Genomic DNA, 56,484 nt, shown 5'->3' on the forward strand with positions numbered 1-56,484 from the left:
TGCGCGCAGTCACCGATATGGCCGAGCATACGGAGGTCATGACAGGCGATGCAATCTATACCGATAAGGGCATGAAACTGGTGGACAAAGGCACACGTGTTGACAGTCGTCTCTATGACCGTCTGGTCATGCACAAGCTGCGTGACCCGATCGATGCCAACCTGATCACGGGCGACCTGGTCGACGTGACATCCCTGGTCGCTCTGGCGCGCCAGCAATGCGAACAGGTCGATCTGCTGCATCGCATGGTGGCGTCCATCGGCGATATCGAGCGTCTGCTGGCGCCGCTCAAGAGTCTGCTGCTGCCCCAGGCCATTGCCTTCAAGCTCACCGTCATGCGCGAGCAGCGCAGTGACCTCTACCAGCACAGTCTGCAGATGACGCTGGTGGCGATCTTTCTGGCGCTCAAGAACGGCTGGACCGAGCGCGAATGCGTGCCGCTGGCCACGGCCGCGCTGCTGCACGATGTGGGCATGCTCTATATGGACCCGGTCTGGACCGACCCGGACCATCGCTTGAGCGGCGAGGAACGCAAGCATCTGGTCGCGCATTCCGTTACCGCCATGCTGGTGGTGCGCAGTACCGAACTGTATTCGCGCGCCGTGGAAATCGCCGTGCTCGAGCACCATGAGCGCATGGATGGTTCCGGCTATCCGCGCGGCATCAAGGGCAACGCCATTTCGCCCATGGGTCAGGTGCTGTTGCTGGCCGAGGTGGTCTCGGCCTTCTTCGAGAAATTCACGGACATGCCGGGCCAGCGCCTGTCGCTCATGCTGCGCATGAACCACAAGAGCTATCCGGCCGATCTGGTGCACCTGATTCTGCCGCTGCTCTACGACGAAATCAGTCCCGGCAAGCCACTGGCGCCGCTGCAGGCCGAGTTCTCCCACAGTATTGCGGCTCTGGAGGCTGCGCTGCGCAAATGGAGCGAACTCAGGCGCGACTTTCCCGAGCACTGGCAGCAAATGCCCGATGCGCAGGCGGCGGTGGCCGTGGAAGCCAGTCTTGCGCAACTGCAAAAACAGCTGGCCGAGGCAGGCGCTCACCCCAGCCAGCAGCTGGACGTGCTGAGCTATTTCAAGGACGACGCCTTGGGCATGAGTGAGCTGGCCCTGGTCAACCGCGAGGCCCTGTGGCAGTTGCAGGCCATCATGAACGACTGCCTGCGCCGCTGGCCCACGCTGGGGCAGGGCGGCTCCACGCTGGAAGTCGCCGTGGCCGAATGGTGCGAGGCCTGTGCTCAGTTGATGCCGCAGGCAGGCCGCAGCTCGGCCATGAATGCCGACAGGCAGTCGCTCAATTGAGGACATTGACTGCGAGTTTTGCCCAGGACGGCTGGCCTCAAGTTTGATAGCGGCAGGCGCTTGATTGACAGGCGCTAAACCGGTATTTCTTCAAAATTCTGTGCATCACGCCGCAGCGCGGCATGCTTTGCTGCGTCTGCTTGCGCTATCCTGAAAAAGTATTTTTGATAGCGCACGACGTCCGATCTACAAGGGTCGACTGTATCTGCTGCCGATATTAAGGTCTTGTTTTGCGCGGAAACTTGGATAACTGTATATTTGTACAGTAATCAAGAGCTTTCGCATGCATACCCAGCCCATGACATCCTTGGCCCATCCTGGCTCACCGCCCGGCATGACGGAGTCTGTCCGGCAGCAAACAGGTGCAGAGCAGGGCGTGCGGCCGGGTCTGCCCGCTGCGGGCAGCCCGCATTTGTCCACCATACAGATTCCCGGTGTCTGGCGCGGCACGGACTGGCAGGCGGGCGTTGGCTCTCAGGTCTGGCCCAGCGGTCATGCTGCGCTGGATGCCGAGCTGCCGGGCGGCGGCTGGCCCGGCAATGCCTTGATTCAGCTGCAGCAACCAGCGCACTGCCATGCGGAGTGGGCCTTGCTGTTGCCCGCGCTGGCCGCCCGTGTCCGGCAGCATGCGGCTTCACGCGCGGATTCAGGGCTGGGCCAACTGGTGCTGGTGGCTCCACCCTATCTGCCTTTTGCCCCGGCATTGCAGGCCGCCGGTATTGACGCCAAGCGGCTGTGCGCGGTGCAGCCGGGGCGCAGTGCCCAGGATCTGGCCTGGGCCTGCGAGCAGGCTCTGCATTGCCGGGATGTGCTGGCGGTGCTGGCCTGGTTGCCCGAACTTCCCGCGTCCACGCTGCGCCGCTTGCAGCTGGCCGCCGCTTCGCAGGGCCGGCCTCTGTGGCTATGGCAGGAGCTGCAGGCCGAGTCGCGCAGCTCCCCCGCCGCATTGCGGTTGAGACTGGAGAGAGCTACGACAGTCTTCGCTGCTCAGCAGGCGCCGGGTTTGCGGATACAGATACTGAAGCGCCGTGGGCCTTTGCTGGAGCGCCCCGTACAGCTCGCGCTTTCGCAGTGGGCCTGGCAGCCCGTGCTGCAGGCGCAGGCCCAAAGACATGCGCGCCAGAGCGAGGAGGCTGCCATGCTCATGCAAGGGCGCATGACAGTCGCCGCTCCTGCAACGGCCTCGCCTTGGATGACGGAGGCATGAGATGGGCAGTGCAGAGCACTGGATGGCCTGGCCTCTGGCCTGCCTGAGCGAGTCAAGCCCGGTGGCTGAGAGTGCCTGCTGGTGGGCGCTGGAGTTTTCGCCGCGTGTGGCCTTGCTCGAAGACGCCTTGCTCATGGAGACCAGCCTGGTGCAGCGTCTTTGGGGCGGAGCCGAGGTCTTGCTGGCGCGGCTGGACAGTGCTTTTGCGCAAGCTTGTCAGGCTGGCCCCCCGGAGTCCGGGGGCGGCGATGCGGCATTGCAGCCGCTGCGCGGCCAGGGCGGCACGGCCTGGCAGGCTTTGGCACGGCTGCGGCTGCAGCAGGCCCGGCCTTGCGGCTCCGTCCCTGTTTCCCTGTCCATGTCCGAGTCATCGCTGCATGCCGATGCGCTGCCGCTATGGACGCTGAGCGCCCTGGAGCAGCACAGCTCCGTGCTGCTGCGCCTGGGTTGCCGCAGCTGGGGCGATGTGCGAGCATTGCCGCGCGCGGGGCTGTCGCGCCGCATTGGAGCCAAGGCCTTGCGTGCGCTCGACGAGGCCTATGGTCTGCTGCCCCAGCCGCTTGACTGGCTGCAACTGCCCCAGCAATTCCTGCTGCGCCACGACCTGGGTTACCCGGCTCACCATGCCGATGCCGTGCTCCATGCCGCGCAGCCGCTGTTGCGCGCGCTGCAGTCCTGGTTGCAGGCCCGTCACCATGCGGTGCTGGCGCTGCGATTGCGCTGGCACCATGATCTGCGTCGTATCGACGGCCAGGAGCTACCGGCCTGGGAAGCGCTTGTCATCCGCACGGCCCAGCCCACGCAGGGCATGGCGCATTTGCAGCGCCTGTTGCGTGAGCACCTGGGTCAGCAGCGCTGGCGCGCCCCCGTGGACATGCTGGAGTTGCAGGCGCTGGAGACGGTTGCCTGGGCGGCAGAGCCGCTGAGCTGCCTGCCTGCCGCCCAGGGCCAGAGCCCGTCGGACAGTCTGGCCTGGCATGAATGGGTGGAACGCCTGAGCGCCCGCTGGGGCGAGGAGACCGTGCAAATGGTGCAGCCGCGGGCCGATCACCGCCCCGAGCAGATGCAGTGCTTGCAAGCTGCGGCGAAGCTGCTGCAGAGCCAGAGGCTAGGCGGCACCAGGGCCGAGGCGGGAGCCGGCTTCAGGCCACGCCGTCAGCCCGGCTGTGCCGACCCCTGGCAAGCCCTGTGGCCGCCCTGGCTGCTGCCCCAGCCCCAGGCCTTGCCCGTGCAGGACAATCGTCCCCAATGGCATGGGCCACTGCAGCTCAAGGCCGGGCCCTACAGGCTGGAGTCCGGCTGGTGGGATGCGGCTGGCGATGCGTTTGCCGATGCCCAGGCCGGCGCGCCGGTCGGCTTGGCCGTGCGTGACTATTTCGTGGCCTATAACGCCGTGGTCGGCCATGTCTGGATTTACCGCGAGCGCGCCCGTAGCGAACACCTGATGAGCATGACAGCCAGCCCCGCCAGCTGGTTTGCGCAAGGCGTGTATGGCTGAGCAGATCCTGGTCGAGCCGCCCGTTGCCGCACTGCGCCTCGCAGGGCCGCCGCCTGTCGCCATACCGGCCAGCCCCGTGGCTCAGGGCATGGGCAGAGGGCCGCTGGCCTATGCCGAGCTGCATTGCCTCTCGAATTTCAGTTTTCTGCGCGGTGCTTCATCGCCTGCCGAGCTGGTGCACCGGGCCAAAAGCCTGGGCTATGCGGCGCTGGCGCTGACCGACGAGTGTTCGGTGGCTGGTGCCGTGCGGGCCCATGAGGCGGCGCGGGACTGCGACTTGCACTTGATCCATGGCAGCGAATTCGCCTGGGGCTCGTTCAGGATCGTGGTGCTGGTGCGTGATTTGCAAGGCTGGGGCAATCTCTGTGAATTCATCACCGTTGCACGCAGCCGGGCTGCCAAAGGGGAGTATCTGGTCGATGAATCCAGTCCCTGGCAACTGCTGCAGCAAGGTTGCGAATGTCTGCTGCTGCCGCAGCGCGAGCAGCTCAATGCATCGGATTTGATCGCTGTAACCGCTCTTCTGGAAAACGTTGCAGCGCATTTTTCGACAAATAACCTGTGGCTGGGTGTGGAGCTGCATCTGGCGCCCGACGACAGCCTGTGGCTGCAGACCCTGCAGCAGGCAGGCGCGGCGCTGGGCCTGCCGCTGCTGGCCTGCGGCGATGTCCATATGCATGCACGCTCGCGCAAGCCGCTGCAGGATGTGGTCACGGCAATACGCCTGGGGCGCACCGTGGCCGAATGCGGCTTTGCGCTGCAGCCCAATGCCGAGCGGCATCTGCGCTCGCGTCTGCGGCTGGCTTCGCTCTATCCCAGGGTCATGCTGGAGGCGACGCTGGAGCTGGCCGGGCGCTGCAGCTTCAGCCTGGACGAGATCCGCTACCACTATCCTCAGGAGAGCGTGCTGCCCGGCATGACGGCCACGCAGACCCTGGCCTGGCTGACCTGGGATGGCGCGGCGGGACGCTATCCCCAGGGCATTCCCGAGGACGTGCACGATCAACTGCATAAAGAGCTGGCGCTGATCGAGGATCAGAAGTACGAGATGTACTTTCTCACCGTGCATGACATCGTGCGCTATGCGCGCAGCGTCGGCATTCTGTGCCAGGGGCGCGGATCGGCGGCCAATTCTGCGGTCTGCTACTGCCTGGGCATTACGGCGGTAGATCCGGAAAACAACAATCTGCTGTTCGAGCGCTTTATCAGCAAGGAGCGCAGCGAGCCGCCCGATATCGATGTGGACTTCGAGCATGCGCGGCGTGAAGAGGTCATCCAGTACATCTACGACAAATACGGGCGCGACCGCGCCGCGCTCACGGCCGTGGTCAGTTGCTGGCGCAGCCGTAGCGCGCTGCGCGATGTGGGCAAGGCGCTGGGCCTGCCTGCCGATCTGATCGATGCCCTGGCTAAGGGGCAGTATTGGTTCAGCGAGCATGCCCAGGCGCAAGCACAGACGCATGCAGAGGCGGCCGATTCGGCAGAGGAGGACCAGGCGCCCGAAGCACTGCCCGAAGACTGGGGGCAGCGCAAGCTCCAGGAAGCCGAGGTGCTGGCACGCGAAATGAATTGCGCAGTGGGCGCGCATCGGCTGCGCCTCTGGATAGAGCTGGCCTGGCAGCTCAAGGACAGCCCGCGCCACCTCAGCCAGCACGTGGGCGGTTTTGTGCTGACCGAGGGAAAGCTCACGCGCCTGGTGCCCGTGGAGCCTGCCACGATGGCCAAGCGCTCCGTCATACAGTGGGACAAGGACGATCTCGATGTCGTGGGCCTGCTCAAGGTCGATGTGCTGGCCCTGGGCATGCTCACCATGTTGCGCAATGCCTTGAATGAGCGTGCCCGCTGGCGTGGCGAGCCATGGGGGCTGCACCAGATTCCGCAGGAGGATGCTGCGACCTACGAGATGATTTGCCAGGCCGATACCGTGGGTACTTTCCAGATCGAAAGCCGCGCCCAGATGAGCATGCTGCCGCGCCTGCAGCCGCGCACTTTCTATGACTTGGTGGTCGAGGTTGCCATCGTGCGCCCCGGCCCGATTCAGGGCGGCATGGTCCATCCCTATCTGCTGGCACGTGAGCGTGAACGCCGCAAGCTGCCGCTCAAGCTTGAGAAGCCGGAGCTTGCAAATGCGCTCAAGCGTACCTTGGGTGTGCCCATTTTCCAGGAGCAGGTGATGCAGATCGCCATGGATGCTGCCAAGTTTTCGGCCGGCAAGGCTGATGAGCTGCGCCGCTCCATGGCGGCCTGGAAGCGCAAGGGCGGCGTACACAAGTTCGAGCGCCCATTGATCGACGGTATGGTGGCGCGTGGTTACAAGCTGGAATTCACTCAGGCCATCTTTGCGCAGATGCTGGGCTTTGGCGAATATGGCTTCCCCGAAAGTCATGCCTACAGCTTTGCGCTGCTGGCCTATGCGAGCGCCTGGCTCAAGCGCCATGAGCCGGCCATCTTTCTGCAGGCGCTGCTCAATGCCCAGCCCATGGGTTTTTATTCGCCGTCCCAACTGGTGCAGGATGCGCGCCGACACGGAGTGCGCGTGCTGCCCGTCGATGTCTGTCATAGCCACTGGCATTGCACGCTCGAAGCTCCTTTGCAAGCCATGCGCGGCGTGGCCCAGCCCCAGCCGGCCGTGCGCCTGGGGCTGAACCGGGTTGCCAGGCTGGGCAAGGCCGCAGCGCTGCGAATCGAGGGTGAAGCTGCGCAGGCTCCGTGGAAGGACGTGAGCGATCTGGCCATGCGAGCCCGGTTGGACAAGGCGGATATGGAAGCCCTGGCCGCAGCGGATGCGCTGCGCAGCCTGGCCGGTCACCGTCGCCAGCAGATGTGGGATGCTGCTGCGCAGGCCAGCCTGCCGCCTATTTTTGCGCAGGCCGCGATTCATGAGCCAGGGCTTGAGCTGCCCCAGGCCGCCGAGGGCGAGGAAATCATGTTCGACTATGCCGCCACGGGCCTGAGCCTGCGCCGCCACCCGCTGGCCTTGCTGCGTCCCAGGCTGGCGCGCCATGGGCTGAAGACCGCAGCCGAGCTGCGTCATATGCTGCCAGGCCAGAAGGTCCGCGCCTGCGGCATCGTTACCGTGCGCCAGCGACCACCTACCGCCAACGGCACGCTGTTCATCACGCTGGAAGACGAAACCGGCGTCATCAACCTGGTGGTCTGGAGCCAGACCTTTGCGCGCTGGCGCTCTGCGTTGCTGGCCTCGCGTCTGCTGGCCGTGGAGGGCATCTGGCAGCGCAGCACGGCCCCGCAACTGGAGGCGCCGGAATCAGCAGGGAATATGCCTGCAGCCAAGAAAGTGGATGAGCCTGCGGTTCGCCATCTGGTCGTGATGAAGGCCAGGGATGTGACCCGCTGGCTGGGGCGGTTTGCCGAGGTCGGGCTGAACAGCCGGGATTTTCATTGAGCCTGCCGAGGCTGGTGCGCGCTGGCCGCTGCGAATTCAGGACGCTGCCGGCTGCTTGGCAAATTGCAGTGCATGTTCAATGAGCGTCTGCACTGCCCGGCTGCCCGGCGTGAGCGAATGCACCAGCGCAATGCCCACATGAAAGCCCGGAGGATTGTCCAGCAGCGGCAAACACTTCACGCCGCGCGGCTGAACGAGATGCGAAACGCCCGCGACCAGACCCACGCCCAGGCCGGAAGCCACCAGGCTCATGATGGTCTGCACCTGCATGGCCTCCTGGGCGATGCGAGGGGTGAAGCCCGATTGCTGGCAGCGTAGCTTGGCCAGTGCGGCGAGGCTGGGTACCGTGTCCTGCGGATACATCACAAAAGGCTCATGAGCTGCCTCGGACAGGGCGATAGCGTCGCGCTGCGCCAGGGGACTGTTGTCCGAGACGGCCAGCACGAACTCGTCCTGATCCAGCGGCGTGAGCGCGATGCGCTCATCGAGTTCGAGCACGGGGTAGCGCAGCAGGCCGGCATCGAAGCGCCGGCTTGCCAGCCCTTCGAGGATTTCGGCGCTGGTCGCTTCGTAGAACTCCAGCCCTACCTTGGGGTAGCGCTCGCGAAACGAGGGAATCAGGCGCGGCAGCAGTTCGTAGGTGGCCGAGCCGACAAAGCCCAGCCGGATCAGGCCGCCCACGCCTTCCCTGGTATCGCGCACCGCCTGGCGGCATTGCTCGGCATTAAACAGGGTCGCGCGTGCGCTCTCCAGCATGGCCTTGCCGGCAGGCGTCAGCACGACCCCGGTGCTGGTGCGATCGAACAAGGCGCTGCCCAGCTCCTCCTCCAACTTGCGAATCGAGATGGACAGCGGCGGCTGGGCCATATGCAGCTGCTCAGCGGCACGGTGAAAGTTGCCGGTTTCGGCCAGGGCAATGAACTGCTGCAGTTGCTTGAGATTCATTGATATTCAATCGGTATCGGAAACGAAATTTTTAATATTAGACATTAATTTCACGCCTGCCTAAAGTGGGCTCACAAGAAAAACACGGCAGCAATTCCGTATCAGGAGACAAACTTGAAACAAGCACGCAGATACCTGCTGGCGGCACTGCTGGGCTGTGGCCTGCTCGGCGCCGGCATGACCTCCATGGCTCAGGCACCGGCTCAGGGCTTTCCTGCCAAGCCGATCAAGCTCATCGTGCCCTTCGGTCCGGGCAGCGGCACCGACACCTCTGCGCGCTATTTCGGGCGCAAGCTGCAGGAGCTCACGGGCCAGCCCGTGGTTGTCGAAAACAAGGCCGGAGCCAACGGCTTCATTGCCGTCAAGCAGGTGCTGTCTGCGCCCGCCGATGGCTATACCGTATTCATCGGCAGCAACTCGACGCTGGCGGTCAATGCGGCACTGTTCAGGCATCTGCCCTACGACCCCTTAACAGACTTTGCGCCGCTGACCATGATGATGCGCTCGCCCGCCATGCTGGCCGTCGCTCCCCAAGCGACCTACTCCGATCTGAAAGGCCTGATCAACCATGCCAGGGCCAACCCGGGGAAGGTGAATTTCGGGGCCGGCTCGGCCGGCTATCAACTGATGGGCGAGCTGCTCAACGACGCTGCCAGGATCGAAACCGTGCATGTCCCGTTCAAGGGGGCGGGGGAAACCACCACGGCCGTCGCTTCAGGGACGGTGGACTACACCTTCGCAGAGGTCACGGCAGTCCAGGAGCTGGCCCGGGGAGGGCGTGTCAAGATCCTGGCTGTGGCCTCCGACAAGCGCGTGAGCACCTCCCCCGAGATCCCCACGGCCACCGAGGCCGGTCTGCCCGGATTCGAGGCCTACACCTGGGTGGGTGCCATGGTGAGCGCCAGGACGCCGGCGGCAGAGACTGCCAGGCTCGCCGAGCTTTTCACCGCCATCTCGAAGATGGATGAAACCCGTGCCTTCTACGAGCGTCTGGGAGCCATTCCCATGACCGGCGGCCCGGCACAGATGCATGAATTCCAGAAGAACGAAATCGCGCTGTGGAAGCGCATCGTCGTCAAGGCAAAGGTGCCGCTGCAATGAAGGCATATGACAGCCAGCCGGCACAGGCGCTGCAGCACATCAAGGTGCTTGATCTTTCAAGGGTTCTGGCAGGCCCATGGGCGGCGCAGACCCTCGGGGATCTGGGAGCCGAGGTGATCAAGGTGGAAAGACCGGGCACGGGTGACGACACGCGTGCCTGGGGGCCGCCTTATGTGGCCGATGCCGAGGGCCAGCCGACGGGGGAGTCGGCCTACTATATGTGCACCAACCGTAACAAGCAGTCGATTTCCGTGGACTTCACCCGCGGCGAAGGCCAGGAGATCGTGCGTCAGCTGGCGGCTCGATGCGATGTGCTGATCGAGAACTTCAAGACTGGCGGTCTGGCGCAGTACGGACTGGATTACGCGAGCCTCAGTGCCCTGAATCCGCGTCTGGTCTACTGCTCGGTCACGGGCTTCGGTCAGGACGGTCCCTATGCACACCGTGCGGGCTATGACTTTCTGATCCAGGGCATGGGGGGGCTGATGAGCATCTCGGGCCATGCCGACGGCCAGCCTGGAGGCGGTCCCATGAAGGTGGGTGTGGCGCTGACCGACATCCTCACCGGGCTATATGCCAGCACGGCGATTCTGGCGGCTCTGCAGGCCCGCGAGCATACGGGGCGCGGCCAGCACATAGATCTGGCTTTGCTCGATGTCGGCGTGGCCTGTCTGGCCAACCAGAGCATGAACTATCTGTACGGGGACCAGGTGCCGCAGCGCATGGGCAACGCACATCCGAACACGGTGCCCTACCAGGAGTTCCCGACCGAAGACGGCCACATGATTCTGGCCGTGGGCAATGATGGCCAGTTTGCCCGTTTCTGCCAGGCGGCAGGCAGGGACGAATGGGCCGAGGACGAGCGCTTCCGGAGCAATACGGCGCGGCTGGCCCATAGAGCCGAGCTGGTGGAGATGATCCGCCGCGTGACGCTCACGCGCAGCACCAGGGCCTGGGTGCAGTTGCTGGAGCAGCATGCCGTGCCTTGCGGCCCCATCAACACGGTGCGTGAGGTGTTCGAGGATCCGCAGGTCAGGGCTCGCGGCATGCAGATCGCCATGACACACCCCAAGGCAGGCCAGGTGCCGCTGGTCGCTAGCCCCATCCGTTTGTCGGACACACCGGTGACGTATCGCCATGCACCGCCTCAGCTGGGCCAGCACACACTAGAGCTGCTGGAGCGCCATCTGGGTCTCTCTGTTCAGCAAATGCAGGCCTATAGGGACAGCGGAGTATTGGGATGAACAGCCAGGAATCGTTGACGCACACGCGCATCGCGGGCCAGGACCAAGCCCTGGGGGCATTGTTAGGGGTGCGGGTGCTGGACCTTTCCAGCGTGATTTTCGGCCCCATGGCCAGCCAGGTGCTGGCCGACTACGGTGCCGAGGTGATCAAGATCGAGCCGCCGCAGGGCGACTCCACGCGCCACACCGGCCCGGCGCTGGAGCCTGGCATGGCTGCAATGTTCATGGGCTCCAACCGCAGCAAGAAAAGTGTGGTGCTGGACCTCAAGCAAGAGCAGGCTCAGGCCGCGCTGCATGCGCTGTTGCAAGGCGCAGATGTGCTCATGCACAGCATGCGCCCGCAAAAGCTGGCCAGGCTCGGGCTCGATCCGGACAGTCTGCGCAAGCAATACCCGCGTCTCATCTATGTGGGCCTGCACGGTTTTGGCGAAGACGGCCCCTATGCCGGGCAGCCTGCATATGACGACGTGATCCAGGGCATGAGTGGCCTGGCCGATCTCATGCAGCGCCAGACGGGCGAGGCCCGCTATCTGCCCACGATTGCGGCCGACAAGACCTGCGCTCTGGTGGCCGCGCATGCGGTGCTGGCGGCGCTCTACCAGCGCGAGCGCAGGGGCGAGGGCAGCTATGTGGAAGTGCCCATGTACGAAACCATGGCGGGCTTCAACCTGGTGGAGCATTTCTACGGCATGCATTTCACACCCGCACAGAGTGGCGCAGGCTATCCGCGCGTGATGGCGCCCTGGCGCAAGCCCTACCGAACGCTGGACGGCCATGTCTGCCTGATGCCCTACACCGATGCGCACTGGCGCCGTTTCTTTGCGGCCGTCGGTCAGCCCCAGCTGGCACAGGACCAGCGCTTTGCCACCCAGGCGATGCGCACCCGCCACATCGCCGAGCTGCTGGAGACGATGAGCGGCTACGTGGCGCAAAAGGACACCGCCTATTGGCTGGCCAGCTGCGAACAGCTGGAGATTCCAGCCGCCCCGGTGACACGCATGGACGATCTGCCCCATGACCCGCACTTGCAGGCCACCGGCTTTTTTGTCGAGAAGAAAGACGCAGCGATGGGGGTTGTGAAATTTCCGCGTTCGTCCGTGCGCATCAACGGCAGCCAGCCACCCATAGGCATGCCCCCGCGCCTGGGCGAGCACACACAGGCATTGCTGCGCGAGGCAGGCTGGGACGACGCGCGCATTGCGGCCTTGCAGTCGAAGGACTGCTGAACAAACAGCATGAAGCGGAGACAGAATGAGCGTGAGCAATTTGATTTCATCCACTGAAAACCGTGCCGCAGCGCTGGCAGACACGCCGCGCATGGGCCAGGGTTTTGTCTGGCAGGACCTGCGCGTAGGCCAGCAACTGCGCACCTTTCGCCGTACGGTGACCGAGACCGATCTGGTCAACTTCATCAACACCACAGGCATGCTCGAGGCGATCTTCATCGAGGACGGCTATGACGGCGGTGCCATTCAGGGCCGCGCGGTGCCGGGCGCGCTCACCTATACCTTGATCGAAGGCTTCATCCTGCAAAGCATGATCCAGGGCACGGGCCTGGCCATGCTCGAGTTGCACCAGAAGATTCTGGCTCCTGTGGTGGTGGGCGACACCATTGAGGCGCTGGTCGAAGTGATCGACATCAAGCCAACGAGCAAAGGCGGTCGCGCAGTAGTGAGCTCGCGGATCGAGGTCTACAACCAACGTCACCAGCAGGTGATGGCCTATACCGCCGTGCGCCTGCTGGCCGGCCGTGGGGCTTAGATCCGCGCTGCCGCGGATGCCGTTGCACCGGTGCGTACTTTCCAGTGCGCCGAGATGAGAAAACTACAGGAGACACAAGATGAGTTATCGATTTTCACGTCGGTCGTCGCTGCTCGCCGTTGCCGCGCCGGCCGTTGCCGCGCTGGCCGTTTGTGGTGCGGCGCAGGCGCAGGACAACTGGCCCAGCAAGCCGATCACGCTGATCGTCCCTTTCCCGCCCGGCGGTCCCACGGATATGGTGGCGCGGGTGCTGGCGCAGCAGGTAGGCCAGCAACTGGGGCAGTCGGTCATCGTGGACAACCGGCCTGGTGCCAACGGCAACATCGGCAATGCGCTGGTGGCCAAGGCGCCAGCCGACGGCTATACCGTGCTCTACAACACTTCTTCGATTGCGCTCAGTTCGTCGCTCTACAAGAAGATGAGCTATGACGTGACCAGGGATCTGCGCCCGGTGGCCTTGACGGCGGTGGTGCCATTGGGGCTTGTCGTCAATCCCAAGGTGCCTGCCAACACCGTGCAGGAGCTCGTGAAGTACGCGCAGGAGCACAAAGGCAAGCTCTCCTACGGCTCGGCTGGCAACGGCAATGTCACGCACCTGGCGGCTTTTCAGGTGGTGCAGCACTACAACATGGATGCAAGTCATGTGCCTTACAAAGGCAGCGCCCCCGCCGACGTGGACCTGGTGGCTGGCCAGATCGATTTCATGACCGACACCATCAATTCGGTGGCGCCTTTCATCAAGGACGGCAGGCTCCGGTTGCTGGCCGTCAGCACGGCCGGACGGATTCCCAATTTCCCCAATGCGCCTACGTTGGCCGAAAGCGGCATGACCGGATTCGAGGCCGGAGCCTGGCAAGGCGTGATGGTGCCCGCCAAAACACCTGTTGCGGTCGTGGAACGCCTGAATGCCGAGCTGATGAAGGCGCTCAAGGATCCGGGAGTGCTGGAGAAGCTGCGCGTGCAGGGTGCGGAGCCGCTGGGGTCTACGTCCAAAGCGTATGGCGACTACATCCAGAGCGAAATCAAGCGCTGGGCAGGCGTTGTCAAAAGCACGGGCGTCTCCCTGGACTGAGAGAAAGCAAGACGATGACCATTCTCGATGGACTGAGCCTGACAGGCATCCCGCCGGAAGGCGAGGCACTGCGCGCCGAGGTGCGTGCTTTTCTGCAGGACGCGGTCAAAGACATTCCTGCGCATGTCCGTGCCAAATCCTGGAGCGGATATGACCCGGCACTCAGTCGCAAGCTGGGTGAAAAGGGCTGGATCGGCATGACCTTGCCCAAGGCTTATGGCGGAGGCGAGCGCAGCGCGTTCGCCCGCTATGTGCTGGTGGAGGAGTGTCTGAACTTCGGTGCGCCTGTAGGTTCGCACTGGATTGCCGACCGCCAGAGTGCGCCGCTGATCCTCAAATATGGTACAGAAGCACAAAAGCAGTTCTACATTCCCAGAGTCTGCCGGGGAGAGGTGTTTTTCTGTATCGGCATGAGCGAGCCCAATGCCGGCTCGGATCTGGCAAGTGTGAGGACTAGAGCGGTTCCCAACGAGCAGGGCTTCTTGCTCAATGGCCAGAAGATCTGGACCACCAACGCGCATCACTGCCAGTACATGATTGCTCTGGTGCGAACCTCCGGCAGTGCCGAGGACCGTCACAAGGGCTTGTCGCAAGTCATCGTGGACCTGACATTGCCCGGTGTGACGGTGCGTCCCATCCAGGATCTATCGGGTGACAGCCATTTCTGCGAGGTTTTTTTCGAGAATGTGCAACTGTCGGCCGATGCGCTGATCGGTGCCGAAGGTCAGGGCTGGGAACAGGTTACCGCCGAACTCGCTTTCGAGCGCAGCGGCCCGGAGCGCCTTTTCTCCAGCATCGTGCTGTTCGATCAATGGCTGCAGTATGCACGTACGCCGCAGGGACGCACCGAGTCCGGCATGCGGCTTGCGGGCAAGGTGCTGACGCAACTGGCACCGCTGCGCGCGATGTCGGTATCCGTGCAGCAGAAGCTGACCCAGGGAGCAAGTCCTGTCGTCGAAGCCGCGCTGGTCAAGGAGCTGGGCACGACACTGGAGCAGATGATCCCGGCAGCCATTGCCGAGGAGCTGTTTGCCCGGCCGGCCGAGGATGTACCGGTGGAGCTGCTGCTGACGCTCAAGTACGTCACTGAAGCTTCTCCCTCGTTTTCCTTGCGCGGTGGCACGCGTGACATTCTGCGCGGCATGATCGCCCGTGGACTGGGTTTGCGCTGATCGGAGACAAGTTCATGAGCAATAACGATTTGTTTGCAGATGCCGCGCGCAAGGTGCTGGCAGACTGGTGCACCCCTCAGGTGATTCGCGAGATCGAGAGCGCCGGTAGCCGCTCGGTGGCCGTCGCCCGGCTATGGCAGCAGCTGGAGGAAACCGGCCTGGCCGATGCCTTGCTGGCCGAAGAAGAGGGCGGCGCCGGTCTGGGCTTGGGTGAGATATTTGGCGTGCTGGAGCAGTGCGGAGCCCATGCCCTGCCTCTGCCTCTGGGAGAGACCATGCTGGCACGGGCCATGCTGGCGCAGGCGGATATGGCTTGCCCGGCCGGCAGCATTGCGCTGGCGCAGGGTACGGTGCAGGCCGATGGAGGTTTGCATTGCGCGCTGGTGCGAGGCGGGCAAGTAGCGGACTCGGTGCTCGTTCAATTGCCAGAAGAAGCCGGGGTCTGGTATCTGCTGAGCGTGTCAAAGGCTGGGCTTGCGCCACACGCTATGGCACTGGACGCGTCGCTGACCTGGTCGCCAGAGCAGTTGCGGGCCGCCGGCGTCATCCGGCAAGGGCCGCAATTCGATGCCCGGAGCCTGCAGGCCGCCGTGGTGGCCGCGCAGATGGCGGGGGCCATGCGTGAGGTGTTCCAGCGCAGCTTGCAATATGCGAACGAGCGTCAGCAGTTTGGGCGTGCTATCGGGAAGTTCCAGGCGATCCAGCATCAGCTGGCAGTCATGAGCGAGCATGTGTTTGCCGCCCGCATGGCGGCTCAGCTCGGTTGCAGCGGTGACGGCATCGAGCCTGACAGATTGCGTGTGGCCGTTGCCAAGGCACGCTGCAGCGAGGCGGCTTTGGTGGTCACGGAGCTTGCGCATGCGATTCATGGTGCGATTGGCTTCACCGAGGAATATGACCTGCAGCTGTTTACCCGCAGACTGCATGCATGGCGCCTGACGGCCGGCAGCGAAGCCTATTGGCAGGCATTGGCCGGACAGGCCCTGATGTCGCACGAGGGCATGACACTGGATCTGATCCGGCGGATCACCGATGTCGAGGCCCTGGCTTGAAGCAGCTCAACAACTATGGAGACCTGGAACATGGCATTTCTGAATATTGAACGCGATGGCGGTATCTTGACCGTCACCATGAATCAGCCCGAGACACGCAATGCGCTGACCGGCAATACGGCGGTGGCGGAATTCGTGCAGCTCTGCGCAGACGTGCGCCTGGACGCCAGCGTGAAGGTGCTGATCCTGACCGGCGCCGGCTCTATTTTCAGCTCCGGCGGCAATGTCAAGGACATGAGACGCTATTTCGATGACGCACTCACTCCCGACATGATTCGCGAGGAATACCGCCAGGGCATTCAGCAAATTCCAAATGCCCTCTACCAGCTGGATGTTCCTGTGATCTGCGCGGTCAACGGCCCGGCCATCGGCGCGGGTCTGGATCTGAGCTGCATGTGCGATATCCGGATTGCATCGGAGAATGCCACTTTTGCGGAGAGCTTTGTTCGTGTGGGCATTGTTCCCGGTGATGGCGGGGCCTGGTTGCTGCCGCGTGTGGTGGGGATGTCAAAGGCCAGCGAAATGGCTTTCACGGGAGAGGCGATCAGCGCAGGCCAGGCATTGGCCTGTGGTCTGGTGAGCCAGATCGTGCCTCCGGATGAACTGCTGCCGGCAGCCAGGGCATTGGCACTCAAGATTGCTGCCAATCCGGGCGGGGTGATGCGCATGACCAAACGTTTGCTGCGCGAGGGCCAGAGCGCCACGCTGGCTTCGCTGCTGGAAATATCGGCCGGGTATCAGGCAATTGCCCATAAAACGGCCGATCATCGTGAAGCCGTGACGGCCTTTGTCGAGAAGCGGGCTCCCCGCTTCTCATGAGCTGGCAGGTTTGCGTAGGCAGACCAGGTAACAAAGACAGCAAGGGCGCATTTTGCGCCCTTGCTTGTTTTGGCGAAGGCAGCAGCGCCTTGCTTGCTGAGATGATGTTTCGGGTCGGCCAATCCAGCGACGTAATCCCTTGATAATACTAATTACATTGTGTTGCTATTTGCGCTAGGCGAGCGACGCAGCAAGCGGTGGCCCCATTTCATGTATCGGAGTGGCCGCTTTGCCGGCTATTTACTTTTCTATGGAATGGATGAAAGCGATGAGATTGACCAAGCTGAACATTGGTGCCCGACTGGGCCTGGGGTTCGCAGTGGTGTTGGCATTTGCCGTGGTGATCACGGTTATCGGCATCTGGCAGCTGCACTCGGTGGGCAAGGCCACGCAGCAGATGATGCAGGAGCCGCTGACCAAGGAGCGCCTGATCAGCGACTGGAACAGCAATGTCAGCGTGGCGGTGGCTCGCACCACGGCCATCGCCAAGAGCAGCGACGCAAGTCTGGTGCAGTTTCTGGCGGCGGATGCGGCCGCCACTACCAAGAGCACAGCCAATGTGCTAAAGCAGATCGAGCCCCTGATCACCCAGCCTGCGGAACGCGAGATCCTGGACAAGATCATGCAGGTGCGCAAAACCTATATTGCAAGCCGCGACAAGGTCAGTCAGCTCAAGGCCGACGGCATGGCCGAAGAGGCTGAGTCCACGCTGATCAACAGCTATGTGCCGGCCGCCCAGGGCTATCTGAAGCTGCTCGGCGAGCTGCTGAACCTGCAGCGCGCCAGCCTCGACGCCAAGGCGGCAGAGGTGGAGCAGATCGAGAGCAGCAGCAGGACGTACTTCCTGGTTCTGGCCTTGCTGGCTCTGGCCATCGGCACCGTCAGCGCCTGGCGTCTGACGCAAGGCATCACCGCTCCGCTCAAGCATGCGGTCGGCGTGGCCCGCCGCGTGGCCGATGGTGATCTCACGGCCCGGATCCATGTGAGCAGCAGCGATGAAACCGGGCAGCTCATGCAGGCCTTGCACGATATGAATACCAGCCTGGATAGGCTGGTGGGGCAGGTGCGTCAAGGCACGGACAGCATTGCCACAGCGTCGGGCCAGATTGCGGCGGGCAACCATGATCTGTCTGCGCGCACGGAAGAGCAGGCCAGTTCCCTGCAGCAGACCGCTGCCTCCATGGAGCAGCTCACTTCCACGGTCAAGCAAAACGCCGATAACGCCAGTCAGGCCAATCAGCTGGCGCTGTCAGCCTCCGATGTGGCCGTCAAGGGCGGCATGGTGGTGTCGCAAGTGGTGGAGACCATGGGGGCCATCAGCCAGTCCTCGCGCAAGATTTCCGACATCATCGGCGTGATCGACAGCATTGCTTTCCAGACCAATATCCTGGCGCTGAACGCCGCCGTGGAAGCGGCCCGTGCCGGCGAACAAGGTCGCGGCTTTGCCGTCGTGGCATCGGAAGTGCGCTCTCTGGCCGGTCGCAGCGCTGAAGCGGCCAAGGAAATCAAGCAGCTGATTCAGGCCTCGGTCACCAAGGTGGAAGAGGGCAGCGCGCAGGTCAGCCAGGCCGGTCAGACCATGGATGAAATCGTCAGCAGCGTGCAGCGCGTGACGGACATCATGGGTGAGATTACAGCCGCCAGCCATGAGCAGACCAGCGGCATCGAGCAGATCAACCGCGCGGTGGCCGAGATGGATCTGGTGACCCAGCAGAATGCCGCTCTTGTGGAAGAGTCCACCGCTGCTGCGCAATCCATGCAGCAGCAGACCAGCGACCTGTCGCAGATGGTCAGCGTCTTCCGCCTCAAGAGCGCCTGATTCTGAAGAACGACCGGGACCGAGGCCTAAAGGTCTGTCCGCGGCAGTACAGGAGGCTGTATGCCTTCTGGCTGCCGCCCCATCCCTGGCATGTCGAATATGGCCGAAACACTCCGGCACCATCACGCCTGAAAGCAGGCATGAGTCTTTAGATATAGGCAGTCCAGCAGATTTCTGCTTGCGGTACTGGAGACAGCGAGACCTCCGAGAGGCCGGACAGCAAGACGAGCCAAAGCGGTCGGATAGCTTAACGGCAGCAATTGAGCAAAAAGGAGCCTTCTTACGACGGTGGATGCTGCGGCAGCAAACCGATTGCTGTCGTTCGAGATACTGCAGTTAATGTCAGCTTTTCCTGAAACCTCTCATCCTGGACAGGCCTATTGATCATTTCAGGCCGGCTGCTGCTGTGTGGTGCAATGGATACCGCCACCGCCAGCTGCGATTGCGTCAATGTTGAGTTGCACGATGTCGCGCCCGGGAAATTGCTCACGCAGGATCGCTTTCGTGTTGCGATCGGCTTGCGCATGACCAAACTCAGGGCATAGCACCGCGCCATTGCATACATAAAAGTTGATATAGCCTGCGGCAAAGTCCTTGTTCTCATACTGCGGTCGAACATGGTCAGGCCCTGGCATGGTCACGACCTTTAATGGAAGACCGCGCACATCCGTGGCCTTGCGCAGGATTTCGAGATGGCGCCTGGTGACCGTGTGCTCGGGCGAGGACGAATCGCTTTCATAGCCAGCCACCACCACACCGGGCGCGCAAAAGCGGGCATAAAAGTCGGTATGGCCATCGGTGATGTCTTGACCGGCAATACCGGGCAACCAGATGACTTTCTCGATGCCCAGCACTCGGCGCAGCTCTTTTTCACATTGCGCCTTGCCTACGCCAGGGTTGCGGTTGGCGTTGAGAACGCAGCTTTCCGTAATGATGGCCGTGCCGCGGCCATCGAATTCGATTCCGCCTCCTTCCAGCACGAGGGAGCTTTCCAGAACGGGGACGCCCGCGCGCCCTGCGACGAAGCCCGCCACCAGCGCATCGTCCTCGTAGTCCTGCTTTTCACCCCAACCATTGAAGTTGAAGTTCACACCGGCTAATGATCCGCCAGCCTTTTTCACGAAGACTGCCCCCGTGTCGCGCATCCAGAGGTCGTCTATGGGCTGCACCACCAGCTTGACCTTGTTGCCGCACAACCGCGCCGCTAGGTCGTAGTCTTCCTCGTTGACCAGCATGTGAACGGGTTCAACACTGGCAATCGCTTGTGCGATGCGTGCCAGGTTTGCCTGCGCGCCCGATTTCAGACGTTTGCCCCACACGTCGTCATTGGCGCCAAAGGCCATCCAGGTGGCAAAGTGGCGCTCCCCTTCGTCAGGCATGCGCCAGCTACCGGCCGCCAGAGCTGGCAATCCATGCATGCCAGAGGCTGTGCCCGCTGTCAGGCCAAGAGCTGCATTCAGGAAATGTCGTCGTTGCATATGGCTCACCCAGTCTTAGATGATTTCCTGTTGCGTGGTGCAATGGATGCCGCCGCCACCGGCAGCGATCGGGTCGATATTGATCTGGATCACCGCGCGTCCTGGGTACAGCTGTGCATATATTTCCTTGGCAATCGAATCAGCTTTCGCATCCCCGAATTCGGGCAAGAAAATGGCGCGGCTGCTTGCATAGTAGTTGATGTAGCCAGCGGCGAAAGTGTCCGGATTATTTCCCGGGCGAATCTGGCCGGGTCCATCAACAACGACGATTTTTAGCGGCTGATTGTCGGCATCGGTGGCACTTCGCAAGATATCCAGGTGTTGCCTGGTCAACGCATACTCATAGGAGTCAGGGTTCATGTCGCGGTGAGCAACCACCACGCCGGGACGTACAAAGCGAGCATAGAAGTCCGTGTGGGCATCAGTGATGTCCTTGTTCCTGATGCCGGGCAACCAGATGACCTTGCGAATACCCAGCAAACGGTGTAACTCTGTTTCGCAATCGGCCTTGCTCCAGCCAGGATTGCGATTGCTGTTCAGCACACAGCTTTCCGTGATGATGGCCGTGCCCTTTCCGTCAACCTCCAGTGCTCCGCCTTCAAGTACCAGACGTGTGGCAAGCAGCGGCAATTTCACATGGGCACTGACCACATCGGCGACCAGGCCGTCATGGTCAAACTGCTGCTTTTTCCCCCAGCCATTGAAATTGAACTTCACACAGGCCCGCTCGCCATTGGGCTTGCGTACAAAGACGGGGCCAGTGTCGCGCATCCACAGATCGTCAAGTTGGGCGGGAATCAGCGTGACACGCGGATCAAGCAACTGCCGCGCATTTTCGAGTTCACTCTGGCGAACCAGCATGTTGACGGGTTCGTAGGCTGCAATGGCGTTGGCGATGCGCGCCAGTGCCAGTTGAATCTGCGGTACTTGCGCACGTGTCCAGATGGCGGTCGAGGCGCCATACGCCATCCAAGTCGCCTTGTGTGCTTCAGCCTCGTCGGGCATATGCCACTCCTGGCCCTGATTGCTGGTGCTGCCGTTGTCCAAAGGCGGAGTGACCAGGTTGGTGTCTGGACCGCTATCACTGCCTCCGCCACACGCCGCTAGCAAACCCAACATTGCCATCGCGCTGCCACCCGACGCGCAACCACGCATGAAATATCGACGTGTACTCATCACTCATCCTTATCAATCAAAAGAATCAATTGGGGGGAATTTGCCCCGCATCGCAATGGACGGCATTGTGGATGGGGTGTCGCATGAGGAAAAATGATATGATTTTGTGGAACTTATTAAGTTTTCTCACATGTCAGAGCATCGCATTCCTTCTCTGAAGTTGTTGATGGGGTTTGAGGCTGCAGCCCGACATGGCAGTTTCTCGCGTGCGGCTGACGAACTGCATGTGACACAGTCGGCCATCAGCCATCAGGTGCAGCAGCTGGAAGAGCAGGTCATGCAGCCGTTGTTCCGCCGGGCAGGGCGGGGAGTGGAACTAACCGTCGCAGGTGAAGTGCTGCTGCGCAGCGTTCAACGTACACTGACCGTTTTGCGCAGTGGCCTTGGAAGAATCGCCACGTACCTGGATCCGGGATTGGTGGTGCTGGTATGCCCGGCACCCTTGCTACATGGCTGGTTGCAGCCAAGATTGCGAGAACTGCAAGCTCAACTGCCCGAGCTATGTCTGCTGCTGTCCGTGGATGAGAGTGCCCGTTTTGTCGACGAAATCGATGTTGATATCGCTATCGGCAACAGGCCTCTTTTGCAGCCTGGCTTGCAGGAAATACCACTATTGCACGATGAATGGGTACTCGTCGCGAACACCGATCTGGCACGGAAGTTAGCCATAGTGCCGCAGACACAGCATCATTTGCATGCGGATCTGATCTGTCTGGAAGAGAGTCTGACGAGTGACGTGACTGCTCCGCTGTTCCTGGGGCCGCTAGCACGCTTCAGGAAGCGAGCCATTTATGACGACGCTCGACTCATGATCGAGGCTGTTCTGGAAGGCGCCTGTATTGCTTGCCTGCCGCGTCTATTGGTAGACGCCAGCCTCGCACGCGGTCAACTGCAAATACTTTCGGAATATCCGCGCTTGCCTGGCGCTACCTGGTGGTTGTCGGGGATGGAGAAGCAGGCGCGTTCGGAAATTGTCCTGCAGGTATTCGACTGGTTACGTGCCCAGAGTGCTGAGCTTCATTCCTAGGCTTGGGGCATTCGAGATTTGATACATCCGATGATGTTCCACAATGAAGACCGCCACTGAGTCCAAGTGCGTTGATGACTGAATTTGCTCGTGCGCAGACAAGCAAATACCAATGAGCTCCGGCTCGAAGTCGAGAATCGGCGGCCTGCCCTTGCCTTCGTTTACTGACGGCGTACTTGAGTCAGCAACTGCTTGCAGTTCACATCGTCGTCAGCGGCAGGTACGGTCAGCGGTACCAAAGCCAGTGCCGCTGGTGCAAAAACGGCAGCAGCCACTGCAGCGCCGGCACGGGCTGCCAGGGGGCCTGGCTCCAGGCCCACATCGGGCTTGGCAAAGCTGCCGCGCACATAAAGTGGCGTGCGCAACGAAAAGAACTTCCACTTCAGCGATTCGGGGACGATGCGCAGATTGAGCTGTTCCTGCGCCAGATTGATCTCGCCCGTGGCCTCAACAACGGCTTCTGTGGTGGCCAGCTTGGCCATGCGTGGGCGGGCAATGCCTTGTTGCACATTGAAGTCGGCCACGGCACAGCGCAGCTGAACTTCCTTGTCACTGCCAAACAGCTTGGCGATGACGATGGAGCCTACGTTCAGCCCCGCGAGGTCCAGCAGTTGCGAGCTGAAAGTGCCGTCGCGTACAAACAGGCGTAGCGAGCCATTGCCCGTGCCCAGCCACTGTGCTAGCGACTCGCCCTGTCCGGTGAGCGCGACTGCGCCATCGAGCCGGCCCAGGCTTTTTTTCATCTTTTCAATCGTGGGAAACAGCGCGGAGAGCTTGAGCGACTGCACCTGTGCGTTGAGTTTGGCAGCAACGGGCTTGGCATGGCTGTCCACGCTGGCATCGATATTCAGCGTGCCTTCGGCGAGGCCGAACTTCAGTGGCGAGAGGGTGAGTCTGCCGTTGTCGAGCAGCGCATGCACGCTGAGGTTTTGCAGGGGCAGAGCTTCGGGCCGCAGAATATGGCTGCTTTCATAGCGCAGGTCGAGATCCATCTTGTCCCAGTTCTCGGTCTGGAACCGGACTTGTGGCAGTACCTTGCCGTTGACGGGTTGGGGCTTGTCGGGGCTGCCGGACGGGGCTGCGCCTATGACCGGTCCCAGATCCACCAGTCGCAGTTGTTTGGAGTGCAGCTGTGCCGTCAGCTTTGGCCGAGGCTGGGCGGAGCGGTATTGGAGATCGCCACGCAAATCGCTCTGACCCAGCTTGCCCTGAAACTTTTCGTACTGCCAGACGGCCTTGCCCGGCGCTAGGCTGCCGATCAGACGGCCGCTGGTCTCGAACGGCGGAGTGGCGGGCAGCAGCAGGCCGCTGAGCTCGAACAGGTCGGCCATGCTCTTGCCGCGTATCTGAACTTGAAAGTCCAGTCCGTCCAGTGTCTTGGGATTGTCGAGAATCCCCTCGGCAAACGCTTGCAGGCTGCCGGCCTTGGCCGATATGCGCAGCGGAAAGCGCAGCCTGTCCTGACGTAGATCCAGTACCGGTCCCGACAGACCCTGGGCCTGAATCTGCGCGCGGGTCTTGCCTTGATGCAGATAGCCGGCGAGGCCGAAGCGCACACCATAAGGTTGATCGGCGCTGACCGGTCTGCGCAGCGTGTCGAAACGGGCGCGTACGGCCATGTTCTTGACGGCGTCGGACCAGCCCAGAACGCCGTCGCTGATGCGCAGCTGGCCTATTTCAAAACTCCACTTCGGGCCGCTGCTTGCGGGCTTGTCAAATGTCCAGTTGTTCTCGCCCTTGTCGTTGCGGGCCAGCACCATATCCGGAGCCTGCAACAGCAAGGAGTCGAGTTGTACATGGCGCGCCAATAGTGGCCAAAGGCGCAGGCTGGCCGTGGCATTTGCTGCGGTGATCATGGTGCGAGCATCGCGCTCGGGCGGTTGCCGGCCGGCATCTGCTATGGCGTCGTCGTCATCTACGCTCGTCTTTTTCTCGTTCGCTACCTGGTCTTGCTCGGGCAGGCGACCGTTATTGAGCTCCTTGGGTGTCGCAGGCAATACCGGCTGTTTGTCATCAGCTTTTTCAGGTGCCTGCCGAACCAGCCAGCCCTGGGGCTGCGAAAGTGTCAGATCGCTGGCATGCAGCACCACTCCGGGCACCCAGTGGCGCCAGCCCGTATCGAGGGGCTGTGGCCAGGTCCATTGCAGCTGCAGGTCACCGTTGATGGCAAAGTCGCGGCCCGCGGAAGTGCTGACTTTTTCATTGATCCATGGCCTGAGCTTGTTCCAGTCCATGAAGGCAATCAGCAGTGCCGCTGCCAGAATCAAGGCCAGCAGCAGCGCCATCGCAATGGCCGCCCAGCGCAGCCAGTGGCGCGTCAGGCGCTGATGTGCAGGATTTGGTTCAGAGGCTGAAGTGCTGGCGTTATCGACCATGGCGGTTGCATCCTTTTGCCACATGCTATTACGCATAGAGGTACTGCCTCGTCATCCAATTGCCTGACGCATGCAGGTCCGCATGCTATGAGTTCAGAAGTTTCCACACCGGTCGAGGAAACGGTGCAGCAGCTCGAAGCCTCCTTGTGTTGTGGGCGCAATCGTCTGAAGCAATGGCTACAGCGCTTCAAGAAATGCAGCTCCACTCCGCAAGAGACTTCAGCATCGACTTTCTGGCGCTTGTGCTTCTCCAGCGCGCGTCGTACCAGTGCAGTCAAACGGCAAGATTGCCGATGGACCAGGAAACACCGGTATCGAAGTTCGCCTTCAGCTCGTCCGCTGCATGTTCCAGCTCGGTCAGAAACATTTCCATTGCGGCTGCCATCGCATAGCCGGTGCGCTGATAAGCGCAGCTGTGCAGCAGCGAACCGGCATCGTGCAACGCACGCCAGCTCAGACGCTCGGCTGCCATGTCTTCCGCCACATTGTCCGGCAGCATGAAGGCCAGTGCCTGGCCGCTTGCCACCAGGCGACGGGCCATAGGGATGCTGCTGGTCTCCACCAGCGGCTGGATCCGGCTCAGCGCACCGTCGCCCAGACGCTCGAGCATGCTGCGCAACTCCATGTCGGGATTCATCATGATCAGCGGATAGGCCAGGCAGTCACGCAGACGCAGCAGCCGCGGACGCATCCGCAGAGGGTGATCCGGAGCCATCACCACGCCCAGGGGCTGTGCCCAGGAGCGCATCTCCTCGACACCGGCAGGAGGTGTTCGGCGCAGGCAGTAGGCCACATCGATCTCGCCCTGAGCCACATGGCGCAGCAGCTCTTCACCGATTCCGGCGCGCACGCTGAAGGTGATATCGGGATAGCGTTGATGCATTGCCGCAATCACCTGAGGCACGAGGTATTCGGCCGTCGCGTGGGGAACACCCACGCTGACATGCCCATGTCGCAAGGCATTCAGATCTTCGACCTGGGCCAGGGCATTGTCAAAGTCTCGCTGACTGCGCCTGACTGCTGCCAGCACGATCTCGCCCGCCACGGTCAGCTGCATGCCTCTGGGCAACCGGTCGAACAGAGGCTGACCGACCTGCGCTTCGAGATTGAGAATCTGCTGGTTGACCGCTGCGGCGGTCAGGTGCAGCGTCACCGAGGCCTTTCGCACCGAGCCTCGGCGCGCCACCTCGTCAAAGCACCGAAAGGCTTGTGAAATCGCTGGCATGCGCTGAGTGTAAAGTTTTTTCTGACATCTCTTAAAAAACAATCAGCTATTCCTGACGCTGACGAACTCCTAGAGTGGCAGCCATCAATCCCTCAAGTCACAGAAAGAACCCCATGGCTACCACCGTTGACCAGGTCACCCAACGCCGACGCGGCACAGGTCTTATCGCTCATGACAGCGCTCTCAGCGCCGGCGGCTACACATTGATCGCCCCCCAGACGGCCGATGGACATGTCTACCTCATAAATATCCACGGTCAGGTGGCGCATGAGTGGAAGCTGCCCGTGCGCGCCGGTCGCCATGCCGTCATCCTGCCTAACGGCAATCTGGGCTACAACGGCAACCACCGTGAATCGCCTGATCTCTATGCGCCATGGTCCATGTGGCACGGCGGTGATTTCTACGAGGTCAGGCCCGACGGGGAGGTGGTCTGGCGCTATGAAGACCCGACACACCACCATGACGCACAGTGGCTGTCCAATGGTCATCTGCTCTATGCAGCCTGTGCCCCTGTTCCCCAGGGCTTTGCCGAACGGGTGCCCGGCGGCACCTCCCTTGGTGCTGATGAGCTGATGTATGGCGATGTGATCCGCGAGGTGGACCGCTCGGGCCGGCTGGTCTGGGAGTGGAAGGCCTGGGAGCATCTGGAGCCCGAGGACTTCCCCATTCACCCGGGCTTCGGCCGCTATCACTGGCCCCTGGTCAACGGACTCGGGCTGGCCGCCGATGGGACGGTGCTCATGAGTCTGCGCACGACCTCGGGAATCATTGGCGTGGACAAGTCCAGCGGCAAAGTGAAGCTGCATATCCCACCTTCGGTGGTCTCGCACCAGCATGCTCCGGTTCCGCTGGCAAACGGCCATGTCCTGACCTTTGACAACGGCAACTTCCGCCAGGGAGCCCATGTGGCTTTCTCGCGTGTGCTGGAGATAGATCCTGTTTCCCACGAGATCGCATGGAGCTACCAGGACGAGATGGTCAACGCCTTCTACACCGCCTTCATGGGCAGCGCGCAACGTTTGTGGAACGGCAACACGCACATCACGGAGTCCGCCACCGGACGATTGTTTGAGGTGACGCCGCAGGGCGAGCTGGTCTGGGAATTCATCCTGCCCTGGTTCGGCGAGTATCCCGATGCCGCTGCACGCCGCACAGGTCCGGGGCGCGTGAACACGGTGTTCCAGACATGGCGCTATCAGGCAGAGCAACTGCCCTGGCTGTCCCGCTGAGCCATTCCAGTCCCAGCAGAAAGATCATCATGCAAATACGACGCAGACAGTTTGCAGCCTGGGCGCTGGGCGCCCCGCTACTGCAGCAGCTATCACTGGCAAGTCAGGCGGCTGCCCAGCCCTGGCCTGCCCAGGCACTGACGGTGGTGGTTCCCTTCGCGCCCGGAGGCAGTGTGGATGTGGCCGCCAGGCTGGTCATGCCGCGTCTGGCAGAGCGCCTGGGCCAGCCCGTGATCATCGAGAACATGGTCGGGGCATCGGGGACCATTGCAACGCAGCGTGTCATCAAGGCCAGACCCGATGGCTATACCTTGCTCTTCGGAGTGGCCAGCTCGGTGCTGATCGCGCCCATGATCTCGCCGACCAAGTTTCGCTACGACGGTCTGCAGGAGCTGAAGCCCGTGGCACCTGTAGCCTCTTCGGTCTTTGTGCTGCTCGCACGCCCGGGACTAGCTGCGGGCAGTGCGGACGACTTCATTGAACTTGCGCGCCAGAAGCCGGGGCGACTGACCCTGGGCACCGATGGCATCGGAACCAGCCTGCACCTGACGGGGGAGCTGATTCAGCAGATGTCCGGTATCGATCTGGTACATGTTCCCTACAGGTCTGGTCCGCAGGTGCTGACCGAGCTGGCGGGTGGTCAGATCGACCTTGCCGTGCTGCCTGTTGCGCTGGCTCAACCGTTTGTGCTGGAGGGCAAGGTCAAGGCATTGGGCGTGACATCCCGCCAGCGTCTGATCACGCTGCCCCAGGCGCCAAGTCTTTCGGAGACGCCGGCCCTTCGCAATCTGGAAGTCGAGGCCTGGCAAGGCTTGCTGGCTCCCGCTCATACAGATGCCCGTATCGTGAAGCGTCTGGCCGATGAAGTCGCGATCCTGCAAGCGGACCCCGAGATGGTCAGAAAACTGACGGAAGCAGGTTTCAAGCCCATGCGCATGGGGCATCCTCAGTTCCTGGCCTATCTGGAGCAGGAGAAAAGAGTTCTGGAGAACACCATTCGCAAAGCCAATATCCGAACAGATTAGCCGGCGCGAAGTCGCATCACGGTCTGACCAGGGCCCATGCGGCCACGAAAGCCAGGAGCCGGGCCAGCCACTAAAATCCCGCGCCATGCATAACTCCCACGATCCCAAGGTTCTGCCGGTGCGCGATGGCGTCAGCCCTAGCTGTGTGGTCTTGCCCTCCCAGGGCGGGGGCCTGCTGATCGACTTTCTGTGCGAACGCTTGCCCGCTGTCGGGCGCGCAGACTGGCTGCGCCGCATGGCAACTGGTCAAGTGGTCAGCGAAGCGGGAGACAAGGCCGGTCCGAATGCTGCATTCATGCCGGGGCTGCGCTATTACTACTATCGCGAACTGGAGGCCGAGCCAGAGATTCCGTTCGCGGCTGAAGTCATCCATCGCGATGCGCATCTGCTCGTTGCGGACAAGCCGCATTTTCTGCCTGTGGTGCCAGCCGGCCACTATCTGCAGAACACGCTGCTGGTGCGGCTAAGGCGCGAGTTCGACCTGCCCGAGCTGTCGCCGATTCATCGCATCGATCGCGACACTGCGGGGCTGGTGGTGTTTTCGGTGCAGCGCGCCACACGCGGCATCTATCAAGGGCTGTTCAGGGACAGGGCCATTCACAAGGTCTACGAGGCCGTGGCGGCTTACCGCGCGGAGCTGAGCTTTCCGCGCGAGCACGCGAGCCGCATGGAGGAGAGTGGCCATTTCTTTCGCATGCATGAGGTGGCTGGCGAACCCAATAGCCGCACCCTGATGGAAATCATCGAGCACAACAGCGCCTGGGCGCGCTACCGGCTCATTCCGGTTTCGGGCAAGCGCCATCAGCTGCGTGTGCATATGGCGGCGCTGGGTCTGCCGCTCAGGGGCGATGCCTTCTATCCCGTGGTCAACGACCCGGAGCCGGGCGACTATTCCAGGCCCTTGCAGCTGTTGGCGCGCAGCCTGGCCTTCGATGATCCCCTGACTGGACAACGGCGCGAGTTCACCAGCCGGCGCAGCCTGCAGGCGCTGCCGCGCGACTGAGCGCAGTCCTGTCCGACCCTTGCCAGGTCAGGGGAAACGCCGAGTGCTGCAGTTTATCGGACAAAACTGTCCGATAATTGGCGCCATGTCTACCACCCGTCCTCCATCCGCCGAACGCCGCGCCCAGTTGTTGGACGCGGCCGATGCCGTGTTTGCCGAGCATGGCGTGACCGCACCCCTGGATCTCATCGTCGAGCGTGCCCAGGTGGGCCGTGCCACGCTGTATCGTCAGTTTCCGGACCGTCGCGCCATCATGCTGGCGCTGCTGGAGCGCTCGGTCGAGAAGACCCGCGCCGCCGCAGCCGCCTGGAAGGACGACGACCAGGCCTTCTTCAAGCTGCTGGCTCTGGTGGGCGAGCGCATTGCTGTGTCCGCCACGCTGGTGGACTATTGGCGTACGGTGGACCAGAGCGATGCAGAAGTCATTCATGCTCGCCAGCAGATGTGGCTGGTGTTCGAAGAGCCCATGAAGCGTGCGGTGGCCAAGGGCCTGTGCAAGCAGACCTTGAATGCCAAGGATCTGTCCCTGGTGTTCGGCATGCTGGGCGGTGCCCTGCGTGGTGAAACGCCCGCTCAACGCAAACAACTGGCGCGTCGTGCCTTGCAAATCATTCTGGACGGAATCAAGGCCTGAGGTTTATGAGTCAAGCTGCAGCACAAGCCACGGGGGCTCAAGCCAATCAAGAAGGCCCGAAACCTCCCAGCAGCCAGGCTTCAGCTTCTCCAGCCATTGCGCAGGGGCCCGTCATCCTGCTGCGCCGCCCGCCAGACTGGGCCGAGCATGAAAAGCCCGCGCTGCCCGGCTCGCCGGCCATGCCCCATCACGAGCCCTGGATCCGCGTCTGCTATGGGCTGATTGCGGTCCTGGTCGGGCTGACCGGCGGCCTGGGCAATGCCTTGTTCACCGCCAATTTGCCCACGATTCAGGGACAGATGGGGCTGACCTCGGTCGAGGCCGCCTGGCTGACGGGCGCCTACGTCATGTTCAATATGACGGCTAATCTGCTGGTCTATAAATTCCGCCAGCAGTTCGGCATGCGCCTGTTCACCGAGATCGGCCTGGGTTGCTACGCGACGCTCAGCGTGCTGCATCTGCTGCTGGGCAGCTACGACAGCCTGATTCTGCTGCGTGCGGCCAGCGGCCTTGCAGCGGCGACCTGCTCCTCGCTGAGCACGCTCTACATGCTGCAGTCGGCACCGCGCACCTATGTGCTCAAGATGCTGGTGATCGGCGTGGGCGTGGTCCAGCTGGCCACGCCGCTGGCCTGGATTCTGTCGCCGGGTCTGCTCTATAACAGCGAGTGGCACAACCTCTATCTGTTTGAAGCCGGTCTGGCGCTGATGTCCTTTGCCGCCGTGGTGCTGCTCAAGCTGCCCTCGGGCCTGTACATCAAGACCTTCGAGAAGCTGGACTTCGTCACCTTCTGCCTGATGGTTCCGGGTCTGGGCCTGTTGATTGCGGTGCTGGTCCAGGGCTACTCGCGCTGGTGGTTCGATACGCCGGGGCTGGCCTGGATGCTGGTGGCGGCGATCGCGCTGCTCAGCGTCGCGCTTTACATCGAACACCATCGTGCCAACCCCATGTTCCACACGCGCTGGTTCGCGCAGATGCCGACGATCCGTTTCGTGATCGGAGCCATCTTGCTGCGCTTTCTTACGGCCGAGCAAAGTTACGGCGTGGTGGGGTTGATGCGCACGTTGGGCATGACATCCGACCAGATGCAGCCGCTATTCATGGTGATTCTGCTGGGGACGCTTATAGGCATTGCGTTGTCTGCTATTACTTTTGGTGTTCCCAATATGGGCAAGCAGATCGTGGTGGCGATTGCGCTGTTTGCCGTGGCAGCGTTTCTCGATCACCACCGCAGCAGCGTGGACCGTCCTTCGGACTTTTTCTTCAGCCAGTTTCTGCTGGCGGTGGGCTCGGGCGTCTTCATGGGCCCGCTGATGCTGACCGGCATCATCCAGGGACTGAAGTTCGGCGCCAACCACATGCTCACCGCCGTGGTCACGATTTCCATGACGCAGGCCATGGGCGGCTTGCTGGGTTCGGCCTTGCTGAGCACTTACCAGACCTACCGCGAGCAGATCTACTCCGTGGCCCTGGTGGCGCAGATGGACCCGACCGACCCCGTGGTGGCCGAGCGGCTCAAGATACAGAACCAGATCTACGGCAAGGTGACGCCCGATCCTGCCATGCGCGCCAACCAGGGAACGCTGCAGCTGTCGCAGATCGTGCGGCGCGAAGCCAATGTCAGGGCCTATAACGATGTGTTTGCGCTGACGGCCGCCATCGCCTTGCTGTATCTGCTCTGGAGCCTGGGAGCCTCGGCGCGCGTGCGCCAGGCTGCCGCCATGGTGCGCGCCATGACAAGGCAAAGCGGCAACCAGGTGGCGGCAGCCGCCGGGACCGACGGTACGCCCCAGCGCGCACCTTCGGTGGCGCCGGTTGTAGAGCCTGAGGCAGCGAACGCCCATGAGCCCGATGTATCGCAGCGTGTCACGGTGGTGGTGCAGCCCACGGCCACCGATGCCTATGGCGATGTGGAAGAGGGCGCTCGGACCGAGTCCGCCAGTCCGGCGCGCACCGTGGTGATCGAAGGCGTGGAGGCCAGGCGCCTGGCTGCCGCGGCGCAGGCTGCCGAGACTCGCGAGCAGGCCGTGCTGGCCAGCCGCGATCCCCTGCAGGACAACGCCCAGGCGCTCGAACTCGAGGCCGAACTGGAGCAGGAAATCGACAAAAACGCCCGCAGCAGCCCTGCGGCCGGTGATGGCGGCCGGGATGGCTCCGGTCACCAGACAAGGAACTCAAACCGATAACAGCAAGAGATTGAGCATGAGCGACAGTCAACAACCCCATTCCCCCGCAGCCTCTGCGGCGACAGCTGCCCCTTCACCCGCTGCAGCATTGCCTCCCACGCCGAAGAAGATCAAGCCTTCTTTGCGCAGCGTGCTCATCATGCTGGTCGTGGCCCTTGCAGGCATGCTGCTCGTGTTGCGGGCCTGGAATCTGTGGCCTTTCAACAGCTCTGTGGTGACCACGGACAATGCCTATGTGCGTGGTGCCGTCACCGTGCTGGCTCCGCAGGTCAATGGCTATGTGACCGAGGTGCTGGTCAAGGATTACGAGCAGGTCAAGGCCGGCCAGGCGCTGGTGCGCATCGATAGCCGCAGCTATGAAGCGGCCGTCGCTCAGGCCCAGGCGCAACTGGCCAATGCCCAGGCGCAGCTGAGCAATTCCGAACAGACACAGGCCCAGAACCGTGCCACGCTGAGTGCCAGCCGCGCCGGTCTGGCTGCCGTGGAGGCGGAGGCCCAGCGCTCGCAGGCGGAGCTCAAGCGTGTGCAGGAGCTGGCCGAGCGAGGCTCCGTGTCTCTGAACGAACGCGACAAGGTGCGCGCCACCTCGCGCCTGGCCGCGACCAACGTGGCCAAGGCCCAGGCCGACATCGCGATCAATCAGGAAAAGATCAAGGCCACGATCGTGGGCCGTGACTCTCTCAAGGCCCAGGTGCAGATGGCCGAGGCGCTGCTGCGCCAGGCACAGATCAATCTGGACAACACCGTGGTCCATGCGCCCAGCGATGGACAGGTCAGCGAGGTATCGGTGCGCAAGGGCCAGTACGTGGCGGCCGGTACGCAGCTCATGTATGTGGTGCCGCCCACTTACTGGGTGGTGGCCAATTACAAGGAAACCCAGACCGCCCGTGTGCAGATCGGCCAGGTCGTGAGCTTCAGCGTGGATGCGCTGGGCGGCTTGCGCCTCAAGGGCCATGTGCTGGAGATTGCGCCGGCCACGGGTTCGGAGTTCAGCGTACTCAAGGCCGACAACGCCACGGGTAATTTCACCAAGGTCGTACAGCGTTTGCCCATCAAGATTGCCATCGACGAGGGCCAGGCCGATGCGGCGCGGCTGCGCCCTGGGATGTCGGTCATCGTGCGCCTCGATACTGCACAAAAAGTAGAGCATTCAGCGCAGACCCATCAAGCGATTGAGGCCAATTCGGCTCAAAAATCTCAAGCGCCCGCAGTTTCCGCATCCGAACAGGCCAAGCCATGAAGAACGCCTTCCATACCGTGCGTGTCTTGCCCTTGGCGCTTGCATTGCTGATGGCTGGCTGCAGCGTGCCCAGTCTGACCCGGGCCCCGGACAGCGCCCGGCCTGCGGTGCCGGCCAGCTGGAGCGCGGAACGGGCCGCAGATGGTGCCAGCGCAGTCCAGACCGGTTGGTGGCAGGCCTTTGGTGATGCACAGCTGAGTCGCTGGGTGGAGCTCGCGCTTGCGCGCAACAACGATGTACTCACCGCCCTGGCCCGGGTGGAGGAGGCTCGTGCGAATCTCGATGTGACGGGCTCGGCAGCTGCGCCTCAGCTGTCACTCAGCGCACCGGGCTCGGCCAACCGCAGCCTGAGCGCACGAACCGGCCAGATGGTGCATGTGCGTTCGGCTCAGCCCGTGCTGCAAGCGAGCTGGGAGCTGGATCTCTGGGATCGCCTGGGCAGTCTGAGCCGGGCCGCCGATCAGCGCCTGCAGGCCAGCCAGGCGGATCGCGACGCGATGCGTCTGACGGTGGCCGCGACCGTGGCGCAGGCCTATATCGCTCTGCGCTCGCTGCAGGCCCAGCTGGCCGTGGCCGAGGACACGGTGAAGTCGCGCGAGGACGCGGTGCGTCTGCTCACCGACCAGGTGCGTGTGGGCTATATCTCGCAGCTGCAGCAAAGCCAGGCGCTGGCCGAGCTGGAAAGCGTGCGGCAATCGGTGCAGCAGCTGTCTCTGGCGCTGCAGCGCCAGCGCATTGCACTGATGCAGCTGGCGGGCGGAAGCGGTGATGACCAGGCACAGGCCCTGGCCCGTTCCAGCTTGAGCGTCCATGCCGGACTCGAGTCCATGAGCCTGCCCGCCATGCCTGCACCTGGCTTGCCGTCGGGCTTGCTGGAGCGCCGCCCCGACATTGCACGCGCCCAGCTGCTGCTGGCGGCCAGCGACAGCAATCTTGCTGCACAGCGCGCGGCCTTTTTGCCGCAGGTGAGCCTGAGTGCGAACTTCGGCAGCCTGTTCATCAACGCGCTGGATTACAACCCGGCCCGGGTCTGGTCTCTGGGCGGCAGCATTCTGGCGCCGCTGTTCAATGGCGGTCGCCTGCAGGGCCAGTTCGATGCGGCATCTGCGCAGCGCGATCAGGCTGCCTACGCCTATCGCGGTGTGGTCATCAAGGCCTTTGGCGACGTGGAAACAGCTCTGGTCAGTTCCCAGCAGTTGCAAGCCCAGTGGGAGCATGCCAAGGAACGCGAAAAAGTGCTGGGTCGTACGCTGGGCTTTGCCAAGGATCGCTATGAGGCCGGCTATGCCAGCTATCTGGAGGAGCTGGATGCCCAACGCAATCTGTTTGCCGTGCAGCAGGAAGTGCTGCGCCTGCGCCAGAGCCAGCTCGAAAACGCCGTGGCGCTGTACCAGGCGCTGGGTGGCGGCTGGCAACTGGCGGATACGACCGCCCCGCAATCTTGAGTTCGAGTCGAAAGCTCCTGAAAAGTGAGCTTTCTTCGCTTGTCTGTTATGGGTTTTAGGGTATCTTGAAGTAGTGCCAAAGGCCGGCAGCAGCCAGTGCCAGTACCAGCAGCCACAGATACCGGCCTTGTCCTTTGGGGACTTCGCCGGGCGCGGTTGCCGTGGCCCGAGAGTCGGTTTGCGCGCTGGCCCGCACCGATTGCCGTTGCAGGATCTGCCAGTCCAGCGCAATGCCATCCATGGCCGCATCGATATGGTCCTTGGCCTGGGCCAGACCCAGGCCCGTGGCCTCGCGCAGCAGCTTGATGGCTTCGATCTTGTTGCCGCGTGCCATGGCGTCTTCCACCTCGGCCCTGGTCTCTGCAGGCACTGCGTTTGCGCCGGACAGCAACGCCTCTATGGCCTCTGCATGATCGCCGCTCACGGTGACGCTGGTGGTGGTCTTGCCATTGACGGTCGTGGTGGTGGTCTTGATGGAAGAGAAGGAGCTGCCGGATGCGATGTCGTCCCGATTCAGCTGGTCCAGCAGCAACGTGGCATCTTTCATGCCCAGTTTTTCCAGCTGCTCGCGCAACTGCTGTATTGCCTGCGTCTGCTCTGCAGCGCCATGCTGGACAAAGTCCGGCTCGTCGCTGGCTTCCAGCAGGTCCTTGGCCTCCTTCAGACCCAGCCCGCCTTGTTCGCGCAGTTGTTTGATGGCTTCGATCTTGTGACCGTTTTGCCAGTGCTTGAGGATCTCTTGTGGAATCTGTGTAGGCATGGGCTGCTCTTCAAGGTTGTGGCTGTTGAACCCGGCATCAGCCGCAGTCCACCTGCAGGTGGCTGAAGTCCCTGGCGTGCAGCTTGGCATCCTCGATAAAGGCCATGAGCCGTGCGCCGTCCTGCCAGCACCAGTGGAATTCCTCGTGCGACTGCAGCGTCAGCAGCGAGCGCCAGTGCGAGCTGCCAGGGTGTTCCTCGGCGTCGGGCGTGGGGTCGTAGCCAAGGCTGTCCCAGGAGGGGCGGCCCAGCAGATAGTCGCGAGGCAGATCGCCGCTTTCCTCAAGCCCATGGAGCCAGTCCTGGAGTTCATTGAACTCCACGGGCCAGTCCTTGCACAGCTCCTCGTGGCGAGGAAGGTCGATGCCGTTCTCAAACTGCAGCGCACGGCTGTCCGTGACCCACTGGTGGGGAGCCTGGATTTCATGCATGCCGCTGATGTCCGGCCAGTAGAACGCCTTGAGATAGTCCTGGTCGCGCCAGAAGATGGCGTCGTCCTCGTCAAAGCCGTGGAACAGCGACAGCAGGCCGCTGGCCGGCAGCTCTGCAGGGCGACCGGGTCCGCCGGGGAGCTCGGCAAAGTTGATCTGTCCGACAAACAGGTAGTGGCCGTCCGGATGCTCGGGCCAGACAAAGCCCGCTGGCACCATGGGCTGGCCGCCAAAGCGGCTTTGCAAGGGCTCGCCCATGGTGGGGCCCAGGCGAATGGCGACGGCGGGCTGGGCCAGATTCAGGAAGTAGTGCTTGTGCGCCTTCAACAGCGGCGAGGCATCCAGGTGTTTTTCAAGCGTTGTGAAGTCCATGAAGCTTGGGGCAGTGAGTTTGCAGGCCATTCTGGCCCAGACGGCGGCCCTGCCTTGCCAGAGACTGTCCGCTAGATGCAACAAAACGTCTGTTCGTTGCATTGCTGGAGGCTGACGCTTGCGAATTCATCGCTGCATGTGCAAGTACTCATTGGATTTGAGGCGAAATCGGCTCACAGTTTCCGAAAGGCTGTTGCACGAAACCGAAACCGGCCTGTCCAGCTGATCGGTCCATGCCTTGTAGGTGCGCAGTGCCATGGCATGCAACTGGCCTATGTGTTGCGGCAGTCGGGCCAGGATCTGGGCCTCGCTCTGAACGGCCGGGCCCCGGGCCTGCAGCAGCTCATCGTGGCCCTCGCCGCACCATTGACGCACGCTGTCTGCGGTCACTTCCAGATGGCCTTGAAACGCCCATTGCCGGCCGTGGACAAAGCCCTTGTTCAGGCAATGCTGGCCGTACATGGTGCGCCTGGCGGCCGTCGGAATGTCGAAAGTGTCGTAGTGCCAGTTGAAGATGGTGGCTTGCGCGGGCAGGTTCATCAGTTGCTGAGCGCAGGGGGTGATGCGGACTTCGCTCCAGCCGATATTCGCGCAGGGGTTGCGCCAGACGCCTGCGCCCATGGCGCGGGCCAGCATCTGCGCGCCAAAGCAGTGGCCCAGCACGGGGATGTCGTACTGCAGGGCACTTTGCAGCAGGCAGCGCTCTTCATCGATCCAGAGCAACTGCTCGTTGGCGCAATGGTTGCTGCCCAGCACGATGATGCCGCGATAGTCGCGCGCATTGGCCGGGGCCGCGCCTTCGGCACAGGGATCTATCAGCACATGGGCAATGTCTTGCTGGCGCAGATGGTCGAGCAGGATGCCAGGGCCTTGCGATGCTTCATGCTGGAGGATGGCGACAGGCTTCATGGGAGGCGGGCTTGAAGGGCAAGCCGGTTGTTGCGAAGCCTTGAATCTAGAAAATCAGGCGTCAAGCCCTGGTATGGATTGTGGCTGCTGCTATCAAGATTGCATAAAGAAAGACAGCTCGGTCCGGCGTCATCCAGGCTTTCCAATTTCCGTCAGCGTGCCATACTGGGCTGCCGCCGCCCGACTGCGGCGGCCTCTATCACTGCAAAAGCATGGCTATGTCACAAAGCAAACACGGGCTTCAGGGGGCTGGGAATACGGGGCAGGGCAGCAGCCAGTCGGCACTGACATTGGCGGCTCTGGGGGTGGTGTTTGGCGATATCGGTACCAGCCCGCTCTATGCGTTCAAGGAGGCTTTTACCGGCGCCCATGGACTGACGGTGGGTCCCGATAATGTGCTGGCTGCGCTCTCGGCCCTGCTGTGGGCCGTGATCGTCATCGTCGCCATCAAATATGTGTGGGTGGTGCTCAGCCACGATAACGATGGCGAGGGCGGCGTGCTGGCGCTGACGGCGCTGGCCCACCGCGTGATGGGCGATCAGTCGCGCCGCTCGCGCTTTGTGGTCGGGGCCGGCGTGTTTGCGGCCGCACTGTTTTATGGGGACGCCATCATCACGCCGGCGATTTCCGTGCTCTCTGCCGTGGAGGGTATGAGCATTGCCACGCCGGAGTTCGAGCATTTCATCGTACCTATCACGATAGGCATACTGATCGGACTGTTTTCCATTCAGATGAAGGGCACCAGTGTGGTGGGGAAGCTGTTCGGCCCGGTCACCATTGTCTGGTTCCTCTGCATTGCCTGGGCGGGCGTGGCCAGCATTGTGCAGACGCCCATGGTGCTGCAGGCCGTCAACCCGCTGCATGCGCTTCGCTTCGCCGTGCAACACACGGACAAGGCCTTCTTTCTGCTATCGGCAGTGTTTCTTGCGATGACAGGTGCCGAAGCTCTTTATGCCGATATGGGCCACTTCGGCAGCCGGGCCGTGCGTCTGGGCTGGTATGGACTGGTGTTTCCGGCTCTGATGCTCAATTACTTCGGCCAGGGCGCCTTGCTGTTGCGCGATGCGACTGCGGCCAGCAATCCCTTTTTCTTGCTGGCCTCGCCGTCCTGGCTGCTGATTTTTGTGGTGTTGGCCACGGCCGCCACGGTGATTGCCTCTCAGGCGACCATCTCGGGGGCCTATTCCATGACGCTGCAGGCCAGCCGCCTCGGTTATCTGCCGCGTGTGCGCGTGCTGCATACCTCCGATCAGGAGCAGGGCCAGATCTATATCCCTAGCGTGAACTGGCTGATGCTGCTGGCCGTGATCGCGCTGGTGCTGGCCTTCAAGTCCTCGGGAGCGCTGGCGGCGGCCTATGGCATTGCCGTGTCGGGCACCATGCTGATCACCACCATGCTGGTGGGCTTTGTGGTCTATCTGGGGCGCAGCCGAGCAAGAGCCGTGACACTGGCGGCGCTGGCCTGTTTTGCGGTGCTGGAGATAGGCTTTTTTGCCTCCAACCTGACCAAGCTGGAGCAGGGCGGCTGGCTGCCGCTGACTCTGGGCGCCATCATCTTCATCGCGCTGACCACATGGCGCGACGGTACCCAACTGGTGGCCGAACATCGCCGTCGCCTCGATATCCCCATGAGCGATCTGATGAGCTCGCCCATGAGCGGCGTGCCGGTGGTGTCCGGCACGGCCGTCTATCTGACCTCCGACCCCAAGCTTGTGCCGAATGCGCTATTTCACAATCTCAAGCATTTCAAGGTCATGCATGAGCAGACGGTGTTTCTCCACGTGATCAACGAGAACACGCCCTATGTGCATGATGGCGAGCGCCTGCAGCTGAAGCCCATGTGCAATGGGGTCTGGGCACTGGACATGCATTTCGGCTTTCGCGAGCAGCCTGATATTCCGGCGGCGCTCCAGCGGATTGCGCCGGACGTCGATGGCGAGATACCGAACCTCGACCCGATGACGACCAGCTTTTTCGTGGCCAGGGTGCAGGTGGTGGACGGGCCAGGCGGTCTCTCGGCCTGGCGCTGCGCGCTGTTTGGCTGGATGTCTCGCCAGTCGGCCAGCGCGGCGACTTATTACAAGCTGCCTGCCAATCAGGTAGTGGAGCTGGGCACGCAGGTCGTGCTTTGAATGACAGAGATGGCAAGCCAGCGAAGCGCTGGCTGCTATCTTTTTAGAACGTTACTCGTCCAAAGCGTCCAGAGCGCGAGCCGAGTAGACCATGGCGGCGCCCGCATTCAAGGCCACGGCCACACCCAGGGCTTCGGCGATTTCTTCCCGGCTGGCACCAGCTGCCTTGGCTGCCTTGGTATGCACGGCAATGCAGCCGTCGCAACGCGTGGTCACGCCCACGGCAATGGCAATCAGCTCGCGCGTCTTGGCATCGAGATGGCCGGTCTTCTTGCCTGCACCGGACAAGGCCTTGTAGCCCTCCATGGTGCCTGGGCTCAACTCGGAAAACTCTCCCAGCCTGCCCGCCAATTCCTTGCGGTATTCGTTCCAGTCCAGCATTGCCTGCTCCTTGTTGAATGAAGCATTGATTGTGTGCCACTGTCACCGGGCATTCAAGTCGCAAGCGTTTCGTCCGCCGATCGGCAGTACTGGGTTCGGAGGAGCCTGCAGGGATTTGTGAGCTGTATGAAAATACAGGTTCATTGTCGGCATCCAGCCGTCTTTTCGCCGAGCATTTTGTGAGCGTCACCGTGACCGCATCCCAGGCCGCCATTCTTCCGCCGCACCGCTTCTACTATCTGCACAACTTCCAGCAGGCGCTGGATTGGCTGGCGCAGCGCTATGGAGATCTGCTCAGCGAGCAGGAGGCTGATTTCATCGCCGGCTTTGCGCGCTTGCCGCAGAACTCCAGGGCGCTGCTGGTACGAATGCTGATGCGGCGCGGGCCCTGGTTTCGAGCCAGCAAGCTGGCCTATGAGGAGATTCCGGTGACGGTCGATGCTGCAGCGCCCTTGCTGGAGCGTGGCTGGCTTAGTACCACCGAGCCCATGGAGGCGGTCGAGCTATTCGGCTTGCACACCAAACCCGAGCTGCTGCAGATCTTGACTGGCTTTGAGTTGTGCTCCTCCATGCGCAAGGCCGAGATGCTGCAACTGCTGGCTGAGAGGCAACCCGAGCCTCTGCCGTATGCTGTCTGGCATCCCGAGGCCGTGGAACCTGTCTGGCGCGTCATGGTGGGTGAGCTGGGAGAGCGTCTGAGGCTGATGTTCTTTGGCAATCTCTACCAGGACTGGTCGGAGTTCGTGCTGGCCGACCTCGGTATTTTTCGCTACGAGCCGGTGACGCTGGATGTTGACTCGCGCGCATTTCAACGCCGCGAAGATCTGGACTTCTATCTGGAGATATCGGCCCGGCGTCGGGATCTCGACGAAGGCGTGGAGCCGGCACAATTGCTGCCTGCGCTTATTGAAAATCATAGCGAGAACCCATGGCTGGACATGCGCCGGGCCAAGGTTCTGCTGAAGCTTGGCCAGATGTGCGAGAGGCTGCAGGACTGGCCGCTGGCGGCTCAGGCCTACACGGCCAGCCGCTATGCGGGTGCACGCCACCGCCATATTCGCGTGCTGGAGCGCATGCAATGCTTTGATCAGGCGCTGGCTCTTGCCAGCCAGGCGCAAGCCGCGCCTGAAAGTGAGGAGGAGCGCCAGCGTGTGGCGCGCATGCTGCCGCGTCTGAGCCGCAGCCTGGGACTGGGGGCCGTGGGGCGCCAGCCAGCTCTGGCCCCGGCCGTGGCGGCCCTGCGCAGCGATGTGCTGCTGGACCGACCCGCCCAGCCCATGGCGGTGGAGTACGCGCTGCAAGCCCATTGGCATAGCGTCGATGCGCCTGTGTTCTATGTGGAGAACGCGTTGGTTAACTCGCTATTCGGTCTGCTGTGCTGGCCCGCCATCTTTGCGCCGCTGCCGGGGGCGTTTTTTCATCCCTTCCAGAGTGGGCCGGCCGATCTGGGAGCACCGGATTTTGTGCTGCGCCGCCAGCCGCTGTTTGATGCCTGTCTGGCCGAGCTGGAGGACGGTCGCTACCGGGCCACGATTCGCCAGCGTTTTGCCGACAAGCAAGGGGTTCAGTCACCATTTGTGTTCTGGGGCTCATTGACGCAAGAGCTGCTGGAGCTGGCGCTGGATTGCATGCCTGCCGCCCATCTGCAGACTCTGTTCGCGCGGATGTTGCTGGACCTGAAGGCCAACCGCACCGGCTTTCCCGATCTGGTGCGCTTCTGGCCTCTGCGGTCCGATGCCGGTTCACGCTACGAGCTGGTGGAAGTCAAGGCGCCGGGTGACAAGCTGCAGGACAACCAGATTCGCTGGCTGGCCTATTGCAAGGAGCAGGGCATTCCCGTGCGCGTCTGTCATGTGCAGTGGCGCGACGAAGGTGGCACGTCATGAAGCCTGCGCTTAGCGTGGCAGTACGCGCGCTGTGCGAGTTCACGGCGCGCGGCGGCGATCTGGATCTGCGCTTCACGCCCGCGCCCAGTGCGCTGGAGGGCATGGAAGGCCATGCCGTGGTGCAGAAACGGCGTGAAAAAGTGGGCGGCTACGAGACGGAGCTGGCGCTCCGCGGCCGGTTCCAAGAGCTGCAGGTTCGTGGCCGAGCCGATGGCTTTGATGCCGTCAAGCAGCAACTCGAAGAGATCAAGACCTACCGGGGCCAGCTTGACGGCGTACGCCCCCATCATCGGGCCTTGCATTGGGCCCAGGCAAGGGTCTACGGTCATTTGCTGTGTCAGGAGCGCGGTCTTGAGCGGATCAAGCTGGCGCTGGTCTATTTCCAGATCGGCAGCGCAGAGGAGACCGTGCTAGTGGAGGAATATTCTGCCACCGAACTGCAAGCCTTTTTCGAATCGCAATGTGCCCACTATCTCGTCTGGGCACGCAGCGAGGCCGCCCACCGTCAGGCGCGCGATGCGGCCATGGCGCAGCTGCAGTTTCCCATGCCTGCCTTCAGAGCCGGGCAGCGGGAGCTGGCCGTGGCCGTCTACCGCACGGCCCATGCCAGCGAAGGAGGTCGTTGTCTGATGGTCCAGGCCCCGACCGGTATCGGCAAGACTTTGGCCACGATTTTCCCCCTGCTCAAGAGCATGGGAGCCGCCATGGGCAAGGGGGCCACGGATTCAGCAGGGCTGGACAAGCTGTTCTTTCTCACAGCCAAGGGGACTGGACATGGGCTGGCACTGCACGCACTGTGGCAGCTGCAGCAAGCTTTGTCGGCATCGGCATCGGCATCGGCATCGGCATCGGCATCGGCATCGGTTGCGCCACTGCGTGTCCTGGATATGCAGGCGCGCGACAAGACCTGCGAGCATCCAGACAAGGCCTGCCATGGAGAGTCCTGTCCGTTGGCGCGCGGTTTCTTTGACCGACTGCCTGCGGCCAGGCAGCAGGCGCTGCAACTGCCGCTATGGGATGCGCCAGCGTTACGGACTCTGGCCCTGGAACATGGCATCTGCCCCTATTACCTGTCGCAGGAGTTGGTGCGCTGGGCCGATGTCGTGGTGGCCGACTACCACTATTACTACGACAGTGCCGCCATGCTCTATGCGCTGGCCTTGCAACAGGACTGGCGTGTGGGCGTTCTGGTGGACGAGGCGCACAATCTGCTGGAGCGCGCGCGCAGCATGTACACTGCACCGCTGTCCCAGTTTGCTCTGGCGCAGGCCCGTCAGGCCGCGACCGGAGCTGTCAAAAAGGCACTCGATGCACTGCAGCGCCAGTGGCAGACGCTGAACAAGGCCCAGGATCAGGCCAGTTACCAAAGCTACGAGGGCATTCCTGACACACTGCTGGGCACCGTGCAGCGGGCCGTGGGTGCAATAGCGGATCAACTGGCCGAGCAGGAAATAGCCGGGCATGCGACCGCAGGGGGGCCGCCCGCGCTTGCCGACCATGCCTTGCTGGATTTTTACTGGGAACTGCTGCACTTTCAGGCGCTGGCCGATCAGTTCGGGCCGCATGCGCTGTTTGATATTCAACTGGCCACGCCGCAGCAGCAGCGTGCGAGCAGAGTGCGTACGCCGGCATCCACGCTGTGCATTCGCAATGTGGTGCCCGGGCCGCATCTGGCGCCACGCCATGAGGCGGCACAGGCCACGGTGCTGTTTTCGGGCACGCTGAGTCCGCCCGGGTTCTACCGTGACCTGCTGGGACTGCCTGCCGATACTGCCTGGCTGGATGTCCCGTCGCCGTTTGCGGCCCGGCAGCTGCAGGTGCATATCGCAGGCCATATATCGACACGCTGGCGAGATCGCGAGGCATCGCTGATCCCCATGGCCGAGTTGATCGCGCAGCAATATGCGCGTCAGCCCGGCAACTATCTGTGTTTTCTCAGCAGCTTTGATTATCTGCAGCAATTGGCCGCCACCCTGGAGCTGCTGCAGCCGCAACTGCCGCTGTGGCTGCAGCAGCGCGGCATGGACGAGGCCGGGCGTGCCGAATTTCTGGCCCGCTTTGTCGAGGGCGGTCAGGGCCTGGGCCTGGCCGTGCTGGGCGGGGCGTTCTCCGAAGGCGTGGATCTGCCCGGCAGCCGTCTGATCGGTGCTTTTGTTGCCACGCTGGGTCTGCCCCAGTTCAATCCTGTCAACGAAGCCATGCAGCGTGCCATGGATCAGGCCATGGGAGTGGGGCTGGGCTATGACTACACCTATCTTTACCCGGGCTTGCGCAAGGTGGTGCAGGCGGCTGGCCGGGTCATACGTGGCGAGAACGATCGTGGTGTTCTGGTGCTGATGGACGACCGCTTCGCGCGCGCCGAGGTGCGTGCACTGTTGCCTGCCTGGTGGCAGATCGAAGGGGTCGACCGAGGTTTCTGAACGCATGGTTGCCAGAAACGCTCGCTCACATCTCCGTTTGTAATCCCGCTCGAACGGCTTTCGCCTGCCTTGATACTTGGGGCAAAGGAGAAAAAGGCCATGAATTCCCGCGAAACCTACGACTCTCAAACCCACGCGAACGGGCAAGAGGGCAGCCAGGGATGGGATGCAATCGATGGGGCGCTGCAGACGGTTTATGGCGATCAGCAGCCCGCGCATTTCGGGACGCTGATCAAATTTCGTCTTGGAGGAGAAGAGCCGCTGGACGGCGTCAGCGTCTATCGCAGCGAGCAGGGCGTGCCGCACTGGCACTATGTCAGCTATGGCTTCAGCGATTTGTATGGCGATCTCGACGACAGCTACGACATCGCTCCAGGCAAGCCCAGTGGCTATGGTTTCGAGTTGAGCTTCAGGCTGATGCGTGCCGCCAGCGAGCAGGAGGCGCCTAGTTGGCCTGTTAACTTCTTGCAAAATATTGCTCGATATGTATTTCGCACCGGCAATGTGCTGGCCCCCGGCCACTGGATGACGGCCAGCGGCCCTATCAAGGCCGATGCCGACACGCTGCTGACCGAGATGGGCTTTGTGCAGGATCCCGAGCTACCGGCCATTCACACGCCCTATGGTGACCTGATGTTTCTGCAGCTGGTTGGGTTGACCAGTGACGAGTTGCGCGAGGTACGCCGCTGGAATGTGCTGGGAGCGCTGCAGTCTCTGCAGAGTTATATGCCGTTGTGGATCACCGATCTGGCCCGGCCCAGTCTGCATGACTTGCCCGATATGCAGGCCGCCATCGATGCGGGGGCGGCACGAGAAGGCTCCAAGACGGGCGTGCTCTACAACGATGTGCTTGGCTTCAGTCATCGCAAGCGCCTGCTGCGCAGCCCGCAGACCGTGATACGTCTGGGAAGCCTGGGCGTGCGCGACCTCAAGGCCATGCTGCCGGCCCGCCTGCCCCATGGCCGCCCGCTGATTCTGGCAGGCGATGGTTCCACGCTGGAGCTGGTGCCTGCCGGCGACAGTGAAGGCGGGATGCTGGACTGGCATAGCGACCACGAGCTCAAGCTCAGCCTGACCCAGGCTCAGATGCAGGCCTGGAAACAGGCCGTCAAGGGGCGCGACGGCGAGTACACCGTGCCCGGACTCGATGGTCTGGTCTGGCAGGTCAAGAGCAGTGTGGTGACGGATAGCCAGGGGCGCGTGACCGGCAGGTACGAAGAGCGTTAAGTACCATGCCACACATCAAGTAGCTGCATGCGCGTTGGAGATAGACGCATCAGCTGTTCCAGCTCGGAAAACAAATAGCTCTCAACGCATGCGCTCATCGGAGAGCCTGCCCGGCAACTGATCCAGCCCTCTGGCAAACCAGCCTATGCGTTCTGTCTCGCGCACATCCAGCTGCGGCACATAGGGCTTGATGTCGAGCACGGGCGTGCCATCCAGCATGTCGTTACCGCGGAAATGCAGCCAGCATCCGTCCATGCCAAGCAGTTCGACAATGGACAGACCGATGCGGTTGGGTCTTGCCGGTGCCCTTGTGGCAAAAACGCCATGGCTGCTGGTGTCCATAAAGGGCACGACTTCCAGCTTTTCCGTAGCTTCATGCAAGTGCGTGAGCAGGATCAGGTATTGAAACTCCTGCACATCACGCAAACCCGCGGCAAAAGGCGAAAAAACCTCGATCTTTCCCTCATGCTGCTGGGCAGCCACGGTCTGTATGGGCATGCCCACGGCATGCTTGAACGGGCTGTGTACGCGGCCTATGGGCTGCAGAACAATGGAGTCGTTCATCAGGGCAGCACCGCCAGCACGACCTGAGAAGCCTTGAACAAGGCCGTAGCCGTCTTGCCCACGGCAAGGCCCAGGTTTTCGGTGCTTTCCTGGGTGACCATGGCCACCACCTGCAGGCCCTGGGCGTCTATGGTCACTTCGGTATTCACTGCTCCGGACTTGATTCGGGTGATCTTGCCGTTGAGCTGGTTGCGCGCCGAGAAGCGCACGCCTTCGCAATTCGTCACCACCATCACGGACGGCGCCTTGACCATGGCGATCACCGTACTGCCGGCCTTCAGGCCCAGGCTGACGGCACTGCCATGCGTGATGGTCGCCACCAGCTCCGCATTGTGCTCGGTACGGATCTGGACTTCATCGGTGACGATGCCGTGGCTGATATGGGAGACACTGCCCTTGAACTGATTGCGTGCGCTGCTTTGCATGAGGGTTTCCTGAAAATACCGGCGGGACGGAAGCTGAATCTATTCTTATAGCACCCGCGCCTGTGCAGTTAAACGCTGCGCAGGCCACGACTGCTTGGACCTTGCCCATAATACCGACTCTGATTTGGGTGCCTGAGGCCAAGAAATGAGTGATCTGAACATCGTGCAATGCACGCACGAACGCCACGCCGCTGCGATTCTGGACATTTTCAACGATGCCATCGTCAATTCCACGGCGCTCTACGACTACCAGCCGCGCACGACACAAAACATGGTCAGCTGGTTCGAGGCCAAACGTGCAGGCGGCTTCCCCGTCATCGGCATCGAGGATGCGCAAGGCCGGTTGCTGGGCTTTTGCAGCTGGGGAGGTTTTCGCGCCTACCCCGCCTATAAGTACACGGTCGAGCATTCGGTCTATGTCCATCCACAGCACCGGGGCCGAGGTTTGGGGCAGCAATTGATGGAACTGCTGATTGCCGAGGCCAGGCAGCGTGGAGATGTGCATGTGCTCGTCGGTGCCATTGACGCCGCCAACGCGGGCAGCATTGCACTGCACAAGCGGTTGGGTTTCGAGTCCGTGGGACTGATGCCCCAGGTGGGCTTCAAGTTCGGCCGCTGGCTGGATCTGGCCTTCTACCAGCTCACGCTGCAGACGCCGGAACACCCGATCGACGGTTGATTTGCTGTCAAATCAGGAGCATCAATCTTTTTCGATAAAAGGATTGATGCTTTTGGGTTTCGGCTCTTGGATACATTCTGTGGCAGACCGGCAATGTCTCGCTCTTGCCATCGTCCAGTTCGACCGCAACTGAAGATTCAGTTTTTTCACTTTTGCCGGAGTGACTGCTATGTGGAAACTGGGTCGTGCGCTGTCACGCTTTCGCAAAGAGCTGCTGCTCGCCTGGGCCGTGCTGCGCGACCCGCGTTCGCCCAGGGCGGCCAAGCTGGTCACCGTGCTGGCGGCGCTCTATATCGTCAGCCCCATAGATTTCGTACCCGACAGCATTCCCATTCTGGGCTGGCTGGACGATGGCCTGATCGGCTTTTTGCTGCTACAACTGGCTTTCAGATTTCTGCCGGCGGAGCTTCTGGCGTCACTGCGCGAACGCGTGGGCGCCAAGGTCGGCTAAGTCGCAATCACTACAACCATAGCGACCAGCGCTGATGCATCAGCGCTGGTCGCTTTTTTTACAAGTCCGCCAGACCTTGGATACCCAGAAATTGAAACGGTGCCGAGGGCTTGAGTTCTGCCGTGGCATTGCCCGAAGAGGCATGGCTCTGGCCTGCGCCTAGCTCAAGTTTCTTAATCTTGTCGGTTTTCGGGTTGAAGTCCAATGCCTTGAGATTCGCCCAGAGGGCATGGGGCGTGGACCGATTCGAAAAAACACAGCTTGCGCTGATGATCTGACACCGTGCTCCAGGAGGGCGCGATATTGGGCTTCTCGCTCGTGCCGGCGTCGTAGGGCACGAAGACATTGCGGATCACACGGAAATGACTGCTTTGATTCTCCAACACGATTTCAGTCGTGGCGATGGCAAGCAACTGGCATACTGAACTCTCATGATCGCAAAGCCCTTGTTCTCCTTTCTGCTGCTGGCGCTGACAGGTCTGGCGGGCTGCAACTCTGGCGAAACCCAAGCACCTCTGAGCAAACAGGCGCAGGCCACGCGTGATGCAGCGCCGGAGCAGGTCTTCAAGGGCGTGCTGGCAGGCCAGCCGGTGCTCCTGTTGGTCCACGATTGCGAGGTCTTTCTTGTGGAGCCTCTGGAAAAGGGCGAAGTCCGCTGGGAAAAGGTGCTGGCGCCCGAGCCATACCCGTTCTTCACCTCCTGCCAGCGTCAATCCATCCGCTATGAGGAAGGCGTGCTGCGGGTCACACTGGGGCGCATGGCTTTTGGTGCGGGCGGTTGCTGTGCCACGGGTGGTGACTATCGCTCCACGGACGGAAGAAGCTGGAAAAAGACCTCCTGAACCCCTGAGGTCGAAATCAGGGGGCAAGTAGATGAATGGTTCGGGAGCTTGGAGGTGTCTTCAACATTGCCGAACCGCGGGCAAAATGCACGGCGTTGCACAACCGAGATTCAACCGAGGGCTGGACCTGCCAGCCGGTAATGACGGTGACAGGGCCGGTTGCAGTGATCAGAGCGTTGTCAATGTCCATGTTTCAGCGGCAAAGCTCAGCTGGTGCGTCAACTTCAGCGCACGGAGCAGCATGGTGTCGTGCGAAACGATAATCAGCGTGCCCGCGTATTGGCACAACATGCTCTCTAGCGCCTGCATGGATGGCAGATCCAGGTGGTTGTCGGGTTCGTCCAGCAGCAGCAATTGCGCCGGCTCGTCACGGTAAAGCGCGCAGGCCATGGCGGCCTTGAGGCGTTCACCACCGCTGAGTTGCCCGCTAGGCTGATCGATATGGCGAGCATCCAGCCCGACCTGTGCCAGCCGCATACGTTGCAGCGACTCGGGTGTACGCGGACTGGCGGCCAGTAACTGGCTCAGCACCGGTGATTCGGCGTGCAACAGACTCTGGTGCTGGTCCAGCATTGCAAACGGTGCTTTCAGGCAGCACTCGCCCGTCAGCGGTTGCAACTGCCCGGCCAGCAGTTGCAACAGCATGGACTTGCCGCAGCCATTGGGGCCGCTGACGGCCATGCGCTGACCGGCACGCAGCACCAGGTTCAGAGGAGGGTGCGGCCCAACATGGGGCAGTTGCACATCACGCAGCTCGGCAATGATGCGGTCTCCCTGGCTTCTCGGCTCTTGAGGCGCATGCCAGTGGATGCTGTCGGCCTGCCAGTCCACCTGGCGCTGCAGTGCCTCGGCGGCCTCGCGCACGCTTTGGTTCAGGGCTTCGCGCGTTGAGGCCTGCTGGGTGGTCAGCTTGCCGCCCGAACTCTGGGCGCGTTCCTTGTTTGCGTCAAGCAGAATCTTGGCCTGATTGCCGTTCTTTCCCAGCTTTTCACCACGTGCCTGCCTGCGACTCTGGCGTTCGTGCTGCGTGCGCAAGGCCTGCTCGGCGCGGCTGCGTGCCAGCTTGAGGCGGGCCAGCTCGTCTTGTGCATTCTGGTTTTTCTGGCGCTGGACTTCTCTGTAGAAAGAGTAGTTTCCGCCGTAGATGTTGATTGCGCTGGGGGTCAGTTCCGCAACTGAGTCCATGACCTCCAGCAAGACTCTGTCATGGCTGATCAGCAGCAGGCCGCTGCGCCATTGCTGCAGTTGCTGCGCCAGGGCAGAGCGGCTGGCAGCGTCCAGATGATTGCTGGGCTCGTCCAGAATCAGAAAGTCGGCCAGGGACAGCTGTGCACCCAGTAGCGCCACGCGCATGGCCTGGCCGCCACTGAGCTGGCTGGCAGGTGTTTGCGGTGCCAGCGGAGGCAGGCCGATCCGCTCGAGCTGCATCCGAAACTGCTGACGTATGTCCCAGCGCTCGGCTAGCAGTTCGTAGTCGCTGGCTTCGCAGCTGCCTTGCTCAATACGCTCCAGTGCCAGCAGCGTGTCGCTCAGGCCTGCCAGTGCAGCGATGCTCAGATCTGGACGGGATGCCAGAGGGTTTTGCGGCAGATAGTGAATGCGGCCCGCACACGTCACGCCGCCGCAGCCGGGAGGCAGCTCGCCAGCCAGGATGCGGGCCAGTACGGTTTTGCCCACGCCATTGCGGCCCACCAGTGCCGTGCGCTGTGAGCTGAAGCTGCAGCAAAGTTTGGAAAAGAGCGGCCGCCCATTGGGCAGCGTGTAGGAGACGCCATGCAGCGTCAGGCGAGCTTCTGTCATAGAACCATGCGATGGGTTGATGCCTAACATCCCCAGGCCGCACATGTGGGTGGCAGCAATTGGGAGGAGGGGAGGTGGCCGTCAATCAGACGGCGGCATCAATGGCGCATGGGTGAAGAGCCTCGTTGGAAGGTTGAAGGGATCGATTTTAGGCAGTGCGGCGCTGAGGTCAAGCAAGGCGTGGCGTGGATGCCGCTGCCTGATTGCCAAACTTCGCCAGCACTGCCAGCACGCTGGCGACCGCAGGGTTCAGCGTTGGCAATTGGCGATGGGCGATGGCCATGGGGCGCATCAAGGTGGGTGACAGATGCCGTATCTGCACGCTGCTCTGTTGTTGCTGCTCTTCCATGGCCTCCAGCGGTAGCAGGGCTGCAGCCTGACCGGCTGCAGCCAGGCTTTTGAGCGCCTCGGTATAGGTCAACGCAATGAACGGGCGAGGACTCAGTCCTGCCTGGCCGAACCAGCCAGCAATCAATCCGTGCATCTGTGTGGCGGAAGCAAAGCAGGCCCAGGGGCGACTTGCCAGCCATTCAGGGCTGACCCTCTCGGGGACCTCCCAGGCGGCAGGTAATAGTGCCACCATGGGATCGTTACGCCAGGGCGTGAGCATGATCTCGGCCGTCTCCGCCTGCGGGCTGGCGACCAGGCCGATATCGAGCGTTCCGGCCTTGAGGCGCTGCATGGAGTCGGCTGAGCCCACAGCCTCCAGCTTGATGTCAATGCTCGGGCTGTGACGACTGAGGGCGCCGAGCATCAGCGGAAACAGCCGGATATTGACCCCGGCCGATACGCCTACCTTGACCAGGCCGGCGCGGCCGCTGGCGTGACGCTGCACCTGATCGATCAGGTCGTCGCCGGCCTCGAGCAGCTTGCGTCCTTTCTGCACCAGCACCTGGCCGGCCGATGTCAGCTCCGCCTGGCGCCTGCCGCGCAGCAACAGCGTGGCGTTCATGCGTGCCTCCAACTCCTTGATGTGCAGGCTGACCGTGGGTGGTGCCAGATGCAGCGCCTGGGCTGCTGCGGCAAAGGTACCGAGATCGGCGATGGCAATCAGCGTCTGCAGCTGATCGAGATTCAGGTTACGCATGGACTTTAAGTCAGATTTTCTGAACTGAATGGTCAGATCATTCAACTTTACAGATGTTTGGCGGCCCAAGACCATTGACCGACCATGAAAAATCATCGAATTGAAGACCCTGATACGGGCTATGACGTATTGGATGACAGGACTGCAACTGGGCCCAAGCACGGGCTTGAAGCAGCAAGATCCGGGGAGGCCCGCGCACAGCGCTGGCTGGCACAAGTCCGGAATTTGCTGGAGCGTGCCGAGGCGCGAGTAGGGGCGGGCTTCAGGGTACCGCCCAATGGAGGGTGAGGAGGAAGCGACATTCTCGGAGATCGGTTGCTCCTGGCTGCTGTGCGGCATGCTTCTCAGAAGATCTCGGCTTCTGCATATCGGCTGCTTTTAGCACCAGGCCAGCGCTATATTTTGTGGACCGCTGTTTTGCAGAGTCCTTGAGAGCTTATGTTGCTGAAGCAAATTGAATCCGTCGTGCTGTTTGTCCAAGATATTGATGCCACTGCTATCTGGTATGCCGAATTGTTTCAGGCCGAGGTGCAATACGAGAATCATCACTACGCTTTTATCAGGACGCCGGGATGCCTGATTGGTTTCCATCCGCAGGACAGCAAGTGTCCGGGTGGAGTCGGGGGGGCGACAGTCTATTGGGAGGTGGCTGATCTGCAGGAGGCGATACGGGAACTTGAACAAAGAGGGGCAGTTTTGTACCGAGGTCCTATTGTCACAAGCCTTGGTGCAGCTGCGGCAATGCTGCTTGACCCCTTTGGTTGCACCATAGGGCTGAATCAGTCACATCCTCACTCGGAGCAAGCGCTCCAGTCACTGCCAAGCGTCAGCCAGCAGCCGAAGCCGATGCCTGGCGAATGAGCCATCAAGTCAATGTCGAGCCATGCACCGATTTGAAGCCTTTCACGAGGCTTCTGGATACCAAGATCAAATGTCAGAATTCCGATGTTGTTGACTTTTGCATCAAAGGAGATCGATGCGTGCACTGGCAGAACTTTTGGAGCGCGACGAGCCGGCCTTGTCGCTGATACAAGCCTGGGCGCAGGATGCGAGCATTCCTGTCGAATGTTTTCCTCCGTCGGCTCAGAGAGACTCGGTGTTGCTTGCTTTGCAGGTCACGACACGCTCGCCTCTGGGGGCCATGGCTCATGGAACCGGTGGAATTCTCATCGACGGGGGCTGGCTCAGAATGCTGGGCTCGGGGCATCCCAGGCTCACACGCGATCTCGCGGCGTGGAATCGCGCGCGCAGCAGCGGATTTTTGCTGATTGCCGACGATGCCGTGGGTGGATTCTTTGCCATCAATGGCGGGGCCCTGGGCGAGGATCTGGGGGCTGTCCATTACCTGGCTCCGGACACCTGGGCCTGGGAATCGCTGGAGATGGGGCATACGGCTTTTGTGCAATGGGCTTTCACAGGTGGGCTGCGCGACTTCTACCGTGATTTGCGTTGGGAAGGCTGGGAAGCCGAGGTGGCCGGCATGGGCAATGATGCTTGCATGAGCTTCTATCCTTTTCTCTTCACGGAGCAGGGCTCCATACATTCGAGTGCACGCAAGCCGGTACCGGCAAGCGGTCAATCAAGGAAAGTGTATTGTCAAACTATAGGCAGTCAGCTTGTGCGTCGCAGTACAAAAAATTTGTATTGTCACATAGTGCTCCAGTCAAAAGTGGATGCGTGTGCTGTTGCAAAAATCGCTACTTGATACAGCGGCGCAACGATCAATGAATCACTCAAATAGCGGTTCGTGTCAGTCGGTGTTAGAGCTCGATGGACAGGAAGGTTGCTCTACGTGCGCAGTCAACCTGAGCGTTATGACTGTTTGGTCTGCCTTTCAAGCGCTGGACCTATGCGTTTGCGCCCAATCTAAAAAGCGGTCGATCAAATCCACCCTTGGAAGGCAGTGGCTCGACCACTAAGTTGATGCATTGCCTGTGAGTATCGGTAGTGAGTAGGTGGATCTCGCAGCTCTGAAACGGCATTCTAGGATGCACCTCTATGGACTGATTCAGTTCGCTTACTACTTCCTAAGAGTACAAGCTAAGTCACTCGACTTTACGGGCATCGCTAGTCAAGGCGCTGAGGTGGCTGCATGAGACTTCTGCTAACAAGCCTCCATGAATTCTGGAGCGATTCAGTGCTTTCAAACGATGCTCTATCGCTAGCCATTCTTTTGTTGGCTGCAAAAAGTCCTATTCGGATTCATCAAGTAGGTCACGAACCGGCACGTTCAGAGCTGCTGCCAGTGCTTCCAATGTTTCAAGGGTGACGTTACGTTGTTTGCGTTCAATGTGGCTGACTACCGTCCTGCTTAAGCCTGCTAGGTAGCTGAGATCCTCTTGGGACATCGTTCTCTCGGCTCGCAGACGCACAAGATTCTTAGCGAGTAGCTCCTTGGTAGAGACTGTCGTTTTCTGTTTTGGAAGCTTCGGAACATACATGTCTACATGTTCTTGTAACACTTCTTTCCCGTCGACTTCTTATGTGGCTACTTCATATATGACACTGACATATATGGCACAATTTGAATTGTAGAGAACAGCATCCGTGTTCTCCTGTTGGTTCGATAGCACTGGTACATGGTGTGCCATCTCAATGACGACGATGAAGAAGCAAGTCCACTGAGCAGATAGCGGATTGTTTAGAGAGGTTGAGGTCACGTTGCCAGTGGCAGTGCGGCGCTTCTCACTCGGCTTCTCCGAAAGCTTTCACCTACCTTTGAGTTCATAGAGAAATACAACGATGTCAACGACAGCAGAGTCTCCGGCCGGTCTAACCTACACAGAGGTTCTACTCAAGATGCAGGCTAAAGATTGGCTTCAGCAGCCTCTTGCAAGTTTCACTCCAGAGGAGCTTGCTGCACTCGCGCAAAGCCTTCCAAATTTGCAAGGGTTCGACAGCGCCTCATTGCTGAGAGGTGACTTTGGTCTAAATGCCCTTGCTCCGGTAGCAATGGTTTTCTCCCTCTTATGGAGACACCCATCCCTAGCAAGCTTTCGTCCATCATCGCCGGAATTGGTTGAGGAGCGGCATATCGATGAAGGGCTTAAGTTTTTCCATTCATATGTGGAAGCGGAAATCGTGGCTCGTCATCTAGAGGGTCCCAATCACACAGGGTATGCAACTCTTATTGAGAATTTCGAAAAGCTTCTTGCAAATGACGCTTAATCTGAGACTAGCTGCAATGTGCAATGAAATAAGAAACTTCACTTAAATAGAGGCCTAAAGCATGAATAAAGCACCTTCAGATTTTCCGAGGCAGCATAGCTTCAGTGCTCTCTCTGGTGCACAGCCAAAATTAAGTGTTGTCAAAGTGGGCGGTCGTTACTATCTTGACCAGCCTGATGAGGATGAGATTTATCAACGTTATGACGTTTGTGCAGACCTGGTAAATCAGCTTATTACCTACTGCGAAAAGAAAAAGGAGCCATCACATTCTTGGGAGGCGCTTCTGAAAGCTGTTGCACAATCGTTGTCCCAAAAGCCTTGGGGGCTTACTGCGGACGAAAATGCTTGGATTATGAATAAGTTAAAGGACCACTTCGCCAGTGGCTCATTTAGCTAGATATTAACTATCGCGATCGATTTCGGCGCATATCTTCTTTCCTTAAAATCGATAGGTTAGATGATTTTTCTTGTTTGAGTGTGTCCGCATCCACTTGAAATTCATAGATATCATGCAGCGCTTGAACAACAGCTGTTGAGCCTGAGTAGCCTCCCTTGCAATGCACGGCAACGCTAAAAATTTCTGCTGGAAGTGATTCCACGAAATCACATATCTGTCCGGCGTGCTGTTGATTGAATGCTGAATCAAGTTTGTATTTTTCACGTATAGAAAGATCCGATTTCAGAAAATCAACATCTGCGAAACTGAGCCTTAGCAGTGTGGGGAATGATGCAAGATTTGCCGGTCCGCGTTCAGCAGCTGTGATGGAAATTACACCAATGCTCGGCAATGGAGGAATTTGCTCAGCAGACCTGCGTGACATCACCAGTGCTTGTCGTTTAGCGATAGGTGGCTTATACAATTCATTAACGATCTTTTTCAAATTTTTTCCATACGAATAACCATGAATTCTGCTGCAACCTACTTATGAAATTTATGTATTTTAAGAAATCTACCATAGATAATGGCAGAAAATCAAGGTAGGATCAGCCTCAGTGTAATTGAGGATGAAATGTGGTCGTAGCGAAACCGCCAAGCTAGAATGGTGAATTTCTCGTGGCACTTGTGAAAATAAGTTGTGATACATCTATTTCACGAAAATTATATTTTCCCGAGAGGCAATGGAATTTTCAGATATTTCGCTGAAAATATTACGAATTCGAGGGATAGGAGCTCAGATGTGCTTCTCGACGGCACTGTTGCAAAAATCAATACAGGGCCAAACTTCCCATGACCCCAGACCGAGCTTTGCCACAGTTAGGTAGTTGATCACTAAAAAACTGCACTTTTCCGAAGAAGATCGGCCATGACAAACATGCAAATAAATGGATCAGAGACCCAAGGCTTGTCTGATTGTGGGCCAGTGCTTTACCTCGATTTTGACGGCGTTCTACATCACCACAATGTGCTTTGGTCAGCATCAAAAGGGCCATACCTAGACGCATCTTCCAGTGACAGGTTATTCGAACATGCTCCTTTGCTGGTCGAGCTCTTGGAACCACATTCTGCAGTGCGCATCGTCCTGTCTACGTCCTGGGCGGTGAAGTATGGCTGTCATGGTGCCGCGCGCCGTCTACCTTTTGAACTGCGCACCAGAGTCATCGGGGCAACCTACCACAGTCAGATGAATCGGGCTGAATTCGAATCAGCTTACCGAGGTATGCAGGTTTGGGCAGACGTGTTTCGTCGCCGTCCATCCGATTGGATGGCGATCGACGATGACTTTCTCCAGTGGCCTGCATGGTGTCGCGACAAGCTTGTTAAATCTCATTCTGAGAGAGGTTTAGCGGATCCAACAGTTGTGGCACAGGTTCGGCTTGGTCTGCAGCGGATCACCTGCGTCGAATGACGCTGAAATCTCAAGCCGCCTTCGGGCTCACAATTGCACATGCCCAAATCGGCTGAGCATCCCTGACTATTCAGCTCTCACTGTGATCTGACCCGGGCCTTCCAAGGGCGGCAGATCTAGTGATCCACAAGGGCTAGCGTCGAAGCAGGAAAGTGCTCTTGACGATGGCAGCGGAGGGAACGCCCACCATTCAAGCTACAAGGAGATGAAAAGTGGGTCAATCCTTGAGGGAAGTTATAGATCTTCTGTACAAACCAGCACCTGGCGCTCGTCAGGCAATTGCGGTTTCAAGACGGGTGGCGGAACAACTTCCGCCGCTTAGCACTGTGGCGATGATTTCGATCACTGCTCCAGAGCGAGCTCCTGCAGAAGTACATAGATTTAGCCAACTTTTGCGGCTGAGCTTTGCCGACGTCGATTTTTTGAATACGGAGATTTCTGCACGAGCGAAGGCAAAAATCAAGGACGGTTTTACGCCCCAGCAGGCGAAAGAAATTCATGCATTTGTGCGGGCTCTAGGGCCGGAGATCAGAAGCGTGATCGTGCATTGTGAAGGCGGCTATTCGCGATCATGTGGCGTTGTCCTAGCTCTGCACAACATCTATGGCTTTGCTGTGAACCTCAACAATCTCAATCTAGCCAATCGGTCTGTTGTGACGACTAT

The 56,484-nt window shown here is 61.0% G+C and carries 50 protein-coding genes (2 of these 50 only partly in view); 34 read left to right on the forward strand and 16 right to left on the reverse strand.

Annotated elements, in window-relative coordinates; all coding sequences use genetic code 11:
- The 4 genes from ACWGXF_RS12545 to dnaE form a co-directional block, all read left to right on the forward strand.
- Positions 1 to 1,304: the 3' portion of an HD-GYP domain-containing protein gene (locus ACWGXF_RS12545; RefSeq protein WP_452101980.1), read on the forward strand. 49 nt of this gene lie to the left of the window's left edge; 1,304 of the gene's 1,353 nt are visible here — the last part of the coding sequence; its start codon lies beyond the left edge, outside the window; its stop codon occupies positions 1,302 to 1,304.
- A gap of 283 nt (positions 1,305 to 1,587) precedes the next feature.
- Positions 1,588 to 2,511, forward strand: coding sequence for a translesion DNA synthesis-associated protein ImuA (gene imuA, locus ACWGXF_RS12550; protein WP_256630404.1), 924 nt, complete (start codon positions 1,588 to 1,590; stop codon positions 2,509 to 2,511).
- Position 2,512: 1 nt separating this feature from the next.
- Positions 2,513 to 4,009, forward strand: a complete 1,497-nt coding sequence (locus tag ACWGXF_RS12555) for a DNA polymerase Y subunit UmuC family protein (protein WP_256630405.1) — start codon at positions 2,513 to 2,515, stop codon at positions 4,007 to 4,009.
- Entirely contained in the window at positions 4,002 to 7,412 is a 3,411-nt protein-coding gene (dnaE, locus tag ACWGXF_RS12560) for a DNA polymerase III subunit alpha (protein ID WP_452101981.1), read from the forward strand. The genes ACWGXF_RS12555 and dnaE overlap by 8 nt, the downstream gene beginning before the upstream one ends.
- Before the next feature lie 36 nt (positions 7,413 to 7,448).
- On the opposite strand, the gene ACWGXF_RS12565 is transcribed toward dnaE, so the two are convergent.
- A complete protein-coding gene (locus ACWGXF_RS12565; protein ID WP_012838257.1) occupies positions 7,449 to 8,357 on the reverse strand; it encodes a LysR substrate-binding domain-containing protein in 909 nt (302 codons plus the stop codon).
- A 114-nt stretch (positions 8,358 to 8,471) separates the two neighbouring features.
- Between ACWGXF_RS12565 and ACWGXF_RS12570 the strand changes: the two genes are divergently transcribed.
- The 9 genes from ACWGXF_RS12570 (at position 8,472) to ACWGXF_RS12610 (ending at position 18,397) form a co-directional block, all read left to right on the forward strand.
- Positions 8,472 to 9,458 carry a Bug family tripartite tricarboxylate transporter substrate binding protein gene (locus ACWGXF_RS12570; RefSeq protein ID WP_256630407.1) on the forward strand — a complete coding sequence of 329 codons (987 nt, stop codon included), beginning with the start codon at positions 8,472 to 8,474 and terminating at the stop codon, positions 9,456 to 9,458.
- Positions 9,455 to 10,702: a CaiB/BaiF CoA transferase family protein gene (locus tag ACWGXF_RS12575; protein WP_256630408.1), complete on the forward strand. Its 1,248-nt coding sequence runs from the start codon at positions 9,455 to 9,457 to the stop codon at positions 10,700 to 10,702. The genes ACWGXF_RS12570 and ACWGXF_RS12575 overlap by 4 nt, the downstream gene beginning before the upstream one ends.
- On the forward strand, positions 10,699 to 11,928 hold the full coding sequence (locus ACWGXF_RS12580; RefSeq protein ID WP_256630409.1) for a CaiB/BaiF CoA transferase family protein: 1,230 nt from the start codon (positions 10,699 to 10,701) through the stop codon (positions 11,926 to 11,928). Before ACWGXF_RS12575 ends, ACWGXF_RS12580 begins: the two co-directional genes overlap by 4 nt.
- A gap of 25 nt (positions 11,929 to 11,953) precedes the next feature.
- The gene (locus ACWGXF_RS12585; RefSeq protein ID WP_004340712.1) at positions 11,954 to 12,463 is read left to right on the forward strand and encodes a MaoC family dehydratase; all 510 of its coding nucleotides are present in this window, start codon (positions 11,954 to 11,956) and stop codon (positions 12,461 to 12,463) included.
- A 79-nt stretch (positions 12,464 to 12,542) separates the two neighbouring features.
- Positions 12,543 to 13,535: a Bug family tripartite tricarboxylate transporter substrate binding protein gene (locus ACWGXF_RS12590; RefSeq protein WP_004340715.1), complete on the forward strand. Its 993-nt coding sequence runs from the start codon at positions 12,543 to 12,545 to the stop codon at positions 13,533 to 13,535.
- Positions 13,536 to 13,549: 14 nt separating this feature from the next.
- Positions 13,550 to 14,707 carry an acyl-CoA dehydrogenase family protein gene (locus ACWGXF_RS12595; protein WP_039048700.1) on the forward strand — a complete coding sequence of 386 codons (1,158 nt, stop codon included), beginning with the start codon at positions 13,550 to 13,552 and terminating at the stop codon, positions 14,705 to 14,707.
- 14 nt (positions 14,708 to 14,721) lie between these two features.
- Entirely contained in the window at positions 14,722 to 15,759 is a 1,038-nt protein-coding gene (locus ACWGXF_RS12600; RefSeq protein WP_452101982.1) for an acyl-CoA dehydrogenase family protein, read from the forward strand.
- A 30-nt stretch (positions 15,760 to 15,789) separates the two neighbouring features.
- Positions 15,790 to 16,578, forward strand: a complete 789-nt coding sequence (locus ACWGXF_RS12605) for a crotonase/enoyl-CoA hydratase family protein (protein WP_256630411.1) — start codon at positions 15,790 to 15,792, stop codon at positions 16,576 to 16,578.
- A gap of 268 nt (positions 16,579 to 16,846) precedes the next feature.
- Positions 16,847 to 18,397, forward strand: a complete 1,551-nt coding sequence (locus tag ACWGXF_RS12610; protein WP_256630412.1) for a methyl-accepting chemotaxis protein — start codon at positions 16,847 to 16,849, stop codon at positions 18,395 to 18,397.
- Positions 18,398 to 18,786: 389 nt separating this feature from the next.
- Here ACWGXF_RS12610 and ACWGXF_RS12615 read toward each other — a convergent pair whose 3' ends face one another.
- Together ACWGXF_RS12615 and ACWGXF_RS12620 are read right to left on the reverse strand one after the other, a co-directional pair.
- Complete coding sequence (locus tag ACWGXF_RS12615; RefSeq protein ID WP_452101983.1) at positions 18,787 to 19,884, reverse strand: agmatine deiminase family protein; 1,098 nt, start codon at positions 19,882 to 19,884, stop codon at positions 18,787 to 18,789.
- Between the two features lie 6 nt (positions 19,885 to 19,890).
- Positions 19,891 to 20,880 carry an agmatine deiminase family protein gene (locus ACWGXF_RS12620; RefSeq protein WP_256630414.1) on the reverse strand — a complete coding sequence of 330 codons (990 nt, stop codon included), beginning with the start codon at positions 20,878 to 20,880 and terminating at the stop codon, positions 19,891 to 19,893.
- Between the two features lie 301 nt (positions 20,881 to 21,181).
- On the opposite strand from ACWGXF_RS12620, the gene ACWGXF_RS12625 reads away from it, so the two are divergent.
- Positions 21,182 to 22,078 (forward strand): LysR family transcriptional regulator, encoded by an 897-nt coding sequence (locus tag ACWGXF_RS12625; RefSeq protein ID WP_087863395.1) that lies wholly within the window; start codon positions 21,182 to 21,184, stop codon positions 22,076 to 22,078.
- Positions 22,079 to 22,239: 161 nt separating this feature from the next.
- Here ACWGXF_RS12625 and ACWGXF_RS12630 read toward each other — a convergent pair whose 3' ends face one another.
- Positions 22,240 to 24,477, reverse strand: a complete 2,238-nt coding sequence (locus ACWGXF_RS12630) for an AsmA family protein (RefSeq protein WP_256630415.1) — start codon at positions 24,475 to 24,477, stop codon at positions 22,240 to 22,242.
- Positions 24,478 to 24,727: 250 nt separating this feature from the next.
- On the reverse strand, positions 24,728 to 25,678 hold the full coding sequence (locus tag ACWGXF_RS12635) for a LysR family transcriptional regulator (RefSeq protein ID WP_256630416.1): 951 nt from the start codon (positions 25,676 to 25,678) through the stop codon (positions 24,728 to 24,730).
- Between the two features lie 113 nt (positions 25,679 to 25,791).
- Between ACWGXF_RS12635 and ACWGXF_RS12640 the strand changes: the two genes are divergently transcribed.
- The 7 genes from ACWGXF_RS12640 (at position 25,792) to ACWGXF_RS12670 (ending at position 34,440) form a co-directional block, all read left to right on the forward strand.
- Positions 25,792 to 26,907 carry an aryl-sulfate sulfotransferase gene (locus ACWGXF_RS12640; RefSeq protein WP_452101984.1) on the forward strand — a complete coding sequence of 372 codons (1,116 nt, stop codon included), beginning with the start codon at positions 25,792 to 25,794 and terminating at the stop codon, positions 26,905 to 26,907.
- A gap of 29 nt (positions 26,908 to 26,936) precedes the next feature.
- Positions 26,937 to 27,932: a Bug family tripartite tricarboxylate transporter substrate binding protein gene (locus ACWGXF_RS12645; RefSeq protein WP_256630417.1), complete on the forward strand. Its 996-nt coding sequence runs from the start codon at positions 26,937 to 26,939 to the stop codon at positions 27,930 to 27,932.
- Between the two features lie 85 nt (positions 27,933 to 28,017).
- Entirely contained in the window at positions 28,018 to 28,935 is a 918-nt protein-coding gene (locus ACWGXF_RS12650; RefSeq protein WP_256630418.1) for a pseudouridine synthase, read from the forward strand.
- Between the two features lie 85 nt (positions 28,936 to 29,020).
- Entirely contained in the window at positions 29,021 to 29,569 is a 549-nt protein-coding gene (locus ACWGXF_RS12655; protein WP_054074182.1) for a TetR/AcrR family transcriptional regulator, read from the forward strand.
- Positions 29,570 to 29,574: 5 nt separating this feature from the next.
- Entirely contained in the window at positions 29,575 to 31,755 is a 2,181-nt protein-coding gene (locus ACWGXF_RS12660; RefSeq protein ID WP_256630419.1) for an MFS transporter, read from the forward strand.
- Between the two features lie 16 nt (positions 31,756 to 31,771).
- Positions 31,772 to 32,995 (forward strand): HlyD family secretion protein, encoded by a 1,224-nt coding sequence (locus ACWGXF_RS12665; protein ID WP_039048709.1) that lies wholly within the window; start codon positions 31,772 to 31,774, stop codon positions 32,993 to 32,995.
- Entirely contained in the window at positions 32,992 to 34,440 is a 1,449-nt protein-coding gene (locus ACWGXF_RS12670) for an efflux transporter outer membrane subunit (RefSeq protein WP_256630420.1), read from the forward strand. The genes ACWGXF_RS12665 and ACWGXF_RS12670 overlap by 4 nt, the downstream gene beginning before the upstream one ends.
- 55 nt (positions 34,441 to 34,495) lie before the next feature.
- On the opposite strand, the gene ACWGXF_RS12675 is transcribed toward ACWGXF_RS12670, so the two are convergent.
- The 3 genes from ACWGXF_RS12675 to ACWGXF_RS12685 all read right to left on the reverse strand — a co-directional run bounded on the left by ACWGXF_RS12675 (position 34,496) and on the right by ACWGXF_RS12685 (position 36,911).
- On the reverse strand, positions 34,496 to 35,200 hold the full coding sequence (locus ACWGXF_RS12675; RefSeq protein WP_256630421.1) for a ribosomal protein L7/L12: 705 nt from the start codon (positions 35,198 to 35,200) through the stop codon (positions 34,496 to 34,498).
- 37 nt (positions 35,201 to 35,237) lie between these two features.
- Positions 35,238 to 36,002 (reverse strand): YwqG family protein, encoded by a 765-nt coding sequence (locus tag ACWGXF_RS12680; RefSeq protein ID WP_256630422.1) that lies wholly within the window; start codon positions 36,000 to 36,002, stop codon positions 35,238 to 35,240.
- 126 nt (positions 36,003 to 36,128) lie between these two features.
- Entirely contained in the window at positions 36,129 to 36,911 is a 783-nt protein-coding gene (locus ACWGXF_RS12685; RefSeq protein WP_256630423.1) for a type 1 glutamine amidotransferase, read from the reverse strand.
- A gap of 218 nt (positions 36,912 to 37,129) precedes the next feature.
- On the opposite strand from ACWGXF_RS12685, the gene ACWGXF_RS12690 reads away from it, so the two are divergent.
- A complete protein-coding gene (locus ACWGXF_RS12690; RefSeq protein ID WP_012838282.1) occupies positions 37,130 to 39,043 on the forward strand; it encodes a potassium transporter Kup in 1,914 nt (637 codons plus the stop codon).
- A 51-nt stretch (positions 39,044 to 39,094) separates the two neighbouring features.
- On the opposite strand, the gene ACWGXF_RS12695 is transcribed toward ACWGXF_RS12690, so the two are convergent.
- Positions 39,095 to 39,424 (reverse strand): carboxymuconolactone decarboxylase family protein, encoded by a 330-nt coding sequence (locus ACWGXF_RS12695; RefSeq protein WP_256630424.1) that lies wholly within the window; start codon positions 39,422 to 39,424, stop codon positions 39,095 to 39,097.
- Positions 39,425 to 39,636: 212 nt separating this feature from the next.
- On the opposite strand from ACWGXF_RS12695, the gene ACWGXF_RS12700 reads away from it, so the two are divergent.
- The 3 genes from ACWGXF_RS12700 to ACWGXF_RS12710 all read left to right on the forward strand — a co-directional run bounded on the left by ACWGXF_RS12700 (position 39,637) and on the right by ACWGXF_RS12710 (position 44,957).
- Entirely contained in the window at positions 39,637 to 41,310 is a 1,674-nt protein-coding gene (locus ACWGXF_RS12700) for a VRR-NUC domain-containing protein (RefSeq protein ID WP_370466691.1), read from the forward strand.
- Positions 41,307 to 43,730 carry an ATP-dependent DNA helicase gene (locus ACWGXF_RS12705; protein WP_452101985.1) on the forward strand — a complete coding sequence of 808 codons (2,424 nt, stop codon included), beginning with the start codon at positions 41,307 to 41,309 and terminating at the stop codon, positions 43,728 to 43,730. The genes ACWGXF_RS12700 and ACWGXF_RS12705 overlap by 4 nt, the downstream gene beginning before the upstream one ends.
- A gap of 99 nt (positions 43,731 to 43,829) precedes the next feature.
- A complete protein-coding gene (locus ACWGXF_RS12710; protein ID WP_256630427.1) occupies positions 43,830 to 44,957 on the forward strand; it encodes a suppressor of fused domain protein in 1,128 nt (375 codons plus the stop codon).
- An 81-nt stretch (positions 44,958 to 45,038) separates the two neighbouring features.
- On the opposite strand, the gene tsaA is transcribed toward ACWGXF_RS12710, so the two are convergent.
- Positions 45,039 to 45,521 (reverse strand): tRNA (N6-threonylcarbamoyladenosine(37)-N6)-methyltransferase TrmO, encoded by a 483-nt coding sequence (gene tsaA / locus ACWGXF_RS12715; RefSeq protein WP_256630428.1) that lies wholly within the window; start codon positions 45,519 to 45,521, stop codon positions 45,039 to 45,041.
- A complete protein-coding gene (locus tag ACWGXF_RS12720; protein WP_046462490.1) occupies positions 45,521 to 45,946 on the reverse strand; it encodes a TOBE domain-containing protein in 426 nt (141 codons plus the stop codon). The genes tsaA and ACWGXF_RS12720 overlap by 1 nt, the downstream gene beginning before the upstream one ends.
- Positions 45,947 to 46,091: 145 nt before the next feature.
- Between ACWGXF_RS12720 and ACWGXF_RS12725 the strand changes: the two genes are divergently transcribed.
- Both ACWGXF_RS12725 and ACWGXF_RS12730 read left to right on the forward strand, forming a co-directional pair.
- The gene (locus tag ACWGXF_RS12725) at positions 46,092 to 46,625 is read left to right on the forward strand and encodes a GNAT family N-acetyltransferase (protein ID WP_004340770.1); all 534 of its coding nucleotides are present in this window, start codon (positions 46,092 to 46,094) and stop codon (positions 46,623 to 46,625) included.
- 169 nt (positions 46,626 to 46,794) lie between these two features.
- Entirely contained in the window at positions 46,795 to 47,076 is a 282-nt protein-coding gene (locus ACWGXF_RS12730) for a YkvA family protein (protein ID WP_012838288.1), read from the forward strand.
- A 173-nt stretch (positions 47,077 to 47,249) separates the two neighbouring features.
- Here the strand turns inward: ACWGXF_RS12730 and ACWGXF_RS12735 are convergent, their stop codons facing one another.
- A complete protein-coding gene (locus ACWGXF_RS12735; protein WP_256630429.1) occupies positions 47,250 to 47,489 on the reverse strand; it encodes a hypothetical protein in 240 nt (79 codons plus the stop codon).
- An 18-nt stretch (positions 47,490 to 47,507) separates the two neighbouring features.
- Here ACWGXF_RS12735 and ACWGXF_RS12740 point away from each other — a divergent pair, with 18 nt between their 5' ends.
- A complete protein-coding gene (locus tag ACWGXF_RS12740; RefSeq protein ID WP_039051055.1) occupies positions 47,508 to 47,918 on the forward strand; it encodes a hypothetical protein in 411 nt (136 codons plus the stop codon).
- Positions 47,919 to 48,086: 168 nt separating this feature from the next.
- Here the strand turns inward: ACWGXF_RS12740 and ACWGXF_RS12745 are convergent, their stop codons facing one another.
- Positions 48,087 to 49,718, reverse strand: a complete 1,632-nt coding sequence (locus ACWGXF_RS12745) for an ATP-binding cassette domain-containing protein (RefSeq protein WP_256630431.1) — start codon at positions 49,716 to 49,718, stop codon at positions 48,087 to 48,089.
- A gap of 169 nt (positions 49,719 to 49,887) precedes the next feature.
- A complete protein-coding gene (locus tag ACWGXF_RS12750; RefSeq protein WP_177340800.1) occupies positions 49,888 to 50,805 on the reverse strand; it encodes a LysR family transcriptional regulator in 918 nt (305 codons plus the stop codon).
- A 438-nt stretch (positions 50,806 to 51,243) separates the two neighbouring features.
- On the opposite strand from ACWGXF_RS12750, the gene ACWGXF_RS12755 reads away from it, so the two are divergent.
- Together ACWGXF_RS12755 and ACWGXF_RS12760 are read left to right on the forward strand one after the other, a co-directional pair.
- A complete protein-coding gene (locus ACWGXF_RS12755) occupies positions 51,244 to 51,666 on the forward strand; it encodes a VOC family protein (RefSeq protein ID WP_256630432.1) in 423 nt (140 codons plus the stop codon).
- A 115-nt stretch (positions 51,667 to 51,781) separates the two neighbouring features.
- Positions 51,782 to 52,510 (forward strand): DUF2625 domain-containing protein, encoded by a 729-nt coding sequence (locus ACWGXF_RS12760; protein ID WP_452101986.1) that lies wholly within the window; start codon positions 51,782 to 51,784, stop codon positions 52,508 to 52,510.
- Positions 52,511 to 52,997: 487 nt separating this feature from the next.
- Here ACWGXF_RS12760 and ACWGXF_RS12765 read toward each other — a convergent pair whose 3' ends face one another.
- Positions 52,998 to 53,246 (reverse strand): helix-turn-helix domain-containing protein, encoded by a 249-nt coding sequence (locus ACWGXF_RS12765; RefSeq protein WP_452101987.1) that lies wholly within the window; start codon positions 53,244 to 53,246, stop codon positions 52,998 to 53,000.
- 301 nt (positions 53,247 to 53,547) lie between these two features.
- Between ACWGXF_RS12765 and ACWGXF_RS12770 the strand changes: the two genes are divergently transcribed.
- Positions 53,548 to 53,973 (forward strand): hypothetical protein, encoded by a 426-nt coding sequence (locus tag ACWGXF_RS12770; protein ID WP_452101988.1) that lies wholly within the window; start codon positions 53,548 to 53,550, stop codon positions 53,971 to 53,973.
- A 61-nt stretch (positions 53,974 to 54,034) separates the two neighbouring features.
- Positions 54,035 to 54,370 (forward strand): hypothetical protein, encoded by a 336-nt coding sequence (locus tag ACWGXF_RS12775; protein ID WP_452101989.1) that lies wholly within the window; start codon positions 54,035 to 54,037, stop codon positions 54,368 to 54,370.
- A 7-nt stretch (positions 54,371 to 54,377) separates the two neighbouring features.
- Here the strand turns inward: ACWGXF_RS12775 and ACWGXF_RS12780 are convergent, their stop codons facing one another.
- The gene (locus tag ACWGXF_RS12780) at positions 54,378 to 54,854 is read right to left on the reverse strand and encodes a hypothetical protein (RefSeq protein ID WP_452101990.1); all 477 of its coding nucleotides are present in this window, start codon (positions 54,852 to 54,854) and stop codon (positions 54,378 to 54,380) included.
- Positions 54,855 to 55,277: 423 nt separating this feature from the next.
- Between ACWGXF_RS12780 and ACWGXF_RS12785 the strand changes: the two genes are divergently transcribed.
- Positions 55,278 to 55,820: an HAD domain-containing protein gene (locus ACWGXF_RS12785; protein WP_452101991.1), complete on the forward strand. Its 543-nt coding sequence runs from the start codon at positions 55,278 to 55,280 to the stop codon at positions 55,818 to 55,820.
- 212 nt (positions 55,821 to 56,032) lie between these two features.
- A protein-coding gene (locus ACWGXF_RS12790; protein ID WP_452101992.1) for a hypothetical protein crosses the window boundary here: on the forward strand, positions 56,033 to 56,484 show its 5' portion. Its footprint extends 19 nt past the window's final position; 452 of the gene's 471 nt are visible here — the first part of the coding sequence; its start codon is at positions 56,033 to 56,035; its stop codon lies beyond the right edge, outside the window.

Source organism: Comamonas sp. HJ-2 (genome assembly GCF_053615495.1).

Excerpts from the sequence above, each read along its gene's own strand:
- imuA (WP_256630404.1), top strand. The coding sequence starts at position 1,588 with ATGCATACCCAGCCCATGACATCCTTGGCCCATCCTGGCTCACCGCCC.
- ACWGXF_RS12555 (WP_256630405.1), top strand. The coding sequence starts at position 2,513 with ATGGGCAGTGCAGAGCACTGGATGGCCTGGCCTCTGGCCTGCCTGAGC.
- dnaE (WP_452101981.1), top strand. The coding sequence starts at position 4,002 with ATGGCTGAGCAGATCCTGGTCGAGCCGCCCGTTGCCGCACTGCGCCTC.
- ACWGXF_RS12565 (WP_012838257.1), bottom strand. The coding sequence starts at position 8,357 with ATGAATCTCAAGCAACTGCAGCAGTTCATTGCCCTGGCCGAAACCGGC.
- ACWGXF_RS12575 (WP_256630408.1), top strand. The coding sequence starts at position 9,455 with ATGAAGGCATATGACAGCCAGCCGGCACAGGCGCTGCAGCACATCAAG.
- ACWGXF_RS12580 (WP_256630409.1), top strand. The coding sequence starts at position 10,699 with ATGAACAGCCAGGAATCGTTGACGCACACGCGCATCGCGGGCCAGGAC.
- ACWGXF_RS12585 (WP_004340712.1), top strand. The coding sequence starts at position 11,954 with ATGAGCGTGAGCAATTTGATTTCATCCACTGAAAACCGTGCCGCAGCG.
- ACWGXF_RS12590 (WP_004340715.1), top strand. The coding sequence starts at position 12,543 with ATGAGTTATCGATTTTCACGTCGGTCGTCGCTGCTCGCCGTTGCCGCG.
- ACWGXF_RS12595 (WP_039048700.1), top strand. The coding sequence starts at position 13,550 with ATGACCATTCTCGATGGACTGAGCCTGACAGGCATCCCGCCGGAAGGC.
- ACWGXF_RS12600 (WP_452101982.1), top strand. The coding sequence starts at position 14,722 with ATGAGCAATAACGATTTGTTTGCAGATGCCGCGCGCAAGGTGCTGGCA.
- ACWGXF_RS12605 (WP_256630411.1), top strand. The coding sequence starts at position 15,790 with ATGGCATTTCTGAATATTGAACGCGATGGCGGTATCTTGACCGTCACC.
- ACWGXF_RS12610 (WP_256630412.1), top strand. The coding sequence starts at position 16,847 with ATGAGATTGACCAAGCTGAACATTGGTGCCCGACTGGGCCTGGGGTTC.
- ACWGXF_RS12620 (WP_256630414.1), bottom strand. The coding sequence starts at position 20,880 with ATGCCCGACGAGGCTGAAGCACACAAGGCGACTTGGATGGCGTATGGC.
- ACWGXF_RS12625 (WP_087863395.1), top strand. The coding sequence starts at position 21,182 with ATGTCAGAGCATCGCATTCCTTCTCTGAAGTTGTTGATGGGGTTTGAG.
- ACWGXF_RS12630 (WP_256630415.1), bottom strand. The coding sequence starts at position 24,477 with ATGTGGCAAAAGGATGCAACCGCCATGGTCGATAACGCCAGCACTTCA.
- ACWGXF_RS12635 (WP_256630416.1), bottom strand. The coding sequence starts at position 25,678 with ATGCCAGCGATTTCACAAGCCTTTCGGTGCTTTGACGAGGTGGCGCGC.
- ACWGXF_RS12640 (WP_452101984.1), top strand. The coding sequence starts at position 25,792 with ATGGCTACCACCGTTGACCAGGTCACCCAACGCCGACGCGGCACAGGT.
- ACWGXF_RS12645 (WP_256630417.1), top strand. The coding sequence starts at position 26,937 with ATGCAAATACGACGCAGACAGTTTGCAGCCTGGGCGCTGGGCGCCCCG.
- ACWGXF_RS12650 (WP_256630418.1), top strand. The coding sequence starts at position 28,018 with ATGCATAACTCCCACGATCCCAAGGTTCTGCCGGTGCGCGATGGCGTC.
- ACWGXF_RS12655 (WP_054074182.1), top strand. The coding sequence starts at position 29,021 with ATGTCTACCACCCGTCCTCCATCCGCCGAACGCCGCGCCCAGTTGTTG.
- ACWGXF_RS12660 (WP_256630419.1), top strand. The coding sequence starts at position 29,575 with ATGAGTCAAGCTGCAGCACAAGCCACGGGGGCTCAAGCCAATCAAGAA.
- ACWGXF_RS12665 (WP_039048709.1), top strand. The coding sequence starts at position 31,772 with ATGAGCGACAGTCAACAACCCCATTCCCCCGCAGCCTCTGCGGCGACA.
- ACWGXF_RS12670 (WP_256630420.1), top strand. The coding sequence starts at position 32,992 with ATGAAGAACGCCTTCCATACCGTGCGTGTCTTGCCCTTGGCGCTTGCA.
- ACWGXF_RS12675 (WP_256630421.1), bottom strand. The coding sequence starts at position 35,200 with ATGCCTACACAGATTCCACAAGAGATCCTCAAGCACTGGCAAAACGGT.
- ACWGXF_RS12680 (WP_256630422.1), bottom strand. The coding sequence starts at position 36,002 with ATGGACTTCACAACGCTTGAAAAACACCTGGATGCCTCGCCGCTGTTG.
- ACWGXF_RS12685 (WP_256630423.1), bottom strand. The coding sequence starts at position 36,911 with ATGAAGCCTGTCGCCATCCTCCAGCATGAAGCATCGCAAGGCCCTGGC.
- ACWGXF_RS12690 (WP_012838282.1), top strand. The coding sequence starts at position 37,130 with ATGTCACAAAGCAAACACGGGCTTCAGGGGGCTGGGAATACGGGGCAG.
- ACWGXF_RS12695 (WP_256630424.1), bottom strand. The coding sequence starts at position 39,424 with ATGCTGGACTGGAACGAATACCGCAAGGAATTGGCGGGCAGGCTGGGA.
- ACWGXF_RS12705 (WP_452101985.1), top strand. The coding sequence starts at position 41,307 with ATGAAGCCTGCGCTTAGCGTGGCAGTACGCGCGCTGTGCGAGTTCACG.
- ACWGXF_RS12710 (WP_256630427.1), top strand. The coding sequence starts at position 43,830 with ATGAATTCCCGCGAAACCTACGACTCTCAAACCCACGCGAACGGGCAA.
- tsaA (WP_256630428.1), bottom strand. The coding sequence starts at position 45,521 with ATGAACGACTCCATTGTTCTGCAGCCCATAGGCCGCGTACACAGCCCG.
- ACWGXF_RS12720 (WP_046462490.1), bottom strand. The coding sequence starts at position 45,946 with ATGCAAAGCAGCGCACGCAATCAGTTCAAGGGCAGTGTCTCCCATATC.
- ACWGXF_RS12725 (WP_004340770.1), top strand. The coding sequence starts at position 46,092 with ATGAGTGATCTGAACATCGTGCAATGCACGCACGAACGCCACGCCGCT.
- ACWGXF_RS12730 (WP_012838288.1), top strand. The coding sequence starts at position 46,795 with ATGTGGAAACTGGGTCGTGCGCTGTCACGCTTTCGCAAAGAGCTGCTG.
- ACWGXF_RS12740 (WP_039051055.1), top strand. The coding sequence starts at position 47,508 with ATGATCGCAAAGCCCTTGTTCTCCTTTCTGCTGCTGGCGCTGACAGGT.
- ACWGXF_RS12745 (WP_256630431.1), bottom strand. The coding sequence starts at position 49,718 with ATGACAGAAGCTCGCCTGACGCTGCATGGCGTCTCCTACACGCTGCCC.
- ACWGXF_RS12750 (WP_177340800.1), bottom strand. The coding sequence starts at position 50,805 with ATGCGTAACCTGAATCTCGATCAGCTGCAGACGCTGATTGCCATCGCC.
- ACWGXF_RS12755 (WP_256630432.1), top strand. The coding sequence starts at position 51,244 with ATGTTGCTGAAGCAAATTGAATCCGTCGTGCTGTTTGTCCAAGATATT.
- ACWGXF_RS12760 (WP_452101986.1), top strand. The coding sequence starts at position 51,782 with ATGCGTGCACTGGCAGAACTTTTGGAGCGCGACGAGCCGGCCTTGTCG.
- ACWGXF_RS12765 (WP_452101987.1), bottom strand. The coding sequence starts at position 53,246 with ATGTATGTTCCGAAGCTTCCAAAACAGAAAACGACAGTCTCTACCAAG.
- ACWGXF_RS12770 (WP_452101988.1), top strand. The coding sequence starts at position 53,548 with ATGTCAACGACAGCAGAGTCTCCGGCCGGTCTAACCTACACAGAGGTT.
- ACWGXF_RS12775 (WP_452101989.1), top strand. The coding sequence starts at position 54,035 with ATGAATAAAGCACCTTCAGATTTTCCGAGGCAGCATAGCTTCAGTGCT.
- ACWGXF_RS12785 (WP_452101991.1), top strand. The coding sequence starts at position 55,278 with ATGACAAACATGCAAATAAATGGATCAGAGACCCAAGGCTTGTCTGAT.